Source organism: Pseudarthrobacter sp. PH31-O2, from assembly GCF_030063265.1.
Taxonomy (GTDB): Bacteria; Actinomycetota; Actinomycetes; order Actinomycetales; family Micrococcaceae; genus Arthrobacter.
The window spans coordinates 294,290-349,922 of the sequence record NZ_JASIST010000002.1; the positions used below are offsets into that span (position 1 = coordinate 294,290).

Annotated in this window: 53 protein-coding genes, 3 tRNA genes and 2 riboswitches (2 of these 58 cut by a window edge); of the genes, 38 read left to right on the forward strand and 18 right to left on the reverse strand. The window is 66.3% G+C overall.

Features of this window, described 5'->3' with window-relative positions; all coding sequences use genetic code 11:
• The 3 genes from QMG72_RS05170 to QMG72_RS05180 all read left to right on the forward strand — a co-directional run.
• On the forward strand, nt 1-599 hold the final stretch of the coding sequence (locus QMG72_RS05170) for a glycine C-acetyltransferase (RefSeq protein WP_226774628.1). 610 nt of this gene lie to the left of the window's left edge; only the last 599 of its 1,209 coding nucleotides appear in the window; the start codon falls outside the window, past its left edge; the stop codon is at nt 597-599.
• A gap of 68 nt (nt 600-667) precedes the next feature.
• Nucleotides 668-1,777, forward strand: a complete 1,110-nt coding sequence (locus QMG72_RS05175; RefSeq protein WP_226774627.1) for an NAD(P)/FAD-dependent oxidoreductase — start codon at nt 668-670, stop codon at nt 1,775-1,777.
• Between the two features lie 11 nt (nt 1,778-1,788).
• Complete coding sequence (locus QMG72_RS05180; protein WP_283479892.1) at nt 1,789-3,027, forward strand: amidohydrolase family protein; 1,239 nt, start codon at nt 1,789-1,791, stop codon at nt 3,025-3,027.
• Between the two features lie 18 nt (nt 3,028-3,045).
• On the opposite strand, the gene QMG72_RS05185 is transcribed toward QMG72_RS05180, so the two are convergent.
• Nucleotides 3,046-3,726 carry a histidine phosphatase family protein gene (locus QMG72_RS05185; RefSeq protein ID WP_226774625.1) on the reverse strand — a complete coding sequence of 227 codons (681 nt, stop codon included), beginning with the start codon at nt 3,724-3,726 and terminating at the stop codon, nt 3,046-3,048.
• A gap of 51 nt (nt 3,727-3,777) precedes the next feature.
• Here QMG72_RS05185 and QMG72_RS05190 point away from each other — a divergent pair, with 51 nt between their 5' ends.
• On the forward strand, nt 3,778-4,551 hold the full coding sequence (locus QMG72_RS05190; protein ID WP_283479893.1) for a CPBP family intramembrane glutamic endopeptidase: 774 nt from the start codon (nt 3,778-3,780) through the stop codon (nt 4,549-4,551).
• A 144-nt stretch (nt 4,552-4,695) separates the two neighbouring features.
• Here the strand turns inward: QMG72_RS05190 and QMG72_RS05195 are convergent, their stop codons facing one another.
• On the reverse strand, nt 4,696-5,334 hold the full coding sequence (locus tag QMG72_RS05195; RefSeq protein WP_226774623.1) for a VOC family protein: 639 nt from the start codon (nt 5,332-5,334) through the stop codon (nt 4,696-4,698).
• 216 nt (nt 5,335-5,550) lie between these two features.
• Nucleotides 5,551-5,666: riboswitch (SAM riboswitch) on the forward strand.
• A 64-nt stretch (nt 5,667-5,730) separates the two neighbouring features.
• Between QMG72_RS05195 and QMG72_RS05200 the strand changes: the two genes are divergently transcribed.
• The 3 genes from QMG72_RS05200 (at nt 5,731) to QMG72_RS05210 (ending at nt 10,001) form a co-directional block, all read left to right on the forward strand.
• Nucleotides 5,731-7,047 carry a bifunctional o-acetylhomoserine/o-acetylserine sulfhydrylase gene (locus QMG72_RS05200; RefSeq protein WP_283479895.1) on the forward strand — a complete coding sequence of 439 codons (1,317 nt, stop codon included), beginning with the start codon at nt 5,731-5,733 and terminating at the stop codon, nt 7,045-7,047.
• 79 nt (nt 7,048-7,126) lie between these two features.
• Nucleotides 7,127-7,242: riboswitch (SAM riboswitch) on the forward strand.
• Between the two features lie 11 nt (nt 7,243-7,253).
• Complete coding sequence (metX, locus tag QMG72_RS05205) at nt 7,254-8,438, forward strand: homoserine O-acetyltransferase MetX (RefSeq protein WP_283479897.1); 1,185 nt, start codon at nt 7,254-7,256, stop codon at nt 8,436-8,438.
• Nucleotides 8,439-8,618: 180 nt separating this feature from the next.
• Nucleotides 8,619-10,001: an MFS transporter gene (locus QMG72_RS05210; protein ID WP_282359282.1), complete on the forward strand. Its 1,383-nt coding sequence runs from the start codon at nt 8,619-8,621 to the stop codon at nt 9,999-10,001.
• A gap of 122 nt (nt 10,002-10,123) precedes the next feature.
• Here QMG72_RS05210 and QMG72_RS05215 read toward each other — a convergent pair whose 3' ends face one another.
• Nucleotides 10,124-11,029 (reverse strand): LysR family transcriptional regulator, encoded by a 906-nt coding sequence (locus QMG72_RS05215; RefSeq protein ID WP_283479898.1) that lies wholly within the window; start codon nt 11,027-11,029, stop codon nt 10,124-10,126.
• Nucleotides 11,030-11,205: 176 nt separating this feature from the next.
• Between QMG72_RS05215 and mmsB the strand changes: the two genes are divergently transcribed.
• Genes mmsB through QMG72_RS05230 form a run of 3 tightly spaced genes read left to right on the forward strand, consistent with a single transcriptional unit; the run spans nt 11,206 to nt 14,193 of the window.
• Nucleotides 11,206-12,114 (forward strand): 3-hydroxyisobutyrate dehydrogenase, encoded by a 909-nt coding sequence (gene mmsB, locus QMG72_RS05220; protein ID WP_283479899.1) that lies wholly within the window; start codon nt 11,206-11,208, stop codon nt 12,112-12,114.
• Nucleotides 12,115-12,138: 24 nt separating this feature from the next.
• Nucleotides 12,139-13,623, forward strand: a complete 1,485-nt coding sequence (locus tag QMG72_RS05225) for a CoA-acylating methylmalonate-semialdehyde dehydrogenase (RefSeq protein WP_283479900.1) — start codon at nt 12,139-12,141, stop codon at nt 13,621-13,623.
• 9 nt (nt 13,624-13,632) lie between these two features.
• Nucleotides 13,633-14,193: an isochorismatase family protein gene (locus QMG72_RS05230; protein WP_283479902.1), complete on the forward strand. Its 561-nt coding sequence runs from the start codon at nt 13,633-13,635 to the stop codon at nt 14,191-14,193.
• Here the strand turns inward: QMG72_RS05230 and QMG72_RS05235 are convergent.
• Nucleotides 14,180-14,698 carry a hypothetical protein gene (locus QMG72_RS05235; RefSeq protein WP_282359291.1) on the reverse strand — a complete coding sequence of 173 codons (519 nt, stop codon included), beginning with the start codon at nt 14,696-14,698 and terminating at the stop codon, nt 14,180-14,182. The two genes, QMG72_RS05230 and QMG72_RS05235, sit on opposite strands and share 14 nt — an antisense overlap.
• A 74-nt stretch (nt 14,699-14,772) precedes the next feature.
• Nucleotides 14,773-15,648: an SGNH/GDSL hydrolase family protein gene (locus QMG72_RS05240; RefSeq protein WP_396021274.1), complete on the reverse strand. Its 876-nt coding sequence runs from the start codon at nt 15,646-15,648 to the stop codon at nt 14,773-14,775.
• Between the two features lie 70 nt (nt 15,649-15,718).
• Between QMG72_RS05240 and QMG72_RS05245 the strand changes: the two genes are divergently transcribed.
• Nucleotides 15,719-16,369 carry an alpha/beta hydrolase gene (locus QMG72_RS05245; protein WP_226774970.1) on the forward strand — a complete coding sequence of 217 codons (651 nt, stop codon included), beginning with the start codon at nt 15,719-15,721 and terminating at the stop codon, nt 16,367-16,369.
• 44 nt (nt 16,370-16,413) lie between these two features.
• Here QMG72_RS05245 and QMG72_RS05250 read toward each other — a convergent pair whose 3' ends face one another.
• Nucleotides 16,414-16,650, reverse strand: a complete 237-nt coding sequence (locus QMG72_RS05250) for an RNA-binding S4 domain-containing protein (RefSeq protein ID WP_226774971.1) — start codon at nt 16,648-16,650, stop codon at nt 16,414-16,416.
• A gap of 33 nt (nt 16,651-16,683) precedes the next feature.
• Here QMG72_RS05250 and QMG72_RS05255 point away from each other — a divergent pair, with 33 nt between their 5' ends.
• The 3 genes from QMG72_RS05255 to QMG72_RS05265 all read left to right on the forward strand — a co-directional run bounded on the left by QMG72_RS05255 (nt 16,684) and on the right by QMG72_RS05265 (nt 20,243).
• Entirely contained in the window at nt 16,684-17,673 is a 990-nt protein-coding gene (locus QMG72_RS05255) for a DMT family transporter (protein ID WP_226774972.1), read from the forward strand.
• Nucleotides 17,674-17,856: 183 nt separating this feature from the next.
• Complete coding sequence (locus QMG72_RS05260) at nt 17,857-19,242, forward strand: glycine--tRNA ligase (protein WP_226774973.1); 1,386 nt, start codon at nt 17,857-17,859, stop codon at nt 19,240-19,242.
• A 2-nt stretch (nt 19,243-19,244) separates the two neighbouring features.
• Entirely contained in the window at nt 19,245-20,243 is a 999-nt protein-coding gene (locus QMG72_RS05265; RefSeq protein WP_226774974.1) for an N-acetyltransferase, read from the forward strand.
• 81 nt (nt 20,244-20,324) lie between these two features.
• Here the strand turns inward: QMG72_RS05265 and QMG72_RS05270 are convergent, their stop codons facing one another.
• The 4 genes from QMG72_RS05270 to QMG72_RS05285 all read right to left on the reverse strand — a co-directional run bounded on the left by QMG72_RS05270 (nt 20,325) and on the right by QMG72_RS05285 (nt 24,239).
• The gene (locus QMG72_RS05270) at nt 20,325-21,773 is read right to left on the reverse strand and encodes a short-chain fatty acid transporter (protein ID WP_226774975.1); all 1,449 of its coding nucleotides are present in this window, start codon (nt 21,771-21,773) and stop codon (nt 20,325-20,327) included.
• A gap of 72 nt (nt 21,774-21,845) precedes the next feature.
• A complete protein-coding gene (locus tag QMG72_RS05275) occupies nt 21,846-22,676 on the reverse strand; it encodes a lysophospholipid acyltransferase family protein (RefSeq protein ID WP_226774976.1) in 831 nt (276 codons plus the stop codon).
• Between the two features lies 1 nt (nt 22,677).
• The gene (locus QMG72_RS05280; RefSeq protein ID WP_226774977.1) at nt 22,678-23,490 is read right to left on the reverse strand and encodes a DUF1295 domain-containing protein; all 813 of its coding nucleotides are present in this window, start codon (nt 23,488-23,490) and stop codon (nt 22,678-22,680) included.
• The gene (locus QMG72_RS05285; protein WP_282359296.1) at nt 23,490-24,239 is read right to left on the reverse strand and encodes an alpha/beta hydrolase; all 750 of its coding nucleotides are present in this window, start codon (nt 24,237-24,239) and stop codon (nt 23,490-23,492) included. The genes QMG72_RS05280 and QMG72_RS05285 overlap by 1 nt, the downstream gene beginning before the upstream one ends.
• Nucleotides 24,240-24,522: 283 nt before the next feature.
• Between QMG72_RS05285 and QMG72_RS05290 the strand changes: the two genes are divergently transcribed.
• From QMG72_RS05290 to QMG72_RS05320, 7 genes are all read left to right on the forward strand, one after another.
• Nucleotides 24,523-24,756, forward strand: coding sequence for a BBE domain-containing protein (locus QMG72_RS05290; protein ID WP_283479903.1), 234 nt, complete (start codon nt 24,523-24,525; stop codon nt 24,754-24,756).
• Nucleotides 24,757-24,842: 86 nt separating this feature from the next.
• Nucleotides 24,843-26,342: a YibE/F family protein gene (locus QMG72_RS05295; protein ID WP_283479905.1), complete on the forward strand. Its 1,500-nt coding sequence runs from the start codon at nt 24,843-24,845 to the stop codon at nt 26,340-26,342.
• A gap of 65 nt (nt 26,343-26,407) precedes the next feature.
• Nucleotides 26,408-27,589, forward strand: a complete 1,182-nt coding sequence (dusB, locus tag QMG72_RS05300) for a tRNA dihydrouridine synthase DusB (RefSeq protein WP_283479907.1) — start codon at nt 26,408-26,410, stop codon at nt 27,587-27,589.
• On the forward strand, nt 27,582-28,871 hold the full coding sequence (locus tag QMG72_RS05305; RefSeq protein ID WP_226774273.1) for a deoxyguanosinetriphosphate triphosphohydrolase: 1,290 nt from the start codon (nt 27,582-27,584) through the stop codon (nt 28,869-28,871). The genes dusB and QMG72_RS05305 overlap by 8 nt, the downstream gene beginning before the upstream one ends.
• Nucleotides 28,872-28,944: 73 nt before the next feature.
• Nucleotides 28,945-30,885 carry a DNA primase gene (gene dnaG / locus QMG72_RS05310; protein WP_283479909.1) on the forward strand — a complete coding sequence of 647 codons (1,941 nt, stop codon included), beginning with the start codon at nt 28,945-28,947 and terminating at the stop codon, nt 30,883-30,885.
• Between the two features lie 66 nt (nt 30,886-30,951).
• Nucleotides 30,952-31,024: transfer RNA gene (locus QMG72_RS05315), tRNA-Asn, on the forward strand.
• Between the two features lie 135 nt (nt 31,025-31,159).
• A tRNA-Asn gene (locus QMG72_RS05320) sits at nt 31,160-31,232 on the forward strand.
• Between the two features lie 76 nt (nt 31,233-31,308).
• Here QMG72_RS05320 and QMG72_RS05325 read toward each other — a convergent pair.
• Together QMG72_RS05325 and QMG72_RS05330 are read right to left on the reverse strand one after the other, a co-directional pair.
• A complete protein-coding gene (locus QMG72_RS05325) occupies nt 31,309-31,716 on the reverse strand; it encodes a hypothetical protein (RefSeq protein WP_342451760.1) in 408 nt (135 codons plus the stop codon).
• 316 nt (nt 31,717-32,032) lie between these two features.
• Nucleotides 32,033-33,256, reverse strand: a complete 1,224-nt coding sequence (locus QMG72_RS05330) for a multidrug effflux MFS transporter (RefSeq protein WP_283479911.1) — start codon at nt 33,254-33,256, stop codon at nt 32,033-32,035.
• Nucleotides 33,257-33,439: 183 nt separating this feature from the next.
• Here QMG72_RS05330 and QMG72_RS05335 point away from each other — a divergent pair, with 183 nt between their 5' ends.
• The 6 genes from QMG72_RS05335 (at nt 33,440) to QMG72_RS05360 (ending at nt 38,894) form a co-directional block, all read left to right on the forward strand.
• Entirely contained in the window at nt 33,440-34,333 is an 894-nt protein-coding gene (locus tag QMG72_RS05335) for a phage holin family protein (protein WP_253033278.1), read from the forward strand.
• A gap of 55 nt (nt 34,334-34,388) precedes the next feature.
• Nucleotides 34,389-35,024: a CDP-alcohol phosphatidyltransferase family protein gene (locus tag QMG72_RS05340; protein ID WP_226774268.1), complete on the forward strand. Its 636-nt coding sequence runs from the start codon at nt 34,389-34,391 to the stop codon at nt 35,022-35,024.
• Nucleotides 35,024-35,929 (forward strand): DMT family transporter, encoded by a 906-nt coding sequence (locus QMG72_RS05345; RefSeq protein ID WP_253033276.1) that lies wholly within the window; start codon nt 35,024-35,026, stop codon nt 35,927-35,929. The genes QMG72_RS05340 and QMG72_RS05345 overlap by 1 nt, the downstream gene beginning before the upstream one ends.
• Nucleotides 35,930-36,033: 104 nt before the next feature.
• On the forward strand, nt 36,034-37,230 hold the full coding sequence (locus QMG72_RS05350; protein WP_253033275.1) for a glycosyltransferase: 1,197 nt from the start codon (nt 36,034-36,036) through the stop codon (nt 37,228-37,230).
• Nucleotides 37,231-37,309: 79 nt separating this feature from the next.
• Nucleotides 37,310-37,383: transfer RNA gene (locus QMG72_RS05355), tRNA-Ile, on the forward strand.
• Between the two features lie 320 nt (nt 37,384-37,703).
• The gene (locus tag QMG72_RS05360; RefSeq protein WP_283479912.1) at nt 37,704-38,894 is read left to right on the forward strand and encodes an acyl-CoA dehydrogenase family protein; all 1,191 of its coding nucleotides are present in this window, start codon (nt 37,704-37,706) and stop codon (nt 38,892-38,894) included.
• 147 nt (nt 38,895-39,041) lie between these two features.
• Here the strand turns inward: QMG72_RS05360 and QMG72_RS05365 are convergent, their stop codons facing one another.
• Nucleotides 39,042-39,602: a M23 family metallopeptidase gene (locus QMG72_RS05365; RefSeq protein WP_283479913.1), complete on the reverse strand. Its 561-nt coding sequence runs from the start codon at nt 39,600-39,602 to the stop codon at nt 39,042-39,044.
• Nucleotides 39,603-40,129: 527 nt separating this feature from the next.
• On the opposite strand from QMG72_RS05365, the gene rpsB reads away from it, so the two are divergent.
• The 6 genes from rpsB to QMG72_RS05395 all read left to right on the forward strand — a co-directional run bounded on the left by rpsB (nt 40,130) and on the right by QMG72_RS05395 (nt 45,217).
• Nucleotides 40,130-41,065, forward strand: coding sequence for a 30S ribosomal protein S2 (gene rpsB, locus QMG72_RS05370; RefSeq protein WP_283479914.1), 936 nt, complete (start codon nt 40,130-40,132; stop codon nt 41,063-41,065).
• Between the two features lie 133 nt (nt 41,066-41,198).
• Nucleotides 41,199-42,035, forward strand: coding sequence for a translation elongation factor Ts (gene tsf / locus QMG72_RS05375; protein ID WP_283479915.1), 837 nt, complete (start codon nt 41,199-41,201; stop codon nt 42,033-42,035).
• A 197-nt stretch (nt 42,036-42,232) separates the two neighbouring features.
• Nucleotides 42,233-42,970, forward strand: coding sequence for a UMP kinase (pyrH, locus tag QMG72_RS05380; RefSeq protein ID WP_226774261.1), 738 nt, complete (start codon nt 42,233-42,235; stop codon nt 42,968-42,970).
• Nucleotides 42,971-43,079: 109 nt separating this feature from the next.
• Nucleotides 43,080-43,637 carry a ribosome recycling factor gene (gene frr / locus QMG72_RS05385; RefSeq protein ID WP_226774260.1) on the forward strand — a complete coding sequence of 186 codons (558 nt, stop codon included), beginning with the start codon at nt 43,080-43,082 and terminating at the stop codon, nt 43,635-43,637.
• The gene (locus tag QMG72_RS05390) at nt 43,637-44,557 is read left to right on the forward strand and encodes a phosphatidate cytidylyltransferase (protein WP_283479917.1); all 921 of its coding nucleotides are present in this window, start codon (nt 43,637-43,639) and stop codon (nt 44,555-44,557) included. The genes frr and QMG72_RS05390 overlap by 1 nt, the downstream gene beginning before the upstream one ends.
• 81 nt (nt 44,558-44,638) lie before the next feature.
• Complete coding sequence (locus QMG72_RS05395) at nt 44,639-45,217, forward strand: DivIVA domain-containing protein (protein ID WP_253033270.1); 579 nt, start codon at nt 44,639-44,641, stop codon at nt 45,215-45,217.
• A 6-nt stretch (nt 45,218-45,223) separates the two neighbouring features.
• Here QMG72_RS05395 and QMG72_RS05400 read toward each other — a convergent pair whose 3' ends face one another.
• From QMG72_RS05400 to QMG72_RS05415, 4 genes are read right to left on the reverse strand one after another with little or no spacing between them, the layout of a single operon-like run.
• Complete coding sequence (locus QMG72_RS05400; protein WP_283479918.1) at nt 45,224-46,690, reverse strand: sodium/solute symporter; 1,467 nt, start codon at nt 46,688-46,690, stop codon at nt 45,224-45,226.
• 7 nt (nt 46,691-46,697) lie between these two features.
• Entirely contained in the window at nt 46,698-47,075 is a 378-nt protein-coding gene (locus QMG72_RS05405) for a DUF485 domain-containing protein (protein WP_226774256.1), read from the reverse strand.
• A complete protein-coding gene (locus QMG72_RS05410; RefSeq protein WP_253033268.1) occupies nt 47,072-47,791 on the reverse strand; it encodes a LytR/AlgR family response regulator transcription factor in 720 nt (239 codons plus the stop codon). Before QMG72_RS05410 ends, QMG72_RS05405 begins: the two co-directional genes overlap by 4 nt.
• Before the next feature lie 36 nt (nt 47,792-47,827).
• The gene (locus QMG72_RS05415) at nt 47,828-49,045 is read right to left on the reverse strand and encodes a sensor histidine kinase (RefSeq protein ID WP_253033267.1); all 1,218 of its coding nucleotides are present in this window, start codon (nt 49,043-49,045) and stop codon (nt 47,828-47,830) included.
• 229 nt (nt 49,046-49,274) lie between these two features.
• Between QMG72_RS05415 and QMG72_RS05420 the strand changes: the two genes are divergently transcribed.
• Complete coding sequence (locus QMG72_RS05420; protein ID WP_226774253.1) at nt 49,275-49,655, forward strand: DUF485 domain-containing protein; 381 nt, start codon at nt 49,275-49,277, stop codon at nt 49,653-49,655.
• Nucleotides 49,652-51,268: a monocarboxylic acid transporter gene (locus tag QMG72_RS05425; protein ID WP_253033266.1), complete on the forward strand. Its 1,617-nt coding sequence runs from the start codon at nt 49,652-49,654 to the stop codon at nt 51,266-51,268. Before QMG72_RS05420 ends, QMG72_RS05425 begins: the two co-directional genes overlap by 4 nt.
• Before the next feature lie 129 nt (nt 51,269-51,397).
• On the opposite strand, the gene QMG72_RS05430 is transcribed toward QMG72_RS05425, so the two are convergent.
• Entirely contained in the window at nt 51,398-51,871 is a 474-nt protein-coding gene (locus tag QMG72_RS05430; protein WP_283479919.1) for an Lrp/AsnC family transcriptional regulator, read from the reverse strand.
• A gap of 195 nt (nt 51,872-52,066) precedes the next feature.
• Here QMG72_RS05430 and pdhA point away from each other — a divergent pair, with 195 nt between their 5' ends.
• The 3 genes in view from pdhA to QMG72_RS05445 are tightly spaced (each overlapping or abutting the next) and all read left to right on the forward strand, a layout consistent with a single transcriptional unit that may run on beyond the window.
• Nucleotides 52,067-53,245: a pyruvate dehydrogenase (acetyl-transferring) E1 component subunit alpha gene (gene pdhA / locus QMG72_RS05435; RefSeq protein WP_283479920.1), complete on the forward strand. Its 1,179-nt coding sequence runs from the start codon at nt 52,067-52,069 to the stop codon at nt 53,243-53,245.
• A complete protein-coding gene (locus QMG72_RS05440) occupies nt 53,245-54,255 on the forward strand; it encodes an alpha-ketoacid dehydrogenase subunit beta (protein WP_226774249.1) in 1,011 nt (336 codons plus the stop codon). The genes pdhA and QMG72_RS05440 overlap by 1 nt, the downstream gene beginning before the upstream one ends.
• A protein-coding gene (locus QMG72_RS05445) for a dihydrolipoamide acetyltransferase family protein (RefSeq protein WP_253033264.1) crosses the window boundary here: on the forward strand, nt 54,252-55,633 show its 5' portion. It continues 19 nt past the right edge of the window; the window shows 1,382 of its 1,401 coding nt (coding positions 1-1,382); its start codon is at nt 54,252-54,254; its stop codon lies beyond the right edge, outside the window. Before QMG72_RS05440 ends, QMG72_RS05445 begins: the two co-directional genes overlap by 4 nt.

Sequence of the window (55,633 nt, forward strand, 5' to 3'; positions counted from 1 at the left end):
ACCTCGCCGAAAGATACGACGCCATGGTCATGGTGGACGACTCACACGCCGTCGGTTTTATGGGCGCCAGCGGAGCCGGCACGCCGGAACACGCCGGCGTCTCGGACCGCGTGGACATCTACACCGGCACCTTCGGCAAGGCCCTGGGCGGCGCCTCCGGCGGTTACGTCTCCGGCCGCCGCGAAGTCGTCGCCATGCTCCGGCAGAAGGCCCGTCCCTACCTGTTCTCCAACTCGCTGGCCCCGGCCATCGTCGCTGCTACCCTCAAGGCCCTGGACCTGGTGGAGAACTCCGGCGAACTGCGCAGCAAACTCTTTGACAACGCCGCGCTGTTCCGCCGCCGGATGGCCGAGGAAGGCTTTGAGCTGCTCCCGGGCGAGCACGCCATCGTCCCGGTGATGTTCGGGGACGCCGTCCTGGCCGCCAAGGTCGCGGACGCGATGCTGGAGCACGGCGTCTTCGTCACGGCGTTCAGCTACCCGGTAGTTCCCAAGGGTGCGGCCCGGATCCGGGTACAGCTCTCCGCGGCGCACAGCGCCGAAGACGTCGAGGCCTGTGTGCAGGCCTTTGTGCGCAGCCGCGCCGCCGTCGCGGGCTAAGCGGCACCGGATGAAGCCTGCGGCGCCGGGAACGGCGCCGCAGGCTCTCCGTCTGCGAGGATGGAACCATGTCAGCTAATTACGATGTTGTGATTGTCGGCGGCGGGATCGCCGGCTTGTCCCTTGCCTCAGCCCTCGCCGGGAAGTGCAGCGTCGCGTTGGTGGAAGCCGAGCAGAGCCTGGCATACCACACCTCGGCACGCTCGGCGCGGCAGCTGATCCCCAGTTACGGTCCGGCAGTTGTCCAGGAGCTCACGCTGCGGACCCTCGCGCTGATCGCCGCCCGGGACGCCGAACTGCCGGAGCCGGTGCTCTCGCCCCGCAGCTTTATGCTGATCGGCGACGACGAGGCTGTCCGCGGCGAGTCCAGCGGGCAGATGGTGCCGATTAGCCACGCCGCGGCGATGGAGCTCTGCCCGGCACTGCTCCCCGGCTCCTTCTCCGCCGCGGGCCTGGACACCGGCTCCTTCGGCTGTGACGCACCCCTGCTGCTCGAGGACCACCGCCGGCGCGCGGCCGCCGGCGGCGTGGACATCATTACCGGCGCAAAGGTCCACTCGGCCCAGCGGCTCGGGTCCGGCTGGGAACTCGGAGCCGGGCAGGAAGGCTTCGCAGCCGCCGTTGTGGTCAATGCCGCCGGCGCGTGGGCGGACGAACTGGCAGTACTCAGCGGGGTCGAGAAAGTCCAGCTGCAGCCGTACCGGCGCACCGCGGCTATCGTCGACGTCGAGCATCCCCTTCCGGAGTCCAGCCCCATGGTGTGCGCGGCCGACAACTCCTTCTACTTCCGCCGGGACGGCGGGCAAGTGCTGATCTCGCCCTCGGAATCGGTGCCCAGCGGCCCCGAGGACGCGCAGCCGCACCCGGGGGACATCGAGGCGCTGAGCGCCCGGCTTAATACCCTGACCACCCTCGGCATCCGCGGTGTCCGCCGGGCCTGGACCGGATTGCGGACGGAGGCGGCCGACGGTGTGCCCGTGGTGGGATTCGACGCCGAAGCCCGGGGCTTTTTCTGGCTGGCCGGGCAGGGCGGCTATGGCTTCCAGACCTCCTCCGGCATCGCCGAGCTGGCCGCGGACCTTATCCTCGCAGGCCAGGGCGCCGGATCCACTGCCGCCGGTCCGGTATCCCGGACAGCGGCGCCGCTGGCGGCTACGCGCTGGTCCATCCGGCACTGAAGAATGGTCTTATGAGCACCCTGATCACAAACATTGCCGAGCTGATGACCCAGGACCGGGACCACCGGGTGCTGAAGGACGCCGCGCTGGTGATCGACGGCGAACGGATCGCCTGGCTGGGCCGGGCGTCCGACGCGCCGGCCGCCGACGGCACCGTCGACGCCGGCGGCCGTGCCCTGCTGCCGGGCTGGGTCGATTCGCACACCCACCTCATCTTTGCGGGTGACCGGACCGCCGAATTCGAGGCCCGGATGGCGGGGGAGAGCTACACTGCGGGCGGGATCGCCGCAACCACCGGGGCCACCCGCGCCACCGGAGACTTCGACCTCACCCGGCTGGCGATGGGCCGGGTAGCCGAAGCTGTTTCGCAGGGCACCACCTATCTTGAAACCAAAACCGGCTACGGCCTGGACGTTGACAACGAGGCCCGCAGCGCGCGGATCGCTTCCACAGTTGTGGACGAGGTCACCTACCTCGGCGCGCACCTTGTCCCCGCGGGGATGGACGCCGAGGAATACACGGAGCTCGTGTGCGGCCCGATGCTCTCCGCCGTCCGGCCGTTTGTGCGCTGGGCCGACGTCTTCTGCGAACGGGGCGCGTTCACCGAGGACCAGTCCCGGCGCGTGCTCCAGGCCTGCCGGGACGCCGGGCTGGGCCTGCGTGTGCACGGCAACCAGCTCGGCGAGGGCCCCGGTGTGCGGCTCGCCGTGGAGTTCGGCGCGGCCAGCGTGGACCACGTCAACTACCTGTCCGCCGCCGACGTCGACGCCCTCGCGGGCAGCTGGTCCGGCTGGGACAGCGGTAACGGCGGTAACGGCGGGGAGCGCCCCGGCACTGGCGCCGGACGCGGGACTGTGGCGACCTGCCTGCCGGCCTGCGACCTGTCCACCCGGCAGCCGCTGGCACCGGGCCGGGAACTGCTTGACGCCGGCGTGCAAATCGCCCTGGCCTCCAACTGCAACCCGGGCACCTCCTATACCAGCTCGATGGCGTTTTGCGTCACCACGGCGGTGCTGCAGATGCGGCTCAGCGTCCATGAGGCCGTGCGCGCCGCAACGTACGGCGGTGCGCTGGCCCTTGGCCGGGAGTCCGGGAACGACACCGACGGAGAGCGGGCCGTCGGTTCGATCGCCGTCGGACACCGTGCGGACCTCCACCTGCTGAACGCACCGTCCGCCACCCATCTGGCCTACCGGCCCGGCATCCCGCTGACCCACGCGGTCTGGCGGGCCGGGGTCCGGGCGCGCTGACGCCTGCCGCTGCGGCCGCTAGAACACCATCCGCGGAGCGTTCAGCACGGTCTCATCAACACGCCGGGCCTCCCACTGGCTGAACGGTTTGTCGAGTTCATACTTTTTCTCTGCGGTGCGGTACAGGGTGCGGACCTCGGCGTTGTCCGGGTTGTTGAGTGATTCGAAGTACTCCACGGACCAGTGGAACCAGCGCATGCAGAACAGCCGCATGGTCAGCCCGTGGGTCACAAACAGCGCATTGGGGGCGTAGCTGGGTTTGGACCAGTGCCGGTACAGCGTTTCCATAAATGAGGAGATCCGGTCATAGACATCGGAGCCGGATTCGCCTTCGCGGAAGCGGTAGAAAAAGTGTCCGTAGGCGTTGCGGAGTTCCTTCTGGTCTTCGATCTCACCGGCGATCTGGAAGTTGGCCCAGTCCTGCTCACGCAGCCGCGGCTCCTCGATCACGCGTTCAACCAGCGCGCCGAGGTTCATCGCCTCCAGGGTCTGATAGGCGCGCAGGTACGGGGAGACGTAGACGCAGGCCGGCTGCCCGTCCAGCAGCCGCCGTACCCGTTCGCCGGCTGCCCTTGCCTGGTCGATGCCAAGCCCGGTCAGCGGGATCCGGTAGTCGGGCACCCGGTTGTAGATCGAGGTGTCGGCATTGGCGGCGGACTGGCCGTGCCGGATCATGATGATTTTCCCGGGCGCACTCATAAACTCCAAGCATAGGCGTGACGACCGGGAAAAACCGGGCAAGATAGGACCATGCTGGTTCCCTCCCGCCGTCGCCTGCGGCTAGAAGTCTGGATCGTCCTGGGCCTGTCCCTGGGCCAATCCGCCGTCTACTCGGTCGTTCAGCTGCTGGACAAGCTGACCCGGGCGCCGCTGGCGGAGGGGACTTCCACCCTGAACCGCTCCCAAAGCAGCCGCGAATACTTTGACCTGAGCTACCAGCTGCTGGACATTGTCTTCGCACTGGTACCGGTGGTCCTGGTGCTCTATTTCCTCACCGAACACCGGGTGTCCGGTGCGGCCGGCAGCGGAGCCACGGCGTTCGGGAAACTGGGATTCACGTTTGCCCGCCCGGGCAGGGACCTGCTCCAGGGCCTCGGGCTGGCGGCCCTGATCGGTGTACCCTCCCTGGGCCTCTACGCTGCGGGCCGGGCGCTGGGGATCACCACGGCGATTATCCCCAGTGCCCTCGATTCCTACTGGTGGACGGTGCCGGTGCTCATCCTCTCCGCGGTCCGGCACGGGATCGTGGAGGAAGTGATTGTGGTGGGCTACCTGCTGGACCGGCTCGGCAAGTTCGGCTGGAGCCTGCCGTTGGCCATCTTCGCCAGTTCCATGCTGCGCGGCAGCTACCATTTGTACCAGGGCTTCGGCCCGTTCATCGGCAACGCGATCATGGGCGTCGTTTTTGCACTGGTGTACACCCGAACGCGGCGGGTGATGCCGCTGGTGATCGCCCACGCGGTGCTGGACACCGTGGCCTTCGTCGGCTTCAGCCTCTTTGGCAAGGCCATCGGCCTGGGCTGAGCCGCCGGAGGGGCTCTGCGGGGGAGGGGTTCTGCGGGGCACGGCGGCGGCGGCGCTGTGCGTGCTTTAAGAATTTCGGCCACCATCGGTGGGTGACGTCGTTGACACCCGCTGATGGCGGCCGAAGTGTGGGGCGGTGAAGCCTCAGATGGTGACGGCTCCGGAGGCCGTCTCAAACGTGACGGAGAGGATGCCGGGTGTCCCGCGCGGAGCAATCCAGTGCACGGCCACGTCTTCGAGCGGCTTCTCCACCGGAACGCCGAGCCATTCGGTGACGCGCTCGGCCGAACCGGCAATCGTGAGGGCGGACATTTTGACGTTGCCCTCGTAGGCCTTCGACGGGTGGAGTTCCGGATCGCCTTCCCATTTGAGCATGTACGGGACCTGGGGATCGGCGATGAGCCCAAGGATGCCAATCTGCTTCCAGACCAGCTCCCGGCCGTCCGGGAACTTGCGGTTGCCGTTGACGGCGGCGCGGCCGAGCCGGACTTCGAACGGGGCGAGGTCGTCGACCTCCACACACCAGCCCATCCAGCCGCCGCCGGCTTCGGAGCGGGCGCGGACGGCCTGGCCGAAGGGGGCCTTGTCGGAGGCCGGGTGGTTCAGGACCTCCACCACCTCGAGGTACTTGTGTCCCGCTAGCGGGATGATCATGTTGCGGGTCCCGAATCGGGGGTGTACTCCGCCCTTCACGGCTTCCACGCCGAGGGCAGACGCAATTCGTTCGGTGGTGGCAGCGAGGCCATCTTGTTCACAGGCGTAAGAGACGTGATCCATGCGCATGCCATCATCTTGGCACTTTGTGATGCGCCTCTCAGCTTAGGGTACCCTTACTGGCAGTTGGGGTCGGATCCGGACTGTTCCGGCCACACTCTCGGCAGCACACTTGGCAGCACACGTGGCCGCATTGGCATGGCATCAGCAGCGCCGCGGCCGGGCCAGCTTCATCTTTGTCATAAAGCTATCCACCGCCTGCAACCGGTTCCTAGACTGGGGTGAGGTCATGAGTGCCAGCGCACAGCCCCGGCTTGCTGGCCGGCAACCCTCGTATCGCGGTGGGGTGCCCCGGGTGAGGACCTGGCCGTCCGGCGCCCGCCGGGAGGCAAGCGCGGCGCCAGCACGGGCCCGGGCCACGGTGCCCAGGCTCAGGCTGTGCCCGCTCCCCTAAGGAGTGTCCCGATGTCAAGTGCCTGGTCCTTCGAAACCCGTCAGATCCATGCCGGCCAGGAGCCCGACAGCGCCACCGGCGCCCGCTCGCTGCCGATTTACCAGACGACGTCGTTTGTGTTCCCCAGCGCCGAGAGTGCCGCGAACCGCTTTGCCCTGGCGGAGCTGGCCCCCATTTACACCAGGATCGGCAACCCCACCCAGGATGCCGTGGAGCAGCGGGTTGCCAGCCTGGAAGGCGGACTCGCGGCTCTGCTGCTGAGCTCCGGACAGGCGGCGGAGACCCTGGCCATCCTGAATGTCGCCGAAGCCGGAGACCACGTGGTGGCAAGTCCCAGCCTTTACGGCGGTACTTACAACCTGCTGGCGCACACACTGAAGAAGTTTGGCATTTCCGTGACCTTCGTGGCGGACCCGGACAACCTGGCACAGTGGCGTGACGCCGTGCAGCCCAATACCAAGCTCTTTTTTGGCGAAGTGGTCTCCAACCCGCGCCAGGACGTGCTGGATCTTGAGGGCATCTCCCAGGTGGCCCACGCGGCCGGTGTCCCGCTGATCGTAGACAACACCCTCTCCACGCCGTACCTTATCCGGCCGATCGAGTGGGGTGCGGACATTGTGGTGCATTCGGCCACCAAGTACCTCGGCGGCCATGGAACGGCGATCGCGGGCGTGATAGTGGACTCGGGCAATTTCGACTTCGGCAAGGACCCGGAACGGTTCCCCGGCTTCAACACCCCGGATCCCAGCTATAACGGGCTGGTCTACGCCCGGGACCTCGGCGTGGACGGTGCCCTCGGCGCGAACCTCTCCTATATCCTCAAGGCGCGCGTGCAGTTGTTGCGCGACCTGGGCTCTGCGGTGTCCCCGTTCAACGCCTTCCTTATCGCCCAAGGCATCGAGACCCTTAGCCTGCGGATGGAGCGGCACGTTGCCAACGCCGGCCGGGTCGCCGAATGGCTGGAGGCCAGGGACGACGTCGAATCCGTCGCCTATGCCGGCCTGCCGTCCAGCCCTTGGTTCGAGCGCGGCCGCAAGTACGGACCGAAGGGGACCGGCGCCGTTGTCTCCTTTAACATCGCCGGCGGAGCCGAGGCCGGCAAGAGCTTTGTGGACGCCCTTGAATTGCACTCGCACGTCGCTAATATCGGCGATGTGCGCTCGCTGGTCATTCACCCGGCGTCGACGACACACAGCCAACTCTCGCCGGAGCAGCAGGTCGTTGCCGGGGTGAACCCCGGCCTGGTGCGGCTCTCCGTCGGCCTGGAGCACATCGACGACATCCTCGCCGACCTGGATGCCGGTTTCCGCGCCGCCAAGACCGTCTGACCAACCGTTCCCCGGGGGGAAGTCACACGGGCGTCACATTCTTCGCCACCGGGCGGCCGCATTTCGTACACTCAGGGGAGGTCATGAGTGCCAGCGACAGCCCCGGCTTGCTGGCCGGCAACCCTCCATTTGCGGCGGGGTGCCCCGGGTGAAGACCTGGCCTGCCGGTGAGCTGCCGGCGGGCAAGCGCGAAGTTAGGTCCTCACATGACGATTGCCGCCACCCGCCAGGGTGAAGCCGCAAGCAAGACCTCCCATTCCCATGCCCCGGACCCCGGCGGCAGCGTCGCCGCGGACGGCGCGGCTGTGCCGGACGGAACCGTCCGGTACCTCCGGATCGGTGACCTGGTTCTCGAATCCGGCGCCCGGCTGCCGGACGCCACCCTCGGCTACGAAACATGGGGGACCCTCAACGCCGAACGCTCCAATGCCGTGCTGATCGAGCACGCGTTGACGGGGGACACCCACGTCACGCGCGGCGCCAGTGCGGAGCCGGGCTGGTGGGAGCAGCTCGCGGGCCCGGGCGCCCCGGTGGACACGGGGAAGTACTTTGTCGTTTCGATCAATATCCTGGGCGGCTGCTACGGCTCCACCGGACCCTCGTCGACGGCACCCGACGGGAAGCCCTGGGGCTCACGGTTCCCGCTGGTCACGCTGCGCGATACCACCGACGCCGAGGCCCGGCTCGCGGACGCGCTGGGAATCCGGAGCTGGTACGCCGTGCTCGGCGGTTCCCTGGGCGGGGCGCGTGCCCTCGAATGGGCCGTCAGCTACCCGGACCGGGTCCGGCGCTGCGGGGTTATTTCAATCGGAGCCAGCAGCACCGCCGAGCAGATTGCCTTCGCCCAGGCGCAAACACTCGCCATCCGGCAGGACCCCAACTTCAACGGCGGGGATTACTACGGCGGTCCCGGGCCGGAGGCGGGACTGGCCCTGGCCCGGCGGATAGCGCATATCACCTACCGTTCGGCCGCAGAGCTGGATGGACGGTTCGGCCGGAACGCCCAGGACTCCGAGGCTCCGCTGCGTGCCGGGTCACTCGCCGGGCGCGGGCGTTACCAGGTGGAGAGCTACCTGGACCACCAGGGCAACAAGCTGGTCCGCCGCTTCGATGCGAACAGCTACATCGCCATCACCGAGGCGCTGATGAGCCATGACGTCTGCCGGGGCCGCGGCGCGCTGACGGAGGCGCTCGCCCCTGCGACGGCGGCTTTCCTTGTGGCGGCCGTCGACTCGGACCGGTTGTACTTCCCGGACCAGTCCCGGGCGCTCGCGGCTGCCCTGCCGGGCAACGTTGCGGTGCACACCATCGAGGCGCCCATCGGCCACGACGGCTTCCTGACTGAGATTGGGCAGCTCAACACCCAGCTCCGACAGCACTTCTTCGGGTAGTCCAGCAGCCAAAAGCCGCCGCGGGTGTGCACTTTTGCAGATGCGCTCTGCACTAATGGCCGTTGAGGCCCGGGCCGGAACCGGACATACTCGTGGGGAATGGCGCCGCGTGTCTCACCTCACAGGCGCTCTCCTCCCAATGGTCCACGAGGCGTCGAAGACGATGCCAAAGGAGTCGAAATGAGCACGGAAAACGCGGCCGCACGGCGCGCAGAAGAGCCCGACGTCAAGACGTCCGGCCTCAAAAAAGTAGTCGCGGCCTCCATGGCCGGCACTGTCGTCGAGTGGTACGAGTTTTTCCTCTACGCCTCCGCGGCGACCCTCGTCTTCGGCAAGACCTTCTTCCCCAACTCCGGCTCGGAGCTGGACGGTATCATCGCGGCTTTCCTTACCTATGCAGTTGGCTTCGTTGCCCGCCCCATCGGCGGCATCGTGTTTGGGCACTTCGGCGACAAGTTCGGCCGCAAGCAGCTGCTCCAGCTCAGCATCATCCTGGTCGGAGTTGCCACCTTCCTGATGGGCTGCCTGCCGACCTTCCAGCAGATCGGCTACTGGGCTCCGGCCCTCCTGGTGTTCCTGCGGTTCGCCCAGGGCTTCGCCGTCGGCGGTGAATGGGGCGGCGCAGTCCTCCTCGTCGCGGAGCACAGCCCGAACAAATCCCGCGGCTTCTGGGCCAGCTGGCCGCAGTCCGCAGTTCCGCTGGGCAACCTGCTGGCCACTGCGGTGCTGTTCATCCTCTCCTCGACGCTGTCCTCCGCGGACTTCCTCAGCTGGGGCTGGCGCGTGGCCTTCTGGCTCTCCGCGGTGATTGTGCTGATCGGCTACTACATCCGGACCAAGGTCACCGACGCCCCCATCTTCCTGGAGGCCCAGAAGGAAGTCACCGTCGAGAAGAAGGGCTACGGCGTGGGCGAAGTCTTCCGCCGGTACCCGCGCGGTGTGTTCACCGCCATGGGCCTGCGCTTCGCGGAGAATATCCTCTACTACCTGGTAGTCACCTTCTCGATCACGTACCTGAAGGTGGTTGTCCAGACTGACACCTCACGGATCCTGCTGCTGCTGCTCGTCGCACACGCTGTCCACTTCGCCGTGGTTCCGATGGTCGGCCGCCTGTCGGACCGCCTCGGCCGCAAACCGGTCTACATGGCCGGCGCCGTCCTGGGCGGCACCTGGGGCTTCTTCGCCTTCCCGATGATGGACACCAAAAACGACATCATCATCCTTGCTGCCATCACCATCGGCTTGCTCTTCCACGCACTGATGTATGCCGGCCAGCCGGCCATTATGGCCGAGATGTTCCCGACCCGGATGCGCTACTCGGGTGTCTCGCTCGGCTACCAGGTCACCTCGATCGTGGCCGGATCGATGGCTCCGATCATCGCAGCCTCGCTGCTGAGCACGTTCAAGTCCTCCACCCCGGTGGCCATCTACCTGCTCGGTGCCTGCCTGGTCACGATGGTGGCGGTGTACTTCCTCAAGGAAACCCGCGGCATCTCGCTCCACGACGTCGACGCCGCCGACGCCCGGGGCACCGCCGACCTCCTCGCCGCGGGCAAGAACTAACAGGCAGGAAGTATCAGGCAAGAAGTAACTGCAACGAAATAGCTGCAACGAAATAGCAGCAACAACAACGGCCCTTGTCCCCGCACCGCGGGGACAAGGGCCGTTGTTGTTGGCCGCCGGGCTCAGCCCAGCAGGACATCCTGGCGCTCGGAGATCTCGGTCCGGACGGCCGCCAGGACGGCCTGCACCGGCGCGGAGCGCAGCGATTCCGCGCGGGCCACCGCCCAGATCGGAAGTTGGCGCTGGAAGTCCGTCGGCAGGACCGGCACAAAGCCGGGGTCGCCGACCGCCAGGAAGTTCGGCAACAGCCCGATGCCCGCACCCCGGCGGACCGCCTCCAGCTGGGCAAAGATGCTGGTGGCCTGGAAGCTGGACCGCGGGACGGGAAGCTGGGTGGAGCGGTGGCCAAGTTCGGCGACCTGCAGCGCCGATTCGACGTAGGACACAAAACCATGCTGCCGGACGTCGTCGAGCGTCACCGGAAGTCCGCGGTCCCGGGCGTACTGCGGGCTGGCGTACAGCCGGAGAAAGTAGTTGGCCAGGAAAATGGGCTGCGCATTGCTGACGTCGAGGTTGCCGACCACCACCTCCAGGTCCACGCCGGAGCGGTTCCGGCTGACCTTGCGCGTGGCGCTGAGCATTTCGACGTTCAGCAGCGGATGCTGACGTTGCATCCGGACGAGCGCCGGTGCAACGAATTCTGCCCCGAAGCCGTCGGGTGTGCTGACCCGGACCAGGCCCGAGAGTACGTCTTCGGACTGCGCGATGCGGTTTGTGAGCGCACCGAGGGTGCCCTCGATCGCCTCGGCGGCGGCCACGGCCTCGTTGCCAAGGTCCGTCAGTTCCCAGCCGTGCGGACTCCGCTCCAGGGTGCGCCCGCCCAGCTGTTTGTCCAGCGCCAGGATGCGGCGGGAGATGGTTGTGTGGGTTGTGCCGAGGGTCTCTGCCACCGCGTTGAACCGGCCCAGCCGGGCTACCGTCAGCAGGATCAGCAGATCGTCCGGGCTCGGCAGCCGCCTCACGTCCATGGGTCTCCCTCGCAACTCTGTATGTGCATCCGTGCACATAGCATCTGTGGTTTTTTCCCTTGATTGCACTGTAGCAGGGGTGTGATGCTTAACACTGAGCATCCGGCCACTGCCGGAACCCGGGCGCTGCGTTTGGCGGCGCGCACGGGATGACCCAAAGCAAAGGAGCTTATGCCATGGCAGTTATCGCCTGGATCGGACTGGGGAACATGGGCGGGTCCATGTCCGTGAACCTCGCCGCGGCCGGCCACAACGTCCGCGGTTTCGACCTCAACCCTGAGGCCGTTGCCACCGCCGCCGCAGGCGGTGTCAAGCCCGCCGTAAGCATCGCCGAGGCGGTTGACGGCGCCGACGTTGTGTTTACCATGCTTCCCAAGGGCGAACATGCCCGCGCCGTGTACCTGGGCGAAGACGGCGTGCTGGCCCACGCCGACACCAAGACCCTGCTGGTGGACTCCTCCACGATCGACATCGCCTCGGCCCAGGCCCTGCACGACGCCGCCGCTGCGGCGGGCTTCCGCTTTGTCGACGCGCCCGTCTCCGGCGGCATGAGCGGTGCGAAGGCCGCCACGTTGACGTTTATGATCGGCGGGGAGGCCGGCGCGGTGGCCGACGCCACCGAATACATCAAGCCGATGGCGGCGAACATCATCCCCACCGGCGGCGCCACCACCGGCCAGGCCGCCAAAATCTGCAACAACCTGATGCTCTTTATCAACCTCGCCTCGACGGCCGAGGGCGCGGTGCTCGCGGACCGTCTGGGCCTGGACAAGCAGGTCTTCTGGGACATCGCCTCCGTCTCCTCCGGCGACAGCTGGGCGCTGCGGACCTGGTACCCGGTGGCCGGCGTTGTGCCCACCGCCGCCTCGAACAACGACTTCGCGCCGACGTTTACCGCCGAGCTCGCCAACAAGGACATCGGCCTGGCCATCAGCGCTGCCCGCGACACCGGCACGCCGCTGGAGATCGGCGAGCACGTCCAGCAGCTTTTCCAGCGGCTCATCGACGGCGGCCAGTCCGGCACGGACTGCTCCGCAATCGTCAAGCTGGTTGACGGCTCGTTCGAGTCCGCCAAGCAGCCCTAAACCTTTTAGAAAGAGATCCTCCCCATGGAACGCATTCCGCACTTCATCAACGGCGCCCTGATCTCCGATGCCGAGCGCTACGGCCCCGTCTTTAACCCGGCCACCGGCGAGCAGGAAAAGGAGGTCGCCCTGGCCTCTGCCGGCCGCGTCCAGGAAGCCGTTGAAGCCGCCCGCGCCGCGCTGCCGGGCTGGCGCGCCACAAGCCTCGCCAAGCGCACCACCATCTTCTTTAAGGTCCGCGAACTGCTGTTGGCCCGCCGGCCTGAACTGGCTGCCCTGCTGACCAGTGAACACGGCAAGGTCCTCTCCGATGCCGAGGGCGAAATCACCCGCGGCCTGGAGAACATCGAGTTCGCCACCGGGCTCTCCCACGCGCTCAAGGGCGAACGTTCCGAACAGGTCGCCGGCGGTGTCGACGTTCACTCGGTGCGCCAGCCGGTCGGCGTCGTCGCCTGCGTCACGCCGTTCAACTTCCCGGCCATGGTGCCGCTGTGGATGATCGGCAGCGCCCTGGCCTGCGGAAACACTGTGCTGCTTAAGCCCAGCGAAAAGGATCCGTCATCCGCGGTCTTCATCGCCCAGGTCTTCGCCGAGGCCGGCCTGCCCGCCGGTGTGTTGAACGTTGTGCACGGCGACAAGGAAGCCGTCGACGTCCTGCTCGAACACCCGGACGTCAAGGCCATCAGCTTTGTCGGTTCGACGCCGATCGCCCAGTCCATCTACAGGCGTGCCGCCGAGCACGGCAAGCGTGTGCAGGCCCTGGGCGGCGCCAAGAACCACATGGTGGTCCTCCCCGACGCGGACCTGGCAATGGCCGCCGACGCCGCCGTCTCGGCCGCCTACGGTTCCGCCGGGGAACGTTGTATGGCCATCAGCGTCCTGGTCGCCGTCGGGAACATTGCCGACGAACTCGTAGCGGCAATCAGCACCCGAATGGCCACGCTCAAGATCGGGCCCGGTACCGACCCCGCCTCGCAGATGGGCCCGCTGATCACCGCAGCGCACCGTGACAAGGTGGCCTCCTATGTCGCCGGCGCGGCCGAGGAAGGCGCCACAGTCGTGGTGGACGGCCGGGAGCAGGCCTTTGACTCCAACGGCTTTTTCATCGGCGTCAGCCTGGTGGACCACGTTAAGCCCGGCATGAAGGTCTACGACGATGAGATCTTCGGCCCCGTCCTGTCCGTAGTCCGGGTCGAGAGCTACGCCGACGCCGTGCAGCTTGTCAACGACAACGAGTTCGGCAACGGCGTGGCAATCTTCACCCGCGACGGCGGCGCAGCCCGGCAGTTCGAGTTCGACGTCGAGGCCGGCATGGTCGGCGTGAACGTGCCGATCCCGGTGCCGGTGGGTACCTTCTCCTTCGGCGGCTGGAAGAACTCGCTCTTCGGCGACACCCACATGTACGGTCCGGAGAGCATCCGCTTCTACACCCGGGGCAAGGTCGTCACCACCCGCTGGCCGGATCCCGCCACCTCGGTGATCGACCTGGGTTTCCCGCAGGTCGACTAAAGTCGGCATATGAGCACGCTTGAGAACCGGCCCAACACGGCCCTGGTCGTCGTGGACATGCAGCTCGACGTCGTCGCGGCGGCCTACCGCCGCGACGACGTCATCGCGACCATCGCCACCCTCGTGGACAAGGCGCGCGACGCCGGGGCGGCGGTCGTCTGGGTGCAGCACAGCGGGGCGGAACTCCCGAGCGGCAGCGCAGGCTGGCGCTATGTTCCCGAGCTCGTCCGGGGCGAGGCGGAGCCGCTGGTGCCCAAGGAGTACAGCGACGCCTTCGAAGCGACCGACCTGGAGTCAGTGCTGGCCGGCCGCGGCATCGGCCGTTTGTTCCTGGCCGGAGCGCAGACCGACGAGTGCATTCGCTCCACACTCCACGGTGCCATCACCCGCGGATATGACGTCACCTTGGTGGCGGACGCCCACACCACCGAGGACCTCAGTGAATTTGGTGCGCCGCCGCCGGAACTTGTGGTGGCCCACACGAATCTCTATTGGCGGTACCACCGGGCTCCGGGGCGCACCGCAGGAACCGTGAACGCTGCCGACGTGGACTTCGCTAGCCCTTCATGATCTCGGCCCGCTGGGCCATGTAGTCCTCCATGGAGAGCTCGCCGTCGCTGTACCGCTGGTCCAGGTCGGCGAGCTTGCGCGCCCGGAAGCCCTGCGGGGCCGCCGGCGGTTGAGGCGACGGCTCCGGGGTCGGAACCGGGGTCGGAATCGGCGCCGGCGGCTGCCATTGCTGCTGCGGCGCGGCCTGCGGCGGGTGATTCAGGTACTCCGGGCTGTCCTCATACGGGGCGCGGTAGTCCTGCTTCGCGGGAGGCTGCGGTGCGCCGAGCTGTCCGAATCCGCCGTAGTAGTCCCGCTGGGTGAAGCCGTCCCGCGGCGGGTTTCCCTGCTGGCCGGGGTGCTGGCCGGGGCCGGGACCGGCGCCGGGGAAGTTGCCGAACCGGTCCGGCAGTCCGCCGGGCATACCCTGGTTCCGGTTTCGGCCGCGCACCGACTTCTTGTAGTAGCGCATAGCCATCGGGACCAGGAATGACAAAACGATGATCCAAAAGAACAGACTGTTCACGGCACGCCTTTCAGGAAGTGTCCTTCCAGCCTAACGCGCAGACCGGTTCCGGGGTGCCCGGGACCGGGCGCCGGTCAGGACCGTACGGGCTCGCCGGTGCCGGGAGGGCCTTCGCCCGACCCCAGCGGCATGCCGGGTCCGAAGACGGGCCCCGGGAGCGGGCGCTTGGCCGTGACGCCGTCGCCGGAGGAACGGTGCCGGATCCGCCGGACGACCCACGGCACAAAGTATTCACGGGCCCACACCAGATCACCGGACCGGGCCTGCCGCCAGCTTTGCGGCGGCAGCGGCTTGGGGGAGAGGGGCTCCAGGGTGTGCTCGACGTTGAGGGATTCCAGGACCATGGCCGCGATGGTGTGATGGCCCAGCGGCGAGAAGTGCAGCCGGTCCGCATCCCACATCTGCGGGTCGTTCAGCTGCCGCAGGGACCACATGTCCGCGATGATGGCGTCGTGGCGGGCCGCGATGGTGCGGAGGTTCTCGTTATAGATGGCCACCTTGCTCCGTACCCGGCCCAGCACGGAGGAACCGGTGTCGGGACCGTTGAAGAGGACCACTGTGGCGCCGGCCAGGGCGAGGATCTGCACCACCGAATCCAGTTTCTCGGCTAGGGCATCCGGGTCTCCGCCGGGGCGGATCAGGTCGTTTCCGCCGGCGGACAAGGTCACAAGGTCGGGCCGCAGGGACAGGCAATGCGCCAGTTGCTGGTCCACTATCTGCTGCAGGAGACGGCCCCTGACGGCCAGGTTGGCATAGGCGAAGCCGTCGTGGCCGCGGCTCAGTTCCTCGGCCACGCGGTCCGCCCAGCCCCGGTGTCCACCCGGACTCGCCTGTTCGGGGTCGCCGATGCCCTCGGTAAAGGAGTCACCCATGGCCACGTAGCGGGACCAGGGATGGGCAATGACGTTGTCCGGGGAGGTCGCGAGGGCTTCAGTTTCGTTCACCTTCATATGGTGCACTCTTCCGGTAAAGCCGCGCCACCGGAAATTGTTACTTCCAGGTAACTGTAAGAATGGAGCCATGACACACGCTGTTGCCTTCCCCGCCCCTGTTGTCCTGTGGTCCCAACCGGAGCCAGAGCGGGCCGGCAGGCCGCTGCTGGTCCTGCTGCACGGCTATGGGGCCAACGAAGCGGACCTTATGAGCCTGGCCGAGCTGCTGCCGCCGGAATTCGCCGTCGCGTCGGTGCGCGCCCCGATGGTCTCCGGTGCAGGCTTCACCTGGTTCCCGTTGTCGGCGTCGATCGGCTACTCCCTGGACGCCGTCAAGGATGCCGCCGGGTACGTCGAGAACTGGCTCGACTCGGTTCGTCCGAACCACCCGTCCGTGACGCTTTTGGGCTTTTCAATGGGGATGGCGCTCGCCACCGCGCTGTTGCGCCGGCGGCCCGCGGACTACGCCGCCGTCGTCGGACTCTCCGGTTTTGCGGTCGACGCCGGTGCTGACAGCGGTTTCCGTGACGCGGAGCTGGACGGGACGGTGCCGATGTTCTGGGGCCGCGACCAGCAGGATCCCGTGATCCCGGCCGAGAAGGTCGACTTCACCCTGGGCTGGGCCCGTCAACACGTTAAGCTCACCAAGGTCCTGTACACCGGAATGTGGCACGGCATCAACCAGCAGGAAATCGGGCACGTCGGCGAGTTCCTGACCCATGAGGTGCTGAGGAGCTGAACCGGCGGCGCCGGGGCGGACTGTGCCCGGCGCCAGTGTCCGGGTTACGCTCCGGCAGGGGTACTGATCCGCACTGTCCTGCCGTTGACGGTTACGGTGTCCCCGTGGTGGAGCTGGCGGCCGCGGCGTTCGTCAATATCGCCGTTGACCTTCACGAGTCCGCCCTTGATCAGCTCCGCCGCTTCCACCCCGTCCTCAACCAGGCTGGCCAGCTTCAAGAGCTGGCCGAGCCGGATCATGTCGTCGCGGATGGGGACCTCTGCAATTTCCGGTTTGCTCATAGAAGTAATGATGCCTGACGAAAGGGGCCAGCAATGACCCACACACCCCGGCTTCCGTTCCTCGCGGGGCTGCCCCTCGCCGTGGCGGCGGGGCTGATGATGCCCGTGCAGGGCAGGATCAACGGCGCCCTGGGGACGGCGCTCGCGGACGGAATCGGCGCCGCTGTGGTGAGTTTCTCGACCGGGCTGGTGGTGATGATCGTGATTTCGCTCGTCCTGCCGCGCGGACGGGCCGGGCTGGCGCAGATCCTGCCGGCCGTCCGGGAGCGCCGGTTCCCGCCCTACTTCGTCCTGGCCGGCTGCATCGGCGCTTTCTTCGTCTTCGCGCAGTCGTTCACGATCGGCGTGCTGGGGGTAGCCCTGTTCACGGTCGCTGCCGTGACCGGCCAGACCCTCAGCGGGCTGCTTGTCGACCGGATCGGGATTGGCCCGGCCGGCCGGAGATCCATCACCGGAATCAGGGTGCTGGGCAGCGTCCTGACCGTTGCCGCCGTCGCCTGGGCCGTATCTCCGCGCTTCTCCGGTGCTGAAGCGGGAATGTCCGATCTGCTGGTTCCGGTCCTGGTCCCCGTCCTGGCCGGCTTCCTGATGAGCTTCCAGCAGGCCATGAACGGCACCGCTGCTGTGCACTACGGCACACCGATCGCCGCTACCCTGATGAACTTCATCGCCGGCTCGGTCCTGCTCTGGGCCGCGTGGCTGGTCAAGGCCGCCGTCGCGGGTCCAGGCAATGCGCTGCCGGGGGAGTGGTGGTACTACCTGGGCGGGCCCATGGGCTGCGTCTTTATCGGCGTCGGGGCCCTGCTGGTGCGCAGCCTGGGCGTGCTGGTGACCGGACTGGGCATGATCGCGGGCCAGCTGCTGGGTTCGCTGGGACTGGACCTGGCGTTCCCGTCACCCGGCACGGTGGTGGAGCTGCCCACCGTGCTGGGAACACTGCTGACCCTGGCCGCCATTGTGCTCGCGAGCCTGCCGTGGCCCCGGGGTGTCCTGGGGCGGGGCCGGGGACCGGCTGCCCGGTAGGCTAGGAGGCGCAGCTTCCTGCACCGCCACCATTAAGCACTCCTCCGGGACCGGCTGGTTGGCGCGTGCCGGTGTTTGTGTTTTAGTTTTGCGTTTTTGTAGTGCCCCGACCGGCAACCAGCCGGGGTTCCGGGGCTGAGACCGCGGACCGCACCCAGCGGCCCTGTAGAAAGTGGAGTTCCCATGGCAGCAAAATCCGTCCTCGACCAGATCATCTCCCTCGCCAAGCGCCGGGGTTTCGTATTCCAGGCCGGTGAAATCTATGGGGGTTCCCGTTCGGCCTGGGACTATGGGCCCCTGGGTGCCGAGCTGAAGGAAAACATCAAGCGCCAGTGGTGGCAGTCAGTGGTCCGTGGCCGCGACGACGTCGTTGGCCTGGATTCCTCGGTCATCCTGCCCCGCCAGGTCTGGGAGGCATCCGGGCACGTTGACGTGTTCTCCGACCCGCTGGTCGAATGCCTCTCCTGCCACAAGCGTTACCGCGCCGATCACCTCGAGGAAGAATTCGAGGAGAAGAAGGGCCGTCCCCCCGAGAACGGCCTTAAGGACATCGCCTGCGCAAATTGCGGCACCCGCGGAGAATGGACCGAGCCGCAGGAATTCTCCGGCCTGCTCAAGACCTACCTCGGCCCGGTGGCCAACGAAGAGGGATTGCACTACCTGCGTCCGGAAACGGCCCAGGGCATCTTTGTGAACTTCTCCAACGTGCTCACCACGTCCCGCAAGAAGCCGCCCTTTGGCATCGGCCAGATCGGCAAGTCCTTCCGCAACGAGATCACACCGGGCAACTTCATCTTCCGCACCCGTGAGTTCGAGCAGATGGAAATGGAATTCTTCGTCGAACCGGGCACCGACGAGCAGTGGCACCAGTACTGGATGAAGGAGCGGATGTCCTGGTACACGGGCCTCGGCATCCGGGAAGAGAACCTGCGCTTCTTCGAGCACCCGCTGGAGAAACTCAGCCACTACTCCAAGGGCACCACCGACATCGAGTACCGCTTCGGCTTCCACGGCTCGGAGTGGGGTGAGCTTGAGGGCGTCGCCAACCGCACCGACTTCGACCTCTCCACCCACGCCAAGGCCTCCGGCCAGGACCTGAGCTACTTTAACCAGGCCACCAACGAGCGCTACACCCCGTACGTGATTGAACCGGCCGCCGGGCTGACCCGTTCGTTTATGGCGTTTATGATCGACGCGTACACCGAGGACGAGGCACCCAACTCCAAGGGCGGCGTCGACGTCCGCACAGTACTCAAGCTTGATCCGCGCCTGGCCCCGGTCAAGGCGGCAGTGCTTCCGCTCAGCCGGAACGAGGATCTGTCCCCGAAGGCCAAGGACCTCGCTGCCCAGTTGCGCAAAAGCTGGAACATCGAGTTCGACGACGCCGGCGCCATCGGCCGCCGCTACCGCCGTCAGGACGAAATCGGCACGCCGTTCTGCATCACAGTGGACTTCGAGACCCTGGACGACCAGGCCGTCACCATCCGCGAACGCGACACCATGAGCCAGGAGCGCGTTTCCCTGGACAAGGTGGAGGGTTACCTGGCCGCACGGCTGATCGGCGCCTGATCGTGGCGATCGCATACCGTCAATGGCGCGACGGCGACGACCTGGCACTGCTCGAAATCTGGGGCGGGCCCGAGACCGAGCAGGCCCGGCAGTTCCGCGGTACCCTGGCCCCCTCGGGCGGGGCGCCGTGGCGGCGCTGCATCGTGGCCGAGGACGTCGTCGACGGTGTGGCCATCCCGGTCGCGGCCGGCGTTGTGCACGAGGCCTCGTTGCACCCGGAACGGCTCTGGGCCTACATCGAGGTTGACCGGCACCACCGCCGCACGGGCGTCGGCTCGACGCTGCTGACCATGCTGCGGCACGAGGCGGCCCAGTCGCCGTCCGGTGTCAGCCGGCTGCGGACCAAGGTGGAGCCGGGCACCCCCGGCGCGGCCTTCGTCGAGGCGGCAGGGATGGTGCCGATCCAGCGTTCCCGGCTCGTCGTCGTCGACCCCGGCGCGCTTAAGCTGCCCGTTTTCGGCGACGGTTCCGAGGCTGCTGCCTCCGAGCAGGTGGAGGACCTGGCCACCGGTTCGGTGGAGCTCAGCGATGTGGTGGGACGCTACTACACGTCCGTGCACGGCTGGGACAGCCCGGGTGAGCTCAGTATTGCCAAGGTCCAGCGCTTGTTCCTGGACGAGCTCAGCGGAGCGCACGGCGCGATTGTGCTGCGCGCACCGAAGGCCAGTGCCTTCGGTGCGGGGGTGCCGGCCAGCAGGAAGGGCAGGCTCGAGGCTTTTGCCATCAGCTACGCCGAGCTCGTACCCGTCGACGGAACGGCGGGCGAAGCCCCGTCCGGCCAGCCCACCGACGTATTCCTGGGCCACGAGCCGAACCTCTCCGCGGACGAAGCCCAGGCAGCGGTTCGGGACTTGCTGGCGCTGATTGCGTTCCAGCACCCGGTGCTGCTGGAACTGGACGACTCGATGTCGGCGCTGAGCGCCGTCGTCGAGCCGCTGCTCGAAAGCGGCAAAGCCCGTCTGCAGGGTGCCAATACGCTGGTGGTCTCGGACCCGGCCTAGCCATTAACCCAACTGACCCGCAGTTGCGGCCGTTATGAAGCGTGATAACGGCCACAGCTGCGGGTCAGTTTGCGTGCAGGCCTATTTACCCGGCGGCATCACCGGGGGAACGAAGTCGAACGTCATGCCCAGGAGCCAGACGAGCAGCAGCACCACCGGCAGGTGGAACACAAACTGCAGGAAGGTAAAGCCCACCAGGTCCCGGGCCCGCAACTTCAGCACGGCGAGCAACGGAAGCATAAAAAACGGGTTGATCAGGTTCGGCAGGGCCTCGGCGATGTTATAGATCTGCACGGTCCAGCCGAGGTTCATCTGGACGTCGGTGGCCGACTGCATCACGTACGGCGCCTCGACGAGCCACTTGCCGCCGCCAGAGGGGACAAGCAGGCCGAGCAGGGCGGTGTACAGCGCAATAACGACGGCGAACCCGCCGCCGCTGCCGATGCCCGAGAAGAACTCGGCCAGGTGCGCGGAGATGGTCATCCCGCCGTTGCCGGTGGCCTTGGTGAGGATCGCCGCCATCGCCGCATAGAGCGGGAACTGGACCAGGATTCCGGCGGTCGCCGGAACAGCCTTGGTGACGGCCTGCAGGAAGTTCCGCGGGGTCCCGTGCAGCACCAGGCCCAGGATGAGGAAGACCAGCAGGTAGCCGTTGAGGCTGCTCACCACGGTGAGGAAGGGCTTGGTAAGGAACTGCGAGATAAGCCAGCCGAGTGTCAGGATGCCGGCCAGCACCGGCAGGATGATGCTGTATTCGAGCCACTCGCCCGGGCGCGAACGCGGTGCCGGTTCGCCCGGCGCGTCGTCAAGGTCGACGCCGAGGTCCGCGGCGGTGCGGATGGCGCCGCCCCGGGGCGCCGAGAAGTGCGCGATGACTGTGGTCAGCGCCATCAGGATTGCCAGGGTGAGCAGCGACTGCCACGTGAAGATGGTGGTGCCGAAGTCCAGGATGCCGGTGATCTTCAGCAGTGCCGGCGGCAGTGAGGCGGCGGTGGCCTGCAGCTGTGCTGCGGAGGAGGACAGCCCGAGCGCCCAGACGGCGCCGAGGCCCATAAAGGCTGCGGCGCCAAGCGCGCGGTAATCTACCGTCAAGTCTTTGCGGCGGGCGATGGCACGGGCCAGCAGGCCGCCGAAGATGAGGCTCAGGCCCCAGTTCAGGAAGGACACCGACATTGACATCAGCGCGACAAAGCTGACCGCGGTTTGGGCGGTGGCCGGGACGAGGGCCAGCCGGCTGATCAGCTTGGCTACGGGCGGTGAGGTCGCCACAACGTAGCCGGTCAGCACCACCATCGCCATCTGCAGGGTAAAGGCCGTCAGGTCCCAGAATCCGTTGCCGAATGAATCGGCGATGGACTGGGGCGAAGCTCCGATGGCCAAGGCGGCCACAGCGATGATGATGACGCCGGCCAGGGCGAAGACGTAGGCGTCCGGAAACCACTTCTCGGTCCACGCGGCCAACCGTTGGGCTATCCGGGCGAGACCGCGTTCTTCGCCGCTTTCGCTTTTGCTCAGGACTGTGTTTGCCACAGGGGTGTACCTCTCCATTGAGTGCTCATTTGTACCCGTAGGAGTGTAGCCAAACGATGGCGGTATCCAGGCTTATCGGCGCCGGCCGCCTGCGCGCCGCGGACCTTCGGCCTTGTCCAGCCGCCTGCGTTCGTCCTCGGTAGGTGCTCCGCCGCCGAGGGCCGCGGGCATCCACCACGCACCCGGGGCCGGGTCCAGGGGGAAGTCCGCGATACAGGTATCGATGCCAGCCTGCAGGGACCGTCGCAGCGAGTCGGTGGCCGCCCGGGCGTCCTGGGACGGGTCGACGCAGACCGGTTCCCCGACGTGGATCCGGACTGGCGCGCGCCAGGCGCGGGCAGGGGAAAAGCCGTGGTTCCTTGTCATCAGCCGGTGGGCGCCCCAGACGGACACAGGGATGATGGGCACCCCGGCCTCGGCCGCCATCCGCACCGCGCCGGTCTTGCACTCGCGCACGCGGAAGCTGCGGCTGACGCCGGCCTCCGGCAGGATCGCGATGATCTCGCCCGCGCGGAGCTTTTCCACGGCGGCGTCGTAGGCATGGGCGCCGGTTCCATAGCCGACGACGATGTGCCCGGCTGCGCTGATGGCCGGGCCCGCGAACCAGTGGTCGGCCGCCCCCTGGGTGATGAGGAAGCGCATCTGGGCCTTGGCGCGCCACCAGAGCAGCACTTCGGCGAAGGCGAAGTCGAGGTACCCGAAGTGGGTGATCGCGACGACGGCGCCACGGCCCGGGACCACCCGGCGGGACCGACCCTCCCGGCCCCCGCCGCGGGACTCCGGCGCCGGGAGGTGTTCCTGCCCGGTCACGATGACCCGGATCCGGAAGAGCCGGCGCAGCATTCGCCCGGTGCTGACGATCACGCGGTAGAAGCCGTCATTGGGCCTGGGGCGCCAGGGCATGTCAGCGACCGCCCTGAATCCGGCGGGGCGGCAGGGGCAGGAAGCCCGACGTGGACTCCACATATTCCTTATAGCCCGGGCGGGCGGACATGGCCTTCTCGGTCAACGGCTTGCCGGATTTGCCCGCTAGCAGCCAGATCATCAGTGCAGGGGAGAGGACCGTCAATACCCCCGGCCAGGAATCGGCGGCCACCAGGAAGATTCCGGTCCAAACAGCGGCGTCGCCGAAGTAGTTCGGGTGCCGGGTATAACGCCAAAGCCCTGTGTTGAGCACGGTCCCGCGCCGGGACGGATCATCCTTGAACTGCGCCAGCTGCCAGTCGCCAACCGCCTCGAAAACAAAACCGACAGTCCACAGCAGCACACCAAGCCATGCCAGCCAGCCAAGGTTTCCGGTGCCGAACATCCCGACCTGGACGGTCAGGGAGACGAAGAACAGGATCACACCCTGCGGCAGGTAGACCTTGCGCACCGCGTAGCTGTTGCGGGACCCCGGAGCTGAGGAGAGCATGTCGACGTAGCGGGGATCCTCGTGGCCGCCGCGGGCCCGAAGCCCGATGTGGACGGCGAGGCGGATGCCCCAGACCGCCACCAGCGCCAGCAGCAGCAGCCGCCGGCCGCCGTCGCCGGCTCCGGCGGAAAGGAACCAGGAGATGACGGCCGCCACTACAAAGCCCAGGCCCCAGACGGTGTCGATGACGGAGTGGCGGTTCTGCCGGACGGCGATGCTGAAGGTGATGGCCAGCAGCACCACAAGGCCCGCCGCCACCCACGGCAGGCTGGCCAGGAAGCCGGTGAGCGGAAAGTCCGCCATTACAGCACCACCGGGAGGCTGGCGGCGGCGGGAAGGAGGCTGCGGAACGAGCCGGCGCCGCCGTGTGGGTCCGGCCTTGAACCGCCCGCGAACGCATCGAGGATAAAACCGTTGGCGAGCAAGTTCCACAGGTGCAGCCGGCGGAACATAAAGTGCCCTGCTCCCTTGAGGGAGACGTAGTCCACGGACTCGGCGACGCCGTCGGCCCGGCGGGCATACGCGAGCGAGTTCCCGGGACTGGTCCAGCGGTCCTCGGTGCCATGGACGATCAGGATCCGGCGGCCGGCCACTCGCTCCACCGGGGTTTCGGCGTTAAGCCAGGGCGCAAGGGCGACGACGGCTTCCACCTGCGGGTGGTCCGCGACGCAGAGTGCGGTCAAGCCCCCCATCGAGTGGCCCAGAAGATAGATCGGAACCCCAGGATGTTCACGGCTGATGTGGTTCAGTGCCCACCGGGCATCCTGGACCGGGGACATCGCCGCGCCGTTCCAGCCCCGGTACCGGTTCCGAAGAGTCCAGACTGCCAGGCCATCGTCCGTGCCGGCGTTGCGGAGGGCGCGGGCGAAGGGCAGCATCCGGGCCGGACTCAGGTGCCGGGCACGGACGGATTCGAAGCTGTCGGACCGTCCGCCGTGCAGGACCAGGGCAACTCCCCGGGTTTCCCCGGCTGCCGCGGCAATGCTCAATACGGCCTTGGCGGCGGGGCCCGGGCGCTCAGGTTCGCGGTCGTCTATCTTGCGTATGGCCATGCCGTACCTCCACATCGTGTCCGTCGTTTTCAACCGTCGTTTTCAACCGTCGTTTCCAACCATAGGGCGCAGCGCCCGCAGTGGGGCTCCGAGCCGCAGGGCGCGTCAGGTCCCGCGGTTCCCGGGGACGGCCCACAGGACATTCGGAGCAGTGCCCGGGAAAGATGGGCTTTAGAGCTGGGACGCGTGCCCTGCGGGCGTACCGGCCGCATCCTCTTGACGGGTTCTGGGTGAAGGAATAAGCGTTTCCGAACCGGGACGCCAGGTTCTCGCCGGTCATAGCGTGCCATTGGGAGGACTCCCGGGACACCGAGGCGAACATCGCCTGGGTGCGGGACTATGCAGCGGCCCTGCTGCCCTATTCAGAGACTGCGGGCTACATCTACTTCATGGACGGCGACGATCTGGGCCGGTCGCGGAAAATTACGGGCCGAACTATCAGCGGTTGAGGGCGGATAAGGCCAAATACGATCCGCAGAACCTCTTCCGCATGAACCAGAATATCGCGCCGGCCTAACCAGGCGGGATACAGTGTCGCGGCGTCGCTGGTCCGGACGGCGCCGCGGAGCGCCGTAGAGTTTTTCCCATGAGGTTGAACCGCTGATGGGCGCCGGACATTTACACACCCCGCACGGGCAGGCGGATTTGACGCCGGCTGCGCTCGCCGCCCGCAAGAAAGCCAACGTCATTCTGGCCGCTGTCCTGATCCCGCTGACGCTGCTGACACTCGTGGCGATGGCGTTGCTGTGGCCCTCGGGCAGCAAAGAGGGCATCACGCTGGCCAGCCCCTATGCGGCCGCGCCCGGCGTCACTTTCGACACGGGCAAGATCCAGCGCGTTGTCACTGGCAGCTGCATGGATGCGCTCCAGCAAGGGCAGCCCGTGGCGGACGCGGGACCGCAGCAGGGATCGGAGTGCACCTTTGCGTTCACAAACCCGGACAAGGGCGGAAACCCCGTCAAGGTGGTCATCAACCCGGACGTGGCGAAGTCCCACGGCGTAAAGCCCGGCGACAACATCCGCTACCTGAACCTCTCCAAGGCCCAGGGGGCGGACACCCATGGCGCGCCGGCCTACGTCTTCGTCGACTTCGTCCGGACCATGCCGATCATTTTCCTCGCGGTGCTCTACGCCGTCGTTGTCATCGCCGTGGCCCGCTGGCGCGGGCTGCGCGCGCTGATCGGACTCGTCGGGGCCTATGCGGTGCTGGTCAGCTTTATGCTGCCCGGCCTTGTGGAAGGCAAACCGCCGCTCCTGCTGGCGCTGGTGGGGTCCACGGTGATCATGATCGGGGTCCTCTACTTCGCCCACGGCTTCTCCGCCCGGACCTCGACGGCGCTGCTCGGGACCATGTTCGGGCTCGCCATCACCGCGCTGCTGGCGGCCTGGGCCACCGACGCCGCCAACCTCGCCGGGGTGGGCAGCCACGACTCCGCCACCCTGGCGAACATCTCGGACAACATCTCGATCTCCGGCATCATTTTGTGCGGCCTTATCATCTCGGGCCTGGGCGTCCTCAACGACGTCACCATCACACAGTCCTCGGCGGTGTGGGAGCTGTGGGAACTGGCGCCGGAAACGTCCGCCCGCCAGCTGTTCACCTCCGCCATGCGGATCGGACGCGACCATATCGCCTCCACCGTCTACACCATCGCCTTCGCCTACGCCGGCGCGGCCCTGCCGGTGCTGATCCTGGTGATGCTTTACGAAAGGCCGCTTGGGGACGCCATGACCAGCGCCGAGCTCTCCGAGGAAGTGATCCGTACCCTCGTCGGTTCCGTCGGGCTCGTCCTGGCCATCCCGGTGACGACGCTGATCGCCGTGTTGGTCGTTAAGGCGACCGGGATGAGGCCACACGCGGGCAGGGCAGCCACCGAGGACGCCCCGCGCACGGCAGCCGCCGCGGCCCCCGCCGGTGCCGCAGCCATCGATGCCGCCCTGCACGAAGGAGCCGACGCCGGTGCCGCTGCCGGTGCCGCTGCCGGGCCGCGTCCGGACTTCGCCGCTGCCGGGCCGCGTCTGGACTTCGCCGGTGCCGCTGCCGCCGGCGCCTTTGAAACGGGGCCGGCCGGGCGGCGCGGACGCCGCGCCGCCCGGGGCTGACACCGGATTTCCACATAGCCGGCGGGGGTTCCGACCGATTTGCCCGGATTTGAGACAATGGACAAGTGACTGTTGTAGCTACCCCTCCCGCCCCCAAGCTGGAACTCCCGCCCCTGAAGCTGGGCCCGCTCACGGTGGATACTCCCGTGATCCTTGCTCCCATGGCCGGCATTACCAACTCAGCCTTCCGCAGGCTCTGCCGAGAATACGGAGGCGGCCTGTACGTCGCGGAGATGGTCACCTCCCGTGCCCTCGTCGAACGCACGCCGGAATCGCTGCGCATCATTTCGCATGACGAGGACGAGAGAGTCAGGTCCGTGCAGCTCTACGGCGTGGACCCCGTCACTGTCGGCCAGGCCGTCCGGATGCTCGTTGAGGAGGACCGCGCGGACCACATCGACCTCAACTTCGGCTGCCCGGTACCCAAGGTAACGCGGCGGGGCGGCGGCTCCGCCCTGCCCTGGAAGATCGATCTGTTCACAGCGATTGTCCGGACCGCCGTGAAGGAAGCGTCCAAGGGCAACATCCCGCTGACCATCAAAATGCGCAAAGGCATCGACGAGGACCACCTCACCTACCTTGACGCCGGACGGATCGCGCGCGATTCCGGCGTTGCCGCCGTCGCGCTCCACGGCCGCACCGCCGCGCAGTTCTATTCGGGCCAGGCCGATTGGTCCGCGATTGCCCGGCTGCGCGAAGCCCTTCCAGACATCCCTGTGCTCGGCAACGGTGACATTTGGTCGGCCGAGGATGCCATCCGGATGGTCCGGGAGACTGGCGTGGACGGTGTGGTCGTGGGCCGCGGCTGCCAGGGCCGCCCGTGGCTGTTCGGTGATCTTATGGCTGCCTTCGAAGGCAGCGACGAGCGGCACAAGCCGGACCTGCGGCAAGTGGCCGAGGGTGTCTACCGGCACGCCGAGCTGATGGTCGAAACCTTTGGCAACGATGAAGGCAAGGCGCTGCGTGAAATCCGCAAGCACATGGCCTGGTACTTCAAGGGCTACGTGGTCGGCAGTGAACTGCGGACCAAACTCGCCATGGTGACGAGCCTAGAGGTCCTGCGCGGCACGCTGGACCAGCTGGACCTTGATTCGCCGTACCCCGGCGGTGACGCCGAGGGCCCCCGCGGACGCGCCGGCTCGCCCAAGAAGCCCGCCCTGCCTAAGGACTGGCTGCTGGACCGCAACATGGACGCCGAGCAGTCGCGTGAGATCAGCCACGCGGAACTGGACGTGTCCGGTGGCTGAAACCAGGACAACCGCGCCCGTGCTGGACGGCTACCTGGGCCGCGACTGTGCCCGCTGGGTGGAGGAACCGGCCAAGTCCACCTACCGCTCCGACTTCGAACGGGACCGCGCCAGGGTACTGCACTCCTCTGCCCTGCGCCGGCTCGGGGCAAAAACCCAGGTAGTGGCCCCGGATACTGACGACTTCGTCCGCACCCGCCTCACCCACAGCCTCGAAGTGGCGCAGGTGGGCCGGGAACTGGGCCGCGCCCTGGGCTGCGACCCCGATGTTGTGGACACCGCCTGCCTCAGCCACGACCTTGGCCATCCGCCCTTCGGCCACAACGGTGAATCTGCCCTGAACGAGGTAGCCCACGCGATCGGCGGCTTCGAAGGAAACGCACAGACGCTGCGGCTGCTGACCCGGCTGGAGCCCAAGGTCCTGGCGCCGGACGGCCGGCCTGCCGGGCTGAACCTCACCCGGGCGAGCCTCGACGCCGCGGCGAAGTACCCGTGGTCCGCCGCGAATGCACCCGTCATTCGCGGCGAACGGACCAGCAAGTTCGGCGCCTACGAGGACGACCTGCCGATCTTCGACTGGATCCGCGAGGATGCGCCCGAACGCCGCTCCTGCCTCGAAGCGCAGGTTATGGACCTCGCCGATGACATCTCCTACTCCGTGCACGACGTCGAGGATGCGATCGTCGCCGGGCACTTCCAGCTCCGCTGGATGGACAATCCCGACCACCGGGCCCGGGTGGTCGGCTACGCGAAGCAGTGGTACCTCCCGCATTACGACGCCGCCGAGATAGATGCCGCCCTCGCCCGGCTGGAGGCCACCAGCGTCTGGGTGCGCGAGGCCGATGGGAGCCGCAAGTCCATGGCAGCGCTCAAGGACATGACAAGCCAGCTCATTGGCCGGTTCTGCCAGAGTGCGCTGGCGTCCACCCGGGCGGTCTACGGCCCGGAGAATCTGACCAGGTACAACGCGGAGCTGATTGTCCCGGACGAGACCGTGATGGAAATCGCCGTGATGAAAGGCCTGGCCACCACCTTCGTGATGACCACCGAACACAGGCAGCCCATTTACGAACGCCAGCGCGAGGTCCTGCACGCCCTGGTGACCGCCTTGAGTGCGACCGGGGACCGACACCTGGAGCCCATGTTCGCAGCGGACTGGCGCGACGCCGCCGACGACGGTGCTCGGCTGCGTGTGGTGATCGACCAGGTCGCGTCGTTGACCGATGGGTCTGCGCTGGCGATGTATGAGCGGCTCGTGGGCAGCCTGCCATCGCTGTGGTGACGTCTCCGGTGACTTGCCCGCAGTGTCCTGCCAGTGGGCGGCCGCCCGAGGTCCGCGGTACTAGGATGGCACTGTGGCTGGCCTGATCAAACGTGAAGATATCGATGAAGTACGCCAGCGCACGGACATCAAGGAAGTCGTCGACGGCTATGTGACCCTCAAGGGCGCCGGGCTGGGCTCCTACAAAGGCCTGTGCCCGTTCCATGACGAGCGGTCGCCCTCGTTCACCGTCCGGCCCCAGGTCGGCCGGTACCACTGCTTCGGCTGCGGCGAAGACGGCGACGTCATCTCCTTTGTGCAGAAACTGGACCACACCTCGTTCCAGGAAGCCGTGGAAAAACTCGCGGCCCGGATCGGCTTCGAACTCCGGTACGAGGACGGCGGCTCCGGCCCGAACCGCGAAGACGTCGGCCGGCGGCAGCGCCTGCTCGACGCCCACAAGGTCGCGGATGAGTTCTTCCGCGCCCAGTTGCTGACCGCCGGGGCTACGGAAGGCCGCAATTTCCTGCACGGCCGAGGTTTCGACCGTGCCGCCGCCGAACTGTTCGGCGTCGGCTACGCCCCGCAGGGCTGGGATTCCCTGCTTAAGCACCTCCGCGGCCGGGGCTACACCGATCCCGAACTCAAACTCACCGGTTTGTTCTCCGAAGGCGGCCGGGGGATATACGACCGGTTCCGGGGGCGGCTGATCTGGCCTATCCGCGACATCGCGGGGGACACGATCGGCTTCGGAGCCCGCAAGCTTTACGAAGACGACCAGGGCCCGAAATACCTGAACACACCCGAAACCGCGCTCTATAAGAAATCACAGGTCCTCTACGGGATCGACCTCGCCAAACGCAACATCGCAAAGGACCGCCAGATCGTTGTGGTGGAGGGCTACACCGACGTGATGGCCTGCCACCTCGCCGGGATCACAACCGCCGTGGCCACCTGCGGTACGGCGTTCGGTACCGAGCACATCAAGATTGCCCGCCGCCTGCTGTCCGACGACGGCAGCGGCGGCGAAGTCATTTTTACCTTCGACGGCGACGCTGCCGGACAGAAGGCGGCGCTGCGCGCCTTCGAAGAGGACCAGCGGTTCGTCGCCCAGACGTACGTGGCCGTGGAGCCAGGCGGCGCCGACCCGTGCGAGCTGCGCCAGACCAAGGGTGACGCTGCCGTCCGTGACCTTATCGGCACCCGCCGCCCGCTGTTTGAATTCGCGATCCGGGCCAGCCTGAAGAGGCACAATCTGGACACCGTCGAGGGCCGGATCGCCGCCTTGCGGGAATCGGCGCCGGTCGTCGCGCAGATCCGCGACGCCGGCATCCGACCCGCCTATGCCCGGGAATTATCCGGCTGGCTGGGCATGCCGGTAGAGGAAGTCAGCCGTGCCGTGGTCGCAGCCGCCAAGCGTTCCGCCCAGCCGCCGTCGGGCGGCAGCCACTACCAAGGCCAGAGCCGGGGGCAGGGTCAAGGTCCCTCGCCAGTCGCCGGTGGCCGCTCCGCGCCCGGGGTGGCACCCGTGCCGGCGGCGGCCGGGTTGCCGGCCTTTAACCGGCCCGACCCGCGCGACCCCGTGGCGGCAATGGAACGGCAGGCGCTGGAGGTTGCCCTGCAGCAGTCAGCGATGCTGGAAGGTGAGACCTGGCTGCGTTTCTCCGAGGCGAGGTTTTCCACACCGGCGTACCTGGCCATCCACGAGGCCATCCGGGCCACCGGCCTGGCGTTCGCTGGCGATCCGGCACGGTGGGTGGAGCAGTTGCTGCAGGAGGTGCCCGAACCGCTGCGCCCGCTTGTGTCCGAGCTGGCCGTGGTGCCGCTGCCCGCCAGCACGTCCGACGGCGTGCTGCGCTACTGCCGGGATATTCTGGCTCGGCTGTTCGAACTGCAGATCACTAGGGTCAAGGCCGAGAAGATGGGACAGCTTCAGCGCCTGGACGCCTCCGCCGACCCGGAGGACTTCCAACGGCTGAACCGCGAGCTGATGCAGTTGGAAATGCAGAGGCGGTCGCTGCGCTCGGAGGCCTGATAGGCCGGCAGGGGGATTCAATTTCGCTTCCCGGCCCGGTGTTTGCTAGGCTTATATCCGCTTCATTCCTCCTTAGCTCAATTGGCAGAGCATTCGACTGTTAATCGAAGGGTTGCTGGTTCAAGTCCAGCAGGAGGAGCGCGCAGTCCCCGTCCCGGGCCACCGGGGCGGGGACTTTTTATACCCGGCGGGGGTATCGAGGGGGGTAGCCGGGGGTTGCGGCAGGCCGATTTCCTAAGCGGCAAAACCTTTGCTAATGTCATACCTGCTTCATTCCTCCTTAGCTCAATTGGCAGAGCATTCGACTGTTAATCGAAGGGTTGCTGGTTCAAGTCCAGCAGGAGGAGCGGACAGGTCCCGCAGTCGGTGAGTATCCGGCTGCGGGACCTTTTTTGTGCTTGTGCCGGGAACCCTCCCGCGTGCTCAGACGAAGTACATCTCCACCTGCAGGAAGCGTTCAGCCTCGGCCACGGCGGCCTGGAAGGCTTCGCGTTCGGTGGGGGACGTGCGTGGTTCTCGCGGGTGCCATTCGTGCGGCGCCGAGTGGACCTGGGTGAAGCCGCCACCTGGCGGGGCGTAGAAGATGGCGAAGCGTTGCACGGGCCACTCCGGGGACGTCTCCGGGGCGACCAGGAGCGCGGAATTGTGGGCCGGGTTGTACCACTGCGCGATCGGGCGCCGGCGGTCCTCGGTGAACAGCCCTGCGGCGAAGAGCGCGGCCGACTGTTGGCTCATCTGGGTGCACAGGCGATCCCACCACAGAGGCAGGATTCCGGTGTCGGACCGCTGCCACGTGGCCGGTAAGGGCGGAGGATCCTGCCAGTGGGGCACGTCTTCCACTTTATCGCCCGGTGTGGGGCCGCAACAGGGCCGGACGGCGGGACCCCGCCCGCACCAGGTGGACATGCTCTGTGTTCGGGTTCCCTGGCGGACATGGCGGCTATGTGCCCGGTCCTGGGTGCCAAGGGTGGGCATGTCCCGCGGGTGGCTGGTTTGAGGACAGTGGACATGCTCTGTGTTCGGGTTCCCTGGCGGACATGGTGGCTATGTGCCCGGTCCTGGGTGCCAAGGGTGGGCATGTCCCGCGGGTGGGCATGTCCCGCGGGTGGGCAGGTGCCAAGGGTGGGCATGTCCCGCGGGGGACGGGCTACTGGATCGCCGGAACCGTGCGGGGCCGGACTATCAGCCACAACGACGCGGCGGACAGGAAGATGCAGGCGGCCTGGACGGCGCCCATCGGCGTGGCTGAGGTGACTCCGAGCCAGCCGACCACCGGCGAGATGAGGCCCGCCAGCAGGAAGGTGGCGGCACCGAGCAGGGAAGCAGCCGTCCCGGCCTGCGCTCCGTGCTTGGCCAAGGCCAGCACCTGGACGCAGGGAAACGTGAATCCCGCGCCGAGGATGTAGAACCACAACGGCACCATCACGCCCCACAGCCCAAGGCCCAGCTGGTCGAAAATTACGATCAACACTGCCATCAGGAACATCCACGCCGTGGAGCAGGCCAGAATCCACTGCGGCGGGACCCTGCGGATAAGCCGCGAGCTGGTCTGCACACCGGCGACGATACCCAGCGAATTCACGCCGAAAAGCAGCCCGTATTGCTGCGGGCTGAAGGAGTACACATTCTGGAACAGGAAAGGTGACGCGGAAAGGTAGGTGAACAGCCCGGCAAAGTTCATGCCTCCGACCAGCAGCAGGCCCACGAAGATCCGGTCGGCGAACAGCACGGCGTAGCGCTGGCGGGCAGTCATGCCGGTTTTTCCGCGCATTTCCCGGGGCAGCGTCTCGCGGACGACGAACACCGCTGCGGTCAGGACACAGGCCCCGTAGCCGGCCAAGAACAAAAAGATCCCCGGCCACGGCATAAAAAGCAGCAGTTGCGAGCCGATTACCGGAGCAAGGATGGGCGCCAGGCCATTTACCAGGGCCATCCGGGAGAACATGCGCACCATGGCGTAGCCACTGAACAGGTCCCGGACCATGGCCATGGCCACCACGCCCCCGCCCGCGGCACCGATCCCCATCAGCACCCGGAAGAAGCCCAGCGTGGAGATATCGGTCGACAGTGCCGCCCCCAGGGAGGCCGTGATGTGCACTCCGGTCGCGAGGATCAGCGGCAGCCGCCGGCCGAACTTGTCGCTGAGCGGACCGACCACCAACTGGCCCAACGCAAAGCCGATGGTGGTGCCGGTCAGCGTCAGCTGGACAGCCGCCTCCGAGACCTTCAGGCTCTCTTCCAGGGCCGGGAACGCCGGAAGATAAAGGTCCACAGTGAACGGCCCCAACGCGGTCAGTGCGCCGAGCATCAGAATGTAGAGGAGCTTCCGACGGCGGCTCAGGGAATCGCCGGGATTCGTGGGTGTAGTCACAGAGACCAATCCTAGGGCTCACTCTCACCGCCGGGGTGCCTTGAACGGGCGCGCCACAGCCCGCGCCGGCGCCGCGCCGGGAAGACTGAATGGTAGTTTTGACACCGGGGTCTGCGTCAGGTTGCGCAGACCCGACAAGCCCGCGGAAGCGGAATCACAGACGTAACGAGTGAGGCAGGACCGATGAGCGGACGTCACAGCGGCGGGACAACCGGGGCGCCGCGCATTTCAGCGCTGCCCAAGACCCTGAAACTAATCTTCAAACTGGCTCCGCGGCAGCTCAACGACGAGATTGCCCTGGCTAAAGTCGAGATCAAGCGCAAGGGCATCCAAGTCGGCGTTGCCGCCGCCGTTCTCGCCGTCGCCCTTATATTCGTCGCCTTCCTCGTCATTGGCCTTATTGTCGCCGCCATCATGGGTCTCGCCACGATTATGCCGGCCTGGCTCGCCGCCCTGCTGGTCTGCGCCGTCTTCCTGCTGATTGCCGCGATAGCCGGCCTGGTAGGTGTCAACAAATTCAAAAAGGCCATGCCGCTGGTCCCGGCCGACACCATCCGCGGCCTCAAGTACGACCTTGGCATCGCCAAGGAGGGCTCCGCTTTCGATGCTGCCCTGCTGGATCCTTCGTCCGCTCAGTTCAAGGCCGCGAAGGCCGCGAAGGCTGAGGCCGCAGCCAAGGCCAAAGCTGAGAAGGAAGCGAAGAAAGCCGCCGAGCCCGACTTCGGTCCGCCGCCCACGGAATCGGAACTGCGACGCCGGCTGGACCAGCGCCGGGCCCATCTCACCGGGGTCCGTGATGAACTCAATGCTGAACTCGACGTCAAGCCCCAGGCGCGGGCCCTGCTGACCGCGGCGCAGGCGAAGCTGCAGAACGGCAAGGAACAGCTCGGCGGCAAGGTCGCAGGGTTCCGCTCCGCCGTCGGGCACACTCCGGCAAGCAGTGCGGTGCCGGATGGCAGCCCGACCGGAGCGGCGGGCATGGCAGCCGACTTGGGACAGCGGTGGAAGCCGCTCGTCGCGTTGGCCGCCTCGGCCGCCGCGATGGTATTCCTGCTGCGCAAACTACTCAAAGGTTAGGCAGACCGCTGAACTGCAACGTCCGCACGTTGCCGGCCAGGGAAAGGGGGATTCGATGAGGTTCATCGGCGCTGGAGCCCGGCCTGGTCAGCCCCAGACCCACCACGACAGGGTCTTCACCATCCCCAACGTGTTGACCGTGGTCCGGTTCCTTGGCGTCCCGCTGTTCATCTGGCTCGTCCTCGGGGCGCAGGAGTATGGCTTTGCTGCCCTCGTCCTGGCGGTCATGGGCAGCACCGACTGGGTGGACGGCTACGTTGCCCGCCGCTACGACCAGATGTCCCACCTGGGGCGGGTTATGGATCCCATCGCGGACCGGCTGGCGCTGATTGCCGTTGCCGTGACGCTCGTGATCGCCGGGGTTGTGCAGTGGTGGTACCTCGCGGCCCTCCTTATCCCGGACGGCGTCCTGCTGACCTTGTCGCTGTACTACTTCCACAGCCACCCTGACCTGCCCGTCAGCCGGATTGGCAAGGTCCGGACTGCCCTGCTGCTGCTTGGAACGCCGCTGCTTGTGCTCGCGAAGCTCCCTGTTCCGGGCGCCGGCATCTACCTCGTCGCAGCCTGGATCTGCCTCGGGCTGGGCCTCGTGGGTCACTGGATCGCCGCCTACAACTATTTCTGGGCCATCATCCGCAAGGGGACCGCAGTCAAGGACCACACACCCGACGTCGACGGCGGCACTCCCTAATGGTGTGGTTCGCTGTCCTGCTGGCCGTCCTCGGTGCGTTTTGCCTCGCCATCGGCGCCCAGCGCCAAGGCAGCGCCGTCAAGGCGGACACCGGGGGACTGGCCCTGAGCAGTCATGGCCTGCTCCGGCTGCTCCGCAGCCGGCGCTGGGTGTTTGGCCTGCTGCTGCTGACCGTGGGCATGGCGATGAACGCCGTCGCCCTCGTCATGGCGCCGCTGACCGTGGTCCAGCCGATCGGGGCGATTGCCCTGGTCATCACCACCATCGTCAACGCCAAGGACCAGGGGTTGAGCATCAACCGGGCCACTGTGGTGGCCATCTCCGCCTGCGTCACGGGCTCGGCAATGTTTGTGCTCCTGGCCGTCAACGTGACCCAGGAGAACCACCAGGTCAGTTCCTCCGATGAGCTAACCATTGTGCTCCTGCTCGCCCTGGGTGTTGGTGTGTTCGGGACACTGACCGTGATGTTTAAACACCGGATGAGCGCCTTCGTCTACATCCTCGGCGCCGGTATCCTGTTCGGCTTTGTTGCCGTCTTGACCCGCATCATCGGCAGGCACATCCTGGACCCGAACGGGCTCGTTTTGCTGAACGTGCCGTGGTACTCGGTGGTCGCCATCGCTGCTGCCGGCGGACTGGGCTCCTGGTTCGTCCAGAACGCGTACTCCGGCGGTCCGCCGGACCTCGTGATTGCCGGGCTGACTGTGATAGACCCGATCGTTGGCATCGCGATCGGGATCACGATCCTGGGTGAGCTGCGCGCCGACGTGCATGCCGTGACTGCGATGGCGATGGGTGTGGCCGGTTCGCTTGCTATCGTGGGAGTGATCGCCTTGTCCAGGCACCATCCCGAAGTCACCAAGCGCAAGAGGGAAGCGCGGAAGGCCGAAGGGCGCGTGTCCTAGGACATCAACCAGAACTCAGCAGCAGGCCAGGTACGCCTCTGCCGTTGGCCAGCCGGCCACCCCCAACCCAGCTGCCCTCACCGTGACCACCAGGAGCTCTCCACGTGACCATGCCTGACAACCAGCACCCGCTGACCATCCTGATTGCCGCGGACACCTATCCGCCCCACGTCAATGGCGCTGCCATGTTCGGCTACCGCCTGGCCAAGGGCATGAAGGCACGCGGTCACGACGTTCACGTCCTTGCCTGCCGCCCGGACACAGGCGGGAGTTACACCGAATTCTGCGAGGAAGGTACGGTCCACCGGATCCGCTCGCACTCAGTGCCCACGCACGAATACTTCCGGATCACGTTCCCCTGGGAGATCAAAAAGGAAATCAGCCTGCTGTTCGACCGGATCAAGCCAGATGTGGTGCACATCCAAAGCCACTACATGATCGGCGAGCATGTGCTCTACGAGGCACTCAAACGCGGCATCCGGGTTGTGGCGACCAACCACTTTATGCCCGAGAACCTGAACCCGTTCCTGCCGTTCCCGCAGTGGTTCAAGAACATTGTGGGGCGCATTTCCTGGAAGGACATGGGGAAGGTCATGGGCCAGGCCGACGTCGTCACCACCCCGACCCCGCTGGCCGCCCAGGCAATGCACGAGCACGCCTTCCTGCGCAAGGTGCTGCCGCTTTCCAACGGCATCGACTCCGCCGCCTACGAACTCAAACCCGGCGAGGAGTTGGTGCGCCACGCCAGCCCCACAGCACTGTTCGTGGGCCGGCTGGCCGAGGAAAAGCACATTGACGTCCTCATCGATGCTGTTGCGAAGACACCCAAGGAACTTGACGTTCACCTCGAGATTGTCGGCGGCGGCGAAGTGCGCCCGGCCCTTGAGGCGCAGGTTGCGCGGTTGGGCCTGCAGGGGCGGGTGAAGTTCCTCGGGCTGGCCAGTGACGCCGATCTCCGCAAGGCCTACCAGGCGGCGGATCTATTCTGCATGCCCGGCACGGCCGAACTGCAGTCCCTCGTGACGCTGGAAGCGATGTCGGCCTCCACCCCGGTCCTGCTGGCCGACGCCATGGCGTTGCCGCACCTGGTGCACGACGGCGAGAACGGCTACCTGTTTACACCCAATGACAGTGACGACCTGGCAGCCAAGATGGTCCGGGTATTGTCGCTGCCCGCGGACGAGTTGGCGGCGATGGGCAAGGCGAGCCGGGGAATGGTGGAAAGCCACAGCCTCGAACGCACCCTCCGGTGCTTCGAAGACCTTTACCGTGGCGCGAGCTACGACGACCTCGTTGTCTGATCCGGGACACTACTATTGCTAGAGTGATTTTGCCCGGAAAGCGAACGGCCCTCAGGCCGGAAACGTTTTCCTGGCCCACGGGGCTATAGCTCAGCTGGTTAGAGCGCGGGACTCATAATCCTAAGGTCCTCGGTTCAAGTCCGAGTAGCCCTACCTTTAAGCGGGACCCTGCCGGGCCCGCATCCACGGGAGCCGTGGCCGGCGTGACAGCGCCAGCCACGGCTCCTGTTTTTGCCCGGCCCCTCTCGACTGCCCGGCCCCTGTTGATTGCCCGCTTCCGCGCGGCCTCTCTTTGCCTGGCTCCGTCACCGGCAGCTTGGTACGGGATGAAAGTATGACCTCTCCTGCACTGAGCTATGGCCTGCGTCACTTGCGGTGCTCCCGAGCGGTGCGGTAAGTTACTCGTGAGTAACATCCTGCCGCGCAACGCCCGCGCCATCCTGGCCGCTGCTGATCCCACGTGAAGGAACACCATGTCCAAAGCTGACATCGACATCAAAAACCTCCCCTACGCCGACGGCGACTTCTTCGCGTTCGAGCAGCTGCTCAGCGGCAAGGAGCGGGACCGGCTCGCGGAGGTCCGGGAGTTCCTGGCCCGCGAAGTCAAACCGATCGCCGTTGACTGCTGGAACCGCGGGGAATTCCCGATGGACCTGATTCCTAAGCTTGCCGAGATTGATCTGGTCAGCCCGGTCCGGCGGCAGGGGTACTCCAACCTCTTCGCGGGAATTATGCACGCCGAGGCAACCCGCGCTGACACGTCCATTGCCACGTTTATGGGCGTCCATGACGGACTCTTTACCGGGTCCATTGAGGCGCTGGCCTCACAGGAGCAGCAGGACGCGTGGCTACCGGACATCTATTCGCTCAAAAAGATCGGCGCTTTTGGCCTCACCGAGCCCCTCGGCGGATCCGATGTTGCAGGCGGCACAAGAACGACTGCACGCCGGGAGGGAGACAGCTGGATCCTGAACGGAGCAAAGCGCTGGATCGGCAACGCCACGTTCTCGGACTGGGTGGTTATTTACGCCCGGGACCTTGCCGACAACCAGGTGAAAGGTTTCCTGGTGGACACTAAGACTGAAGGCTACCGCGCCACTAAGATCGAGAACAAGATCTCGCTGCGCACTGTCCAGAACGCCGACATCACCCTAGAGAACGTAGTGGTGCCGGAATTCTTCAAGCTCGCGAACGCCAACAGCTTCCGCGACACGAACAAGGTCCTCAAGGTCACCCGCCTTGCCGTTGCCTGGCAGGCGGTGGGCCAGCAGCTCGCGGCCTTCGACGTGGCGCGCCGTTACGCTGTGGAACGCAGCCAGTTCGGGCGTCCGATCGCTTCCTTCCAGCTGGTGCAGCACCAGCTCGTGCAGATTCTCGGCAACGCCGTCAGCTCGATGGGTATGATGGTCCGCCTCTCCCAGCTGGAGGACCTGGGCCAGGCCAAGGACGAGCAGTCTGCCCTGGCCAAGGCGTTCACCACCGCACGTATGCGTGAGAGTGTGGCGTTGGGCCGCGGCATTCTCGGCGGCAACGGGATTGTGACCGACTATGAGATGGCCAAGGTCTTCTCCGATGCCGAGGCCATCTATTCCTACGAGGGCACCCACGAGATCAACACCCTCGTCACCGGCCGAGCGATCACAGGCATCTCCGCGATCGTCTAGCCAGCGCGCGAAGCCACCTGCGCCAAGCTCGTCGGTGCAGGCGTGCTGCCCCGGCGGCCGCATCCCCGTCCGGCGGCCGAACCCCGTCCGGCGGACGCATCCCCTGATCCGGACGGGGCCCTGGTCCGTCGGGTGCCGGCTTGACCCTTATCCGGGGGTGGGGTCCAACGGGGGGAGCAGGACGGAAGGCCGCAGGTCGGTCACGAAGGCCAGTGGATTAAGATAACTATCGGCGCGTCGGACTCCCCAATGGACGCACGGTCCCGGCGTGCAATGGCCGGGCTGGATCCAGCCCAGGACAGCTCCCTCCGCGACGGCGGCACCATCCTTCAAATCGCTGCGCACCGCCTCGAAGCTGCTTCTGAGCCCATTGCCGTGATCCACGGTGATCACCGGACGATCCACAACGATGCCGACAAAGCTCACCCGGCCGGCGGCCGGCGAGGTGACCGGGGCGTCCGCGTCCGAAGCCTGAAGATCCACCCCGCGGTGGCCGCCCAGCCACGGCTTCGCCGGCGGATCAAAGCCGCGCAGGACGGCAGGGGCGGGGTGCAGCGGCCAGCTCCACCCGGCGGCCACCCCGGGACTGCTGGCGGCAGGACTGCCACCGGCAGGACCGCCGGCGGGACCCGGGACGGCGGCGGCCGCCGCGGGGGAGATGGCCAACACAACGGCGAACAGGGCGGCGCGATGCATCCGACGTTTCATGTTCCAAGCCTGCAACCGCCCCCGGACCGAAGGAAGCGCTGCCGGGTGTTATGTGGATAGCGCAGCCGGGGCTCCCGTACGGCGGCTCCTCGGCCGCGGCGACCTCAAATCCGCAACCCGCCGGCCACCAGGCATAGGGCCCCGGGCGGCAAGTTTCGGGCTCGCCCGCAGCCCCTCCCGGTGCGGGGAAGCCGTCCGGTTTTACACCGTCCCTGTAGTACACTTGGTGGAGCAGTTTGCTGTGCCCTCACGCTTGAGCAAGGTACTTGTTCAGGCCGGCACGCCTCATTCAGGGGTGCGGGGAAGCAGCGCTGACTACGCGTATCCAGCCCGGCTTATTGGAAGCTTAAACCCTTCAGATGAGCTGGACTGCGCCTCTTTCGGTCCGGGCCAGTGGTTCGGAGAAGAAGCGCAGTGGATGCCAGGAGCACCGCCCGCCTGGGTGTTGCTAATCAACCGTCAACTAGTGGCAGGGTAAGAGATCCCATGGGCTCTCTCATGAATGACCTGCCGGAAGGAGCGCCGGCATGCCCGTCGTAACTATGCGCCAGCTGCTTGACAGCGGCGTCCACTTTGGACACCAGACCCGCCGTTGGAACCCGAAGATGAAGCGTTTCATCTTCACGGAGCGCAACGGCATCTACATCATTGACCTGCAGCAGTCGCTGTCCTACATCGACCGTGCCTTTGAGTTCGTGAAGGCCACCGTTGCACACGGCGGCACCGTTCTTTTCGTTGGCACCAAGAAGCAGGCGCAGGAATCCATCGCCGAGCAGGCCACCCGCGTGGGCCAGCCCTACGTCAACCAGCGTTGGCTTGGCGGTATGCTGACCAACTTCCAGACGGTCTCCAAGCGCATCCAGCGCATGAAGGAACTCGAAGAGATTGACTTCGACGACGTCGCCGGTTCGGCGTACACCAAGAAGGAACTGCTGCTCCTTCGCCGCGAACTGACCAAGCTGGAAACCAACCTCGGTGGTATCCGCAACCTGACCAAGGCGCCGTCCGCGCTGTGGATCGTTGACACCAAGAAAGAACACCTTGCTGTCGACGAAGCCAAGAAGCTGAACATCCCGGTGGTGGCCATCCTGGACACCAACTGCGATCCCGACGAAGTCGACTTCCCGATCCCGGGCAACGACGACGCCATCCGCTCCGTCAACCTGCTGACCCGCGTTGTTGCCGACGCCGTTGCTGAAGGCCTCATCGCCCGCAACCAGCGCGCCACCGGCACCACGGAAGCTCCCGAAGAGCCGCTGGCCGAGTGGGAGCGCGAGCTCCTCGAAGGCAACAAGGCCGAAGCTGCTGCTGCTGCTGAAGCCGCACCGGTTGCCGAAGCTGCTGCTGCTGCTGAAGCCGCACCGGTTGCCGAAGCTGCTGCTGAAGCCGCACCGGTTGCCGAAGCTGCTGCTGCTGAAGAGGCGCCGGTTGCCGACGCTGCTGCGGCCGACGAAGCCAAGTAGTCAGACAAATAAATTCGGATCTCCCCGCACGCTCTCCGCAGCGCAGGGGAACTGACAGGATGGCGGCTCACCTGGTGAGCTGCCGTCCTGTCGGTCCGTACACCACCCATAATTTCTAGACAGAGGGGTTCACATGGCGAACTACACTGCCGCTGATATCAAGGCTCTGCGCGAGCGCACTGGCGCCGGCATGATGGATGTCAAGAAGGCTCTTGACGAGGCCAACGGCGATGCCGAGAAGGCAATCGAAATCATCCGCATCAAGGGCCTCAAGGGCGCTACCAAGCGCGAAGGCCGTTCCACCGCTGAGGGCTTGGTTGCTGCCAAGGTCGCCGGCGGCGTCGGCGTAATGATTGAAGTCAACTGCGAGACGGACTTCGTCGCGAAGGCTGACAAGTTCATCCAGCTGGCCGATAAGGTTCTGGCCGTTGCAGTCGAGTCCGGCGCCGCCGACCTCGAGACCCTGCTGGCCACCGAAGTTGACGGCAAGCCGCTCTCCGAGGTTGTTATCGAAGAGGGCGCCGTGCTGGGCGAGAAGGTTGTTGTCCGCCGGATTTCCCGCGTTGAGGGTGCCACGGTCGACGCTTACCTGCACAAGACCTCCAAGGATCTCCCGGCCCAGGTCGGCGTCCTGTTCGCAGTTGACGGCGAAGGCGAGACGGCAGACACCGCAGCCCACGACGTCGCCGTTCACATCGCCGCGATGTCCCCGAACTACCTTTCCCGCGAGGATGTGCCGGCCGAGCTCGTTGAGTCGGAGCGGCGCATCGCCGAAGAGACGGCTAAGGCTGAAGGCAAGCCCGAGGCAGCAATGACCAAGATTGTGGAAGGCCGGGTTACCGGTTTCTACAAGGGCGAGGTCCTCCTTGACCAGTCGTTCGCCAAAGACGCCAAGAAGTCTGTTGCGCAGGTCCTCACCGAGGCCGGCGTCAAGGGCACCGCGTTCACGCGCTTCCGCGTCGGTTCCTAGCCAGACACCCGTCTGACCCTCGTCAGACACGCAAAAGGGGTGGCCACTGCGGTGGCCACCCCTTTTGTATGCAGGCCCAGTGTTATGCACCCTGCACGCGCCCTGGTGACCCCCGGGCGAATCCTGGCCCGGGGCGAGTCACGCCTTTGGCCCCGGGCACGATAACCTAGCTCAGAGCTCACCAACGGGAAGGCACCATGGAAACCGTCACCACTTCAGCCCAGCCAAAGAAGAGCAGGCGCCGTGTCCTGTTGAAGCTCTCCGGCGAGGTCTTCGGGGGCGGCAAGCTCGGCGTTGACCCGGATACCGTCCGCGGCGTGGCCAAGCAGATCGCCGCGGCAGTGCCCGACGTCGAGGTTGCCATCGTCGTCGGTGGCGGAAACTTTTTCCGCGGAGCCGAACTCTCGCAGAGCGGCATGGACAGGTCCCGGGCCGACTATATGGGCATGCTTGGCACGGTGATGAACTGCCTGGCCCTCCAGGACTTCCTGGAGCAGGCCGGCGTCGAAACCCGGGTCCAAAGCGCCATCACCATGGGCCAGGTCGCTGAGGCGTACATTCCGCGCCGCGCCATCCGCCACATGGAAAAGGGCCGTGTTGTCATCTTCGGCGCCGGTGCGGGCCTGCCGTACTTCTCCACCGACACAGTGGCCGCCCAGCGCGCCCTGGAGGTCCACGCCGACGTCGTCCTGATGGCCAAAAGCGGCGTCGACGGCGTCTATACGGCGGACCCGAAGAAAGACCCCACGGCCGAGAAGCTGCACCACCTCAGCTACGACGAAGCCCTCCGCCGGGACATCCGTGTGATGGACCAGACGGCCATGACCATGTGCAAGGATAACAACCTCACCATGGTGGTGTTCGGGATGGAAGGTGATGGCAACGTCACCCGCGCCATTCTGGGCGAGGACCTGGGCACCGTCGTCAGTCCCTAGCAACGGCTAGGATGTTTCGAGGACAGTTCCGCCCCCGCAGTGCGGGGAAGTAGTCGGAACACAACAGCACCCCGCCAGTGGCGGGTGTACCAATTTCTGAGGAGAGATCGTGATCGAAGAAACCTTGCTCGAAGCCGGGGAAAAGATGGACAAGGCGATTGAGGTAGCCAAGGAAGACTTCGCCTCGATCCGCACTGGCCGCGCCAACCCGGGCCTCTACAACAAAGTCCTGGTGGACTACTACGGTTCGCCTACGCCGTTGCAGCAGCTGGCTTCCTTTGCCATCCCGGATGCCCGCACCATCCTGATCACGCCGTTCGACAAGAGCGCACTGCGCGAGATCGAGCGTGCCCTCAGCGACTCCGAGGTGGGCGCCAATCCCTCCAATGACGGCAGCGTCATCCGGATCACCATCCCCGATCTCACCCAGGAACGCCGCAAGGAATACGTCAAGATCGTCAAGACCAAGGGTGAGGATGCCAAGGTGTCCATCCGCAACATCCGCCGCAAAGCCAAGGAAACGCTGGACAAGCTGGTCAAGGACGGCGAAGCCGGCGAGGACGAGGGCAACCGCGGCGAAAAAGAACTCGACGCCATGACCAAGGCCCACGTCGACGGTATCGATGATCTGCTCAAGCGCAAGGAAGCCGAGCTGCTCGAGGTCTAATGACGCAGGAACAGGGGGAACCCGGAGCTGATATCCGGGTTCGGCGGAAGCAGCGGACAAACCCGACGCCGAAAGCCGGCAGGAATCTACCCGCCGCGATTGTGGTGGGTCTTGGGATGCTCTTTTTTGTCCTGGGCGGGCTGCTGTTCCTGCCGCTGGGTTTTGTCCTGATCGTCACGGCCTTTGGCGTTTTCGGCGTCTGGGAAGTCTTTCGGGCGCTGGAAGCCTCGGGCACCAGGGTGCCGATCGTCCCGGTGATGATCGGCACCGCGGCGATGCCCGTATCCTCCTACTTTGGCGGCGTCGAGAGCCTCCTGTTCGCCATGATGCTCAGCAGCGTAGCGGCGCTGTTGTGGCGGTCCCTGGACGGTGCCGCCGGTTCCGCGCGGAGCATCTTCGCCGGAGTCTTCACCCTGGCCTGGATCCCGTTTATGATCAGCTTCGCCGTGTTGCCGCTGCATACCGTGGCGGGCGAAACGCCGGTGGGGCTCTGGCCGGACGGCCTCATTCCCCCCGGCGCCTGGCAGATTGCCACCCTGCTGTTGCTGGTGGTCGCGAATGACACCTTCGGATACCTCGTCGGCGCTTCGATCGGCAAGCACCCGATGGCACCGAAAATCAGTCCCAAAAAGAGCTGGGAGGGCTTCGCCGGGTCCATCGCCGGTGCCACGCTTGTGGGGGTGCTCGCCGCCGTCTACGTGCTGGACGAGCCCTGGTGGTTCGGTGCGGCGCTGGCTGCGGGCATGGTGGCCGCAGCAACAGCCGGGGACCTCTCCGAGTCCATGGTCAAACGCGAACTGGGGATCAAGGACATGAGCAGTATCCTGCCCGGGCACGGCGGGGTCATGGACCGGCTGGACTCGATCGTCTTCGCTTCCCCGGCGGCGTTTATCCTTTACTCACTCTTTGCCGGCGCGTGAGGCTGTCAATCTTCCACCCTCCGGCCCCTAGAATGGGGCCGGGCAAACCAGCCGAACGGCATTGAAGGAACAACAGTTACAGTGGACATTCAACGGCAGATTCCTGCTTCTTTTGACCGCGTGGAGCGGAACCAGTACGGCTACAACGCCAAGCAGGTGGACCAGTTTATGCAGCGCGCCCGGGTTTCCTTCGAATCTCCCCGGTCCGCCGGGCGGCCGGTCAAGAGCGCCGATGTCCGTGCCGTCTCCTTTGACCCCGTTAAGGCCGGCTATGCTGCAGCAGCCGTGGACGCGGCCCTGGACCGGCTTGAGGACGCCCTCGCCGTGCGGGAACGCGACGAGCTTGTCCTCGAACGTGGCGAGGACGCCTGGCTCCGCGAGATCGGCCGGCTCGCCGGAATGCTCCGTGGCCGGCTGCACCGCCCCGACGGCCAGCGCTTCCGGCGCCCGGCGAAGGTCAAAGCCCGCAGCTACAACACCAGCGACGTGGATGACCTGTGCCACGCGCTGATCGGCTACCTGGAAAAAGACAAGCCGCTGAGCGTGGACAATGTCCGCCGAGCTGTCTTCCGCCCCGCCGTCGGCAAGGATGGCTACGAGGAAAACCAGGTGGACGCTTTCCTGGACCGGGCCGTAGAGCTAATGGCCGCAATCGACTGAGCGTTTTCAGCGCTCCGTGACCAGCGGCCGCTCAGGGGTGTGCAGGCGCGTCATAAGCCGGGTGACGGTCCGCGGCACTCTGTTCCGGGTGGCCCGGGAAACCAGGATTATCACGGCAAACGCGGCCGGCACCGTCCAGGCCGCCGGCTGCGCCAGCCAATCGGGGGTACCCCGGGCGCCCAGCACGGACCCCGCCACCATCGCCCCGCCGCACAACACTGACCCTGCGGTCATACCGGCGATCGCCCCGGCGTCGGTCAGCCCGCGCCACCAAATGCCCAGCAGAAGCACCGGGCACAGTGTGGATGCGGTGAAGGCAAAAACCAGCCCTACGCTGCCGGCAAGGGCAAGGGAACCCGTCATCGACGCGATTCCCAGCGGGACCACTGCCGACAGCACTGCCGCCCGCCGGAAGCCTTTGACACTGCCGCCGAAGAGGTCCTGGCTGATCACGCCTGCGAGCGAAACCACCAGTCCGGACGTCGTGGACAGGAACGCGGCAAAAGCCCCGGCCACCACAAGGGCGGACAACAGATCACCGGCCATGCCGCCCACAAGCTCCCGGGGAAGCAGCAGCACCAGGGCATCGGCCTGGCCGCTCTGCGCCAACTCCGGCGCGAACATCCGGCCGATCAGCCCGTACGCCGTCGGGAAGAGGTAGAAGACCGACAGCAAACCCAGCACTATCAGGGTGGTGCGGCGGGCCGACTGCCCGTCGGGGTTGGTATAAAAGCGCACCAGTACGTGGGGCAGCCCGAGGGTCCCGAACAGCAGCGCGACCAGCAGCGAGACGTTCTGGTAAAGCCCCGCCGGCGCCGCGCCCGTCGGGTTCGCGGGTGCCGGGGCCACAGCCGGTGTCCCGGAGTCCGCCAGCACAAAAAAGACAAAGAGGATGGGCACTGCCAGTGCCGTCAGTTTCAGCCAGTACTGGAACGCCTGGACAAAGGTAATGGACCGCATTCCACCGGACACCACGGTGACGCAGACGACGGCGACCACCGCCACCATCCCTACCCAAGAGGGCAGCCCGGTGGTAATTCGGATGGCCAGCGCCGCGCCGTGGAGTTGCGGAACGATGTACAGCCAGCCGACCACCACAACGACGACGCTCGTGACGCTGCGGACCACCCGGGAGTCGAGCCGCGCTTCGGTGAAATCGGGAATGGTGTACGCACCGGAGCGACGAAGCGGGCCGGCGACAAAAAGGAGCAACATCAGGTATCCGGCCGTGTACCCCACCGGGAACCACAGCGCGTCCGTGCCGGAGAGCAGGATGAGTCCGGCGACGCCGAGGAAGCTCGCCGCCGAAAGATATTCACCGCCGATCGCCGAGGCGTTCCACCAGGGCCGGACAGTACGGGAGGCCACATAAAAATCCCCGGTGGTGCGCGAGATCCGCAGCCCATAGAAGCCGATGGCGGCTGTGGCCAGCGAGACGGCGGCAAAGGCCGCGATGCCAACGACGGGGTTCACGGGTGCCTCACTTGTCTCCGACGAGATCCCGGTAGCGGGCCTCGTTCCTGGCCGCCGTCCGGACATACAGCCAGGCGCTGAGCCCGATGACCGGATAAATCCCGGCGCCGAGCAGCACCCAGTCGAAGGGCAGGCCCAGGATCGTTGAGTCAGCGAGGCCGGGGACCAGACCCAGCATCAGCGGGAATGCAACCAGGATCAGCAGGAAGCCTGCGGCCACCACCACCGCAAGCCGCAACTGCGAGCGGATCAGCGAACGGACAAAAACCTGCCCAGCATCGGATTCCTCCGCGGCGTCGCGCGAATCGGCGCCCGGCAGTGCAGCCGGCGGTAAGCCGGCGCCGGGTGTGGTGTTGCGGGGCGCTGTGACTCGGACCCGGGTCATGACTGGGGACGGATTCGGGTCGCCTCAAGTTTTTCCCGCACCGCGGGCAGATGCCGCCTGCTGATGGGCAGTTCGGCCCCCGCGACGGTGACGCTCGGCCGGGCGGCCGCGAGTTTCATGTGGCTGACATGCTTGAGCGCGATGAGGTAGGAACGGTGGATGCGCAGGTACCCGGCTTCGGCCCACTGCTGTTCCAGATCGGCCAGCGGTACCCGGATGAGGTAGCTTGCGTCGGTGGTATGCAGCCTGGCGTAGTCTCCCTGGGCCTGGACATAGGTGACGTCTTCGCGGCGGATCATCTTGGTGGTGCCGCCGAGGTCAACGGTGATCATTTCCGGCCGCGGTGCGCCGTCCTTGAGCAACTCGCTGATCCTGCCTATCGACTTCGCCAGCCGCTCGGCCCGGACGGGTTTGAGCAGATAGTCGACGGCGGCCAACTCGAACGCTTCCAGCGCGCAGTCCTCGTCGGCCGTGACAAAAACGATCGCGGGAGGCTTGCTGCTGCGGGCGATGACGCGGGCGATATCCAGGCCGGAGACCGCGGGCATGTGGATGTCGAGGAAGACGGCGTCGACCTCCTCGGCCTCGAGGGCGCGCAGAGCCTGGGCACCGGAGGAAGCCCGGAAGATAGCGCCGATTCGGTCATCCCGGCCGAGCAGGAAGGCAAGTTCCTCAACGGCGGGCAACTCGTCGTCGGCGACGAGGACGTTAATCATGGCTCAAGACTACTGCCGACGGCATTTGGGTCCCGGTCAGGCGTCGTGGCGAGGCTGGGATTTAGGCACGCGCATCGTGATCAAGGTGCCTTCCCCGGGCGCCGTGTCGATGACCAGCCCGTAGTCGTCGCCGTAAACCTGCCGCAGCCGGGCGTCAACGTTGCGCAGCCCAACATGGTCTCCCTCGCCGTGCCCGGCGAGCATAGTCCGCAGCTGGTCCGGATCCATGCCCACGCCGTCGTCCTCGATGGTCACCTCGGCGAAGGCGCCGGAGTCGTGCGCCGTGATGGCGATGTGGCCGGGGCCCTCCTTGGCTTCGAGACCGTGCCGGACGGCGTTTTCCACCAGCGGCTGCAGGCTCAGGAAGGGGATGACGGTGCTGAGCACTTCGGGGGCGATCCGGAGGCTCACCTGGACGCGGTCGCCGAACCGGGCCCGCTCCAGCAGCAGGTAACGGTCGATGCAGCGCAGTTCCTCGGCGAGGGTGGTGAAGTCACCATGCCGGCGGAAGGAGTAGCGGGTGAAATCTGCGAACTCCACCACCAGTTCACGGGCCCGGACCGGGTCGGTGTTGATAAACGAAGCGATCGCGTTCAGCGAGTTGTAGATGAAGTGCGGGCTGATCTGGGCCCGGAGTGCCCGCACCTCTGCCTCCATCAGGAGCGTGCGGGAGGCGTCGAGTTCGGCCAGCTCCACCTGCGTGGCCACCCAGTCGGCTACTTCGCTGGTGGCCCGGACCAGCCCTGCGCCGGCCGCCGGGGCAAAAGCGGCCACGACGCCCACTACCCGGGCCCCGGCCTTGATCGGGGCAATCACCGCGGCGCGTTCCACCTCCGGCCGGGTGCTCACGGAGCCCTTGTTTTGTGCAAGTTCCTGCAGTTCACCCGCCGGGATCACAGCGGTGTGGCCGCCGGCGAGCACGCCGGACGCCAGCTCCATCAGCAGCGGCTCAAGCTCCTCGCCGGCACCGTCCCACGCGAGCACGCCGGCAGCGTCGGTGATCGCCAGCGCGTCGCAGCCCAGCAGGTTGCGCAGCTGCCGGCTCGCCTTCGCGGCACCGGCAGGGTTAAGCCCCGTCCGCAGGTGCTGGCCGGCGCGCGACGCCGTATGCAGCGTCTTGTAGGTGGCCCGCTCCGCGTCGGTGCCAAGCTCCCGGAAGGAGCGGAGCACCTTTAATCCGACGGCGACGACGACGGCGATCGCCGCCGCGATCACGGCGATGGCGGCGGTGATGAACAGCGGAGAGTCGGGCATGGGCCCAGCGTATCGCGGCGCAGGACGGGCAGGGGCAGGTGAGGCTCCCGACGGTCCTGCCGGCACCGCTGAGCGCAGCATCCCGACCGTTGAGCGACGCACGGTACTACGGTTCTGGCATGTAAGGCACGTCACGGGAGACAGTGATTGCAGTCACATTGGCCGGAGGGCTGTTCGGAGCAGGCCAGGGCAGCCGGTGTGGACTCAAATCTCTCAATGAGGAGGAACGATGGGTCACGAAGCCCAAAATACGGACGCCGCGGCGGCCGTGGACTTCAAGGAAGTCCAGTCGACCGAGCGGTTCCAGGAACTGCGCAAACGTCACCGCAGCTTTGTCTTTCCGATGGCCATTGCTTTCCTGCTCTGGTACTTCGCCTACGTCCTGCTAGCCGACTACGCGGCAGGGTTTATGTCCATCAAGCTATGGGGCAACATCAACGTTGGCCTGGTCATGGGGCTGGCGCAGTTCGTGACCACCTTCGCTATCACCGGCTGGTACGTCAGTTACTCAAACCGCCGGCTCGACCCGATCGCCGCAGAAATCCGCCACGAAATCGAAGGCCACGAATTCGATAAAAACGGCAACCAGATCACCGGAGTAACAAAATGACGCTTATGGTTCCCGCAGTCAACGTTGCGGATCTCAAGGACACCACCCTGCTCAACATGGGCATCTTCGCGGTGTTTGTGGCAATCACCATGGTGATCGTGATCAAGGCCAGCCGCAATAACAAAACGGCCGCAGACTACTACGCGGCCGGACGGTCCTTCACCGGCCCGCAGAACGGCACCGCCATCGCCGGCGACTACCTCTCGGCGGCTTCCTTCCTGGGCATCACCGGGGCCATTGCCATCAACGGCTATGACGGTTTTATGTACTCAATCGGTTTCCTCGTCGCGTGGCTCGTCGCGCTGCTGCTCGTCGCTGAGCTGCTGCGCAACACCGGCAAGTTCACCATGGCCGATGTGCTCTCCTTCCGGCTCAAGCAGCGCCCGGTGCGGATTGCGGCAGCCATCTCCACCCTCGCCGTCTGCTTCTTTTACCTCCTCGCACAAATGGCCGGAGCGGGCAGCCTGATTTCCCTGCTGCTGGGCATCAGCGACTGGGGCGGACAGGCCCTGGTGATCATCGTCGTCGGCGCCCTGATGATCATGTACGTACTGATCGGCGGTATGAAGGGCACCACCTGGGTCCAGATCATCAAGGCCATGCTCCTGATCGCAGGTGCCGCCGTGATGACCTTCTGGGTCCTCGCCATCTACGGTTTCAACCTCTCCGACCTGCTCGGTGGAGCGGTGGAAACCTCGGGCAACCCGAACATGCTCAACCCGGGCCTGCAGTACGGCAAGTCCGAGACCTCCAAGCTCGACTTTATGTCCCTGGGCCTGGCCCTGGTGCTTGGTACCGCGGCCCTGCCCCACGTGCTGATGCGTTTCTACACGGTTCCCACCGCCAAGGAAGCCCGCAAGTCCGTGGTCTGGTCCATCGGGCTGATCGGCGTGTTCTACCTGTTCACCCTGGTCCTGGGCTACGGCGCCGCTGCGCTCGTGGGCGCTGACACGATCAAGTCCGCCCCCGGCGGGGTCAACTCGGCAGCACCGCTGCTGGCATTCCACCTGGGTGGACCGCTGCTGCTCGGCTTTATCTCCGCGGTGGCCTTCGCCACCATCCTGGCCGTCGTCGCCGGGCTGACAATCACCGCGGCGGCATCGTTCGCGCACGACATCTACGCCAGCGTCATTGCCAAGGGCAAAGCCGACGCCGACACCGAAGTCAAGGTCGCCCGCCGCACCGTGGTGGTCATCGGCCTGCTGGCCATCGCCGGCGGCATTTTCGCCAACGGCCAGAATGTCGCATTCCTTGTGGCCCTCGCCTTCGCGGTGGCTGCCTCGGCCAACCTGCCCACCATCGTGTACTCGCTGTTCTGGCGCAAGTTCACCACCCAAGGCGCCATCTGGAGCATGTACGGCGGCCTGGGCTCGGCGATCATCCTGATCGCGCTGTCCCCGGTGGTCTCGGGTGCCAAGACGTCCATGATCCCGGGCGCCAACTTCGCGATCTTCCCGCTCAGCAACCCAGGCATCGTCTCCATCCCGCTCGCGTTTATCCTGGGCTGGATCGGTTCGGTGCTGGACAAGAATCTGGAAGACACCACCAAGCAGGCCGAAATGGAAGTCCGCTCCCTCACCGGGGTGGGCGCCGAAAAGGCCACCGACCACTAGTCATCAACAGCCGGCGGAACGTCGCCGGCCGGCAAGGCCAAGAGCCCCCGTGCCATCCGCACGGGGGCTCTTCCTGTGTGATCGTGCCAAGCCGGCGGCGTTCCGGGCGGGAACCCGGCGTCGGAAATGTCAGCCGTCGGCTGAGCCGCGTTCCAGCAGCGGCTGGATCCGGAACGGGATCATCTCGCTCATGGCCAGCGCGGTGTCCGTCCGGTCCACACCGCCGCAAGCCAGGATCTTTCCGTTGATCCGGAACAGATCCTCGGCATCGAGCGCCACGACCCGCAGCAGCAGGTCGGCCGATCCGGTGAGGCCGAAGCCCTCCAGGATCTCCGGGATGTCAGCCAATTCCACCGCCAGCTGGCCGAGCTTCTGCTGCTGGACGTGCACCGAAATGAATGCCATCAGGGGGTAGCCCAGCGAGGCCGGATTGATGCGGCGCTCAAAGGAGAGGAATACGTGTTTATTCTCCAGCTGGGCCATCCGGGCCTGCACGGTATTCCGTGAGAGACCCAGCTTCTGTGCCAGCGCAACCACGGTCCTGCGGGGGTCCCGCGCCAGGGCAGAAAGCAGGCGGGTGTCGGTGCCATCCAAGGGTTGCATAGTGCGCAAGATTAGCACGGTCCACTGCGGCCCGGCAGTGCAGAATGCTCAATTAACGTGCAGCCGGTTGTACCCAATGAGAGTTGTGAGTAGGGTCACAACTATCCGGGGCAACGGCGCCCGGGCGGCTGGCGCACACCGGGATCACGAGTCCCGAAAGTTCCGGTCAGACGACGTCAGAAGGTGCGGAAAACTGTGTTTACCGACGACGCGGGCAAGGGCGGCATTTCCGCCGGTGGCCCCGGAAACAGTGCAGAATCAAACAGGCGCTCGGGCGGGGACCTCCTCCAGCTCATCACCCCCGGGGGTGAACGCGTCAGCCATCCGGAGTTCGACCCCTGGGTCCAGGACGTCAGTGACGAGCAGCTCGGGTCGCTCTACGAGGACATGGTGGTGATCCGCCGGATCGACACCGAGGCAACCGCCCTGCAGCGCCAGGGCGAGCTGGCCCTGTGGCCCCCGCTGCTGGGCCAGGAAGCGTCCCAGATCGGCTCTGCCCGTGCCCTCCGCGACGACGACTTCGTCTTCCCCAGCTATCGCGACAACGGCGTCGCCTATTGCCGGGGCGTCAACCCGGAGGACATTGTCAAGGCCTGGCGGGGCAACGCGCTAGCGGGCTGGGACCCCTACACAGTCAACGTCGCAACCCAGCAGATCATCATCGGCGCCCAGACCCTGCACGCCACCGGCTACGCGATGGGAATCCAGAACGACGGCGCCGATTCAGTCGCCGTGGCGTACTTCGGTGACGGTGCCACGAGTGAGGGTGACGTCAACGAGGCCCTGGTGTTTGCCGCCAGCTTCCAGTCCCCGGTGATCTTCTTCTGCCAGAACAACCACTGGGCCATTTCCGAGCCGGTCCGGCTGCAGTCCCACATCCAGATCGCGGACCGTGCTGCAGGGTTCGGCATCCCCAGCATGCGGGTAGACGGCAACGACGTCCTGGCCGTGATGGCGGCAACCCGGATCGCCACCGACCGGGCGCGCCGCGGCGGCGGTCCTACCTTCATCGAGGCCGTCACCTACCGGATGGGTCCGCATACCACGGCCGATGACCCCACCAAGTACCGGGACGCCAACGAACTCGAGGACTGGGCCGCGAAGGACCCGATCGCCCGGTTGAAGTCACTGCTTGACCGCACGGGACTGCTCACCGCGGAACGTGAAACCGCCGTCGCCGCCAAGGCGGATGCGGTGGCCAAAGCGCTGCGGTCCGGGACCATCAACATGCCGGAGCCGGCGCCGATGGACATCTTCAAACACGTCTACAGCACCCCGCATTCCCCGCTGGAGCGCCAGCAGGACCACTATTCCCGTTACCTGGCTTCCTTCGGCGATCCCGCAGAGGCCGCTTCTGAAGAAGGTGCACGCTGATGACGCAGATGACCTTTGCCCGAGCCATCAATTCGGGCCTGCGCAAATCCCTCGAGAATGATCCCAAGGTGATCCTCATGGGCGAGGACATCGGCGCCCTCGGCGGTGTCTTCCGCGTCACCGACGGGCTGCAGAAGGATTTCGGCACGCACCGTGTTGTGGACACCCCGCTGGCCGAGTCCGGCATTATGGGCACAGCCGTAGGCCTGGCCTACCGCGGGTACCGCCCGGTGGTGGAAATCCAGTTCGACGGTTTTATCTACCCGGCGTTCGACCAGATCGTCAGCCAGGTCGCCAAGATGCACTACCGCACCCAGGGTGCGGTGAAGATGCCCATTACCATCAGGGTGCCGTTCGGCGGCGGCATCGGGTCCCCGGAACACCATTCCGAATCACCCGAGGCCTATTTCACGCACACCTCGGGCCTGCGTGTGATCTCCGTGTCCAACCCGCAGGACGCCTACACGATGATCCAGCAGGCCATCGCCTCGGATGATCCAGTGTTGTACTTCGAGCCCAAACGGCGTTACCACGACAAGGGCGAGGTGGACGAAAACCTGGAGCCCGCTGCCGCGTTGCCGATGGAAAAGGCCCGGGTGGTCACCGTGGGCACAGACGTCACCCTCGTGGCCTACGGCCCGCTGGTCAAGACTGCCAAAGACGCCGCCCTCGCCGCGGCGGACGAGGGTATTTCGATCGAGGTCATCGACCTGCGCTCACTGGCCCCGCTGGACTTCGCAACCCTGGAGGCCTCGGTCCGGAAGACCGGCCGGCTCGTTATCACCCACGAAGCGTCCCAGACCGGCGGAATCGGCGCCGAAGTCGCCGCGGGCATCACCGAACGCTGTTTCTACCATCTCGAGGCCGCCCCGGTCCGGGTAACAGGCTTCGACGTCCCCTACCCGTCCTCAAAGCTTGAAATGCACCATCTCCCGGGACTGGACCGCATCCTGGACGGCGTCGACCGTGCCCTGGGCCGCCACAACTCCCTGAGCGGACTGGAAGGATGAGCGCCACCATGATCAAGGAATTCAGGCTCCCGGACCTCGGTGAAGGTCTGACCGAATCGGAAATCGTCGCGTGGAGAGTCGCGGTGGGAGATACCGTCGCGCTCAACCAGATCATCGCGGAAGTGGAAACTGCCAAGGCCGTCGTCGAGCTCCCCTCGCCGTTCGCCGGCGTTATCACCGTGCTGCACGAACAGCCCGGCACCGTCGTCGAGGTGGGCAAAGCGATCGTTTCCTTCGAAGTGGAGGCCGACGCCGGCGAGGCAGCCGCCGACGGGGCAACCGCACCTGCCGCGCGCGAACCGAATCTCGTCGGTTACGGCGCCGTCCTGGAAGCCTCGGGCCGGCCGGCGCGCCGCGCCCGGAACTTCGCCGCCCCGGTTGCCTCAGCCGCCGTCCAGCACGTCCGGTCCGCCCCGGTCCTCGAACCGGTCCCGGCCGTGCCGGTGCTGCCGGTGGACCAACCCGTCGAGACCCGGCCTGCCGCTTCGGACTCCGCCGAACGCCCACGGTCCACACCGCCGGTGCGCAAGCTGGCCAGGGATCTCGGCGTTGATCTCGCTGCGGTCACCGGCACCGGGGAGTTTGGGCTGATCACCCGCGATGATGTCCGCAACTTCGCCGGCGGCGGGGACTTGCCGGTGGCGGGCCGTGGCCTGGCCGGGGCGTCCGAGCAGGACGTGGTCCCGGGCCGGGGTGAGCGGGAAACCCGGACGCCGATCAAGGGCGTGCGCAAGTTCACTGCCGCCGCGATGGTCTCCAGCGCGTTCACCGCGCCGCACGTCACGGAGTTCCTGACCATCGACGTCACCCCGACCATGGAACTGCTGGCGAAGCTCAAGGCCAGCCGGGCGTTTGCCGGCTACAAGCTCACTCCGCTGACCCTGGTGTCCAAGGCCGTGCTCATCGCACTGAAGAACCACCCGACGCTCAACACCCGCTGGGACGAAGCGAACCAGGAGATCGTCCAGTACAACTACGTGAACCTGGGCATCGCGGCAGCTACCCCGCGCGGACTGACAGTGCCGAACATCAAGGATGCCGACCGGATGTCCCTGCTGGAGCTTTCCGCCGCGTTGACGGAGCTGACGGACACGGCGCGGTCCGGCAAAACGAGTCCGGCCAACCTGTCCGGGGGGACGATGTCCATCACGAATATTGGTGTCTTTGGCATCGACTCCGGTACTCCCATCCTGAACCCGGGAGAGGCAGCAATTCTGGCGCTCGGTGCGGTGCGGAAGATGCCCTGGGAGTACCGGGATGACGTCGCGCTGCGCCAAGTGATGACACTGAGTCTTTCTTTCGACCACCGGCTGGTCGACGGCGAGCAGGGTTCGCGTTTCCTGCAGGATCTCGGGACTATTCTCACCGATCCGGCGAT

Bases quoted from the DNA above. Each gene is read 5' to 3' on its own strand.
- QMG72_RS05255 (WP_226774972.1), top strand. From the start codon at position 16,684: ATGACCCACACACCCCGGCTTCCGTTCCTCGCGGGGCTGCCCCTCGCC.
- QMG72_RS05250 (WP_226774971.1), bottom strand. From the start codon at position 16,650: ATGAGCAAACCGGAAATTGCAGAGGTCCCCATCCGCGACGACATGATC.
- QMG72_RS05260 (WP_226774973.1), top strand. From the start codon at position 17,857: ATGGCAGCAAAATCCGTCCTCGACCAGATCATCTCCCTCGCCAAGCGC.
- mmsB (WP_283479899.1), top strand. From the start codon at position 11,206: ATGGCAGTTATCGCCTGGATCGGACTGGGGAACATGGGCGGGTCCATG.
- QMG72_RS05200 (WP_283479895.1), top strand. From the start codon at position 5,731: ATGTCAAGTGCCTGGTCCTTCGAAACCCGTCAGATCCATGCCGGCCAG.
- QMG72_RS05420 (WP_226774253.1), top strand. From the start codon at position 49,275: ATGGGTCACGAAGCCCAAAATACGGACGCCGCGGCGGCCGTGGACTTC.
- QMG72_RS05340 (WP_226774268.1), top strand. From the start codon at position 34,389: ATGAGGTTCATCGGCGCTGGAGCCCGGCCTGGTCAGCCCCAGACCCAC.
- QMG72_RS05365 (WP_283479913.1), bottom strand. From the start codon at position 39,602: ATGAAACGTCGGATGCATCGCGCCGCCCTGTTCGCCGTTGTGTTGGCC.
- QMG72_RS05285 (WP_282359296.1), bottom strand. From the start codon at position 24,239: ATGGCCATACGCAAGATAGACGACCGCGAACCTGAGCGCCCGGGCCCC.
- QMG72_RS05180 (WP_283479892.1), top strand. From the start codon at position 1,789: ATGAGCACCCTGATCACAAACATTGCCGAGCTGATGACCCAGGACCGG.
- QMG72_RS05175 (WP_226774627.1), top strand. From the start codon at position 668: ATGTCAGCTAATTACGATGTTGTGATTGTCGGCGGCGGGATCGCCGGC.
- QMG72_RS05195 (WP_226774623.1), bottom strand. From the start codon at position 5,334: ATGCGCATGGATCACGTCTCTTACGCCTGTGAACAAGATGGCCTCGCT.
- QMG72_RS05240 (WP_396021274.1), bottom strand. From the start codon at position 15,648: ATGAAGGTGAACGAAACTGAAGCCCTCGCGACCTCCCCGGACAACGTC.
- QMG72_RS05295 (WP_283479905.1), top strand. From the start codon at position 24,843: ATGGGCGCCGGACATTTACACACCCCGCACGGGCAGGCGGATTTGACG.
- tsf (WP_283479915.1), top strand. From the start codon at position 41,199: ATGGCGAACTACACTGCCGCTGATATCAAGGCTCTGCGCGAGCGCACT.
- QMG72_RS05245 (WP_226774970.1), top strand. From the start codon at position 15,719: ATGACACACGCTGTTGCCTTCCCCGCCCCTGTTGTCCTGTGGTCCCAA.
- QMG72_RS05225 (WP_283479900.1), top strand. From the start codon at position 12,139: ATGGAACGCATTCCGCACTTCATCAACGGCGCCCTGATCTCCGATGCC.
- pyrH (WP_226774261.1), top strand. From the start codon at position 42,233: ATGGAAACCGTCACCACTTCAGCCCAGCCAAAGAAGAGCAGGCGCCGT.
- QMG72_RS05405 (WP_226774256.1), bottom strand. From the start codon at position 47,075: ATGACCCGGGTCCGAGTCACAGCGCCCCGCAACACCACACCCGGCGCC.
- QMG72_RS05415 (WP_253033267.1), bottom strand. From the start codon at position 49,045: ATGCCCGACTCTCCGCTGTTCATCACCGCCGCCATCGCCGTGATCGCG.
- QMG72_RS05345 (WP_253033276.1), top strand. From the start codon at position 35,024: ATGGTGTGGTTCGCTGTCCTGCTGGCCGTCCTCGGTGCGTTTTGCCTC.
- QMG72_RS05210 (WP_282359282.1), top strand. From the start codon at position 8,619: ATGAGCACGGAAAACGCGGCCGCACGGCGCGCAGAAGAGCCCGACGTC.
- QMG72_RS05190 (WP_283479893.1), top strand. From the start codon at position 3,778: ATGCTGGTTCCCTCCCGCCGTCGCCTGCGGCTAGAAGTCTGGATCGTC.
- QMG72_RS05335 (WP_253033278.1), top strand. From the start codon at position 33,440: ATGAGCGGACGTCACAGCGGCGGGACAACCGGGGCGCCGCGCATTTCA.
- QMG72_RS05425 (WP_253033266.1), top strand. From the start codon at position 49,652: ATGACGCTTATGGTTCCCGCAGTCAACGTTGCGGATCTCAAGGACACC.
- QMG72_RS05185 (WP_226774625.1), bottom strand. From the start codon at position 3,726: ATGAGTGCGCCCGGGAAAATCATCATGATCCGGCACGGCCAGTCCGCC.
- QMG72_RS05230 (WP_283479902.1), top strand. From the start codon at position 13,633: ATGAGCACGCTTGAGAACCGGCCCAACACGGCCCTGGTCGTCGTGGAC.
- metX (WP_283479897.1), top strand. From the start codon at position 7,254: ATGACGATTGCCGCCACCCGCCAGGGTGAAGCCGCAAGCAAGACCTCC.
- QMG72_RS05390 (WP_283479917.1), top strand. From the start codon at position 43,637: ATGACGCAGGAACAGGGGGAACCCGGAGCTGATATCCGGGTTCGGCGG.
- QMG72_RS05275 (WP_226774976.1), bottom strand. From the start codon at position 22,676: ATGCCCTGGCGCCCCAGGCCCAATGACGGCTTCTACCGCGTGATCGTC.
- QMG72_RS05280 (WP_226774977.1), bottom strand. From the start codon at position 23,490: ATGGCGGACTTTCCGCTCACCGGCTTCCTGGCCAGCCTGCCGTGGGTG.
- QMG72_RS05360 (WP_283479912.1), top strand. From the start codon at position 37,704: ATGTCCAAAGCTGACATCGACATCAAAAACCTCCCCTACGCCGACGGC.
- QMG72_RS05430 (WP_283479919.1), bottom strand. From the start codon at position 51,871: ATGCAACCCTTGGATGGCACCGACACCCGCCTGCTTTCTGCCCTGGCG.
- QMG72_RS05440 (WP_226774249.1), top strand. From the start codon at position 53,245: ATGACGCAGATGACCTTTGCCCGAGCCATCAATTCGGGCCTGCGCAAA.
- rpsB (WP_283479914.1), top strand. From the start codon at position 40,130: ATGCCCGTCGTAACTATGCGCCAGCTGCTTGACAGCGGCGTCCACTTT.
- QMG72_RS05215 (WP_283479898.1), bottom strand. From the start codon at position 11,029: ATGGACGTGAGGCGGCTGCCGAGCCCGGACGATCTGCTGATCCTGCTG.
- QMG72_RS05410 (WP_253033268.1), bottom strand. From the start codon at position 47,791: ATGATTAACGTCCTCGTCGCCGACGACGAGTTGCCCGCCGTTGAGGAA.